Source organism: Streptomyces sp. NPDC014801, assembly GCF_043082085.1.
Lineage (GTDB): Bacteria > Actinomycetota > Actinomycetes > Streptomycetales > Streptomycetaceae > Streptomyces.
On record NZ_JBIBXG010000013.1, the window covers coordinates 114,996 to 172,666 of the forward strand.

General features: G+C 72.3%; 45 protein-coding genes (2 of these 45 cut by a window edge). 35 read left to right on the top strand and 10 right to left on the bottom strand.

The window, feature by feature from the left end:
- From ACF1AL_RS30030 to ACF1AL_RS30040, 3 genes are all read left to right on the top strand, one after another.
- Nucleotides 1-57, top strand: partial view of a methionine synthase gene (locus ACF1AL_RS30030; RefSeq protein ID WP_391819641.1) — the 3' portion only. Its footprint begins 951 nt before the window's first position; 57 of the gene's 1,008 nt are visible here — the last part of the coding sequence; its start codon lies off the left edge, out of view; it ends in the stop codon at nucleotides 55-57.
- Between the two features lie 15 nt (nucleotides 58-72).
- Nucleotides 73-2,268: an NAD-dependent DNA ligase LigA gene (gene ligA / locus ACF1AL_RS30035; RefSeq protein WP_391828192.1), complete on the top strand. Its 2,196-nt coding sequence runs from the start codon at nucleotides 73-75 to the stop codon at nucleotides 2,266-2,268.
- 259 nt (nucleotides 2,269-2,527) lie between these two features.
- Nucleotides 2,528-4,864, top strand: a complete 2,337-nt coding sequence (locus tag ACF1AL_RS30040) for a putative bifunctional diguanylate cyclase/phosphodiesterase (RefSeq protein WP_391779449.1) — start codon at nucleotides 2,528-2,530, stop codon at nucleotides 4,862-4,864.
- Nucleotides 4,865-4,993: 129 nt separating this feature from the next.
- Here ACF1AL_RS30040 and ACF1AL_RS30045 read toward each other — a convergent pair whose 3' ends face one another.
- Entirely contained in the window at nucleotides 4,994-5,572 is a 579-nt protein-coding gene (locus tag ACF1AL_RS30045; protein WP_366839452.1) for a TetR/AcrR family transcriptional regulator, read from the bottom strand.
- A gap of 96 nt (nucleotides 5,573-5,668) precedes the next feature.
- Here ACF1AL_RS30045 and ACF1AL_RS30050 point away from each other — a divergent pair, with 96 nt between their 5' ends.
- From ACF1AL_RS30050 to ACF1AL_RS30105, 12 genes are all read left to right on the top strand, one after another.
- On the top strand, nucleotides 5,669-6,040 hold the full coding sequence (locus ACF1AL_RS30050) for a DUF4267 domain-containing protein (protein ID WP_366839453.1): 372 nt from the start codon (nucleotides 5,669-5,671) through the stop codon (nucleotides 6,038-6,040).
- Nucleotides 6,041-6,065: 25 nt separating this feature from the next.
- Nucleotides 6,066-6,560, top strand: a complete 495-nt coding sequence (locus tag ACF1AL_RS30055; protein WP_391698166.1) for a cupin domain-containing protein — start codon at nucleotides 6,066-6,068, stop codon at nucleotides 6,558-6,560.
- A 115-nt stretch (nucleotides 6,561-6,675) separates the two neighbouring features.
- Nucleotides 6,676-6,972: an Asp-tRNA(Asn)/Glu-tRNA(Gln) amidotransferase subunit GatC gene (gatC, locus tag ACF1AL_RS30060; protein ID WP_031117542.1), complete on the top strand. Its 297-nt coding sequence runs from the start codon at nucleotides 6,676-6,678 to the stop codon at nucleotides 6,970-6,972.
- Nucleotides 6,973-6,974: 2 nt separating this feature from the next.
- The gene (gene gatA / locus ACF1AL_RS30065) at nucleotides 6,975-8,471 is read left to right on the top strand and encodes an Asp-tRNA(Asn)/Glu-tRNA(Gln) amidotransferase subunit GatA (RefSeq protein WP_366839456.1); all 1,497 of its coding nucleotides are present in this window, start codon (nucleotides 6,975-6,977) and stop codon (nucleotides 8,469-8,471) included.
- The gene (locus ACF1AL_RS30070; protein WP_351892698.1) at nucleotides 8,468-8,707 is read left to right on the top strand and encodes a hypothetical protein; all 240 of its coding nucleotides are present in this window, start codon (nucleotides 8,468-8,470) and stop codon (nucleotides 8,705-8,707) included. The genes gatA and ACF1AL_RS30070 overlap by 4 nt, the downstream gene beginning before the upstream one ends.
- Nucleotides 8,708-8,722: 15 nt before the next feature.
- The gene (gene gatB / locus ACF1AL_RS30075) at nucleotides 8,723-10,237 is read left to right on the top strand and encodes an Asp-tRNA(Asn)/Glu-tRNA(Gln) amidotransferase subunit GatB (protein WP_366839457.1); all 1,515 of its coding nucleotides are present in this window, start codon (nucleotides 8,723-8,725) and stop codon (nucleotides 10,235-10,237) included.
- A gap of 271 nt (nucleotides 10,238-10,508) precedes the next feature.
- On the top strand, nucleotides 10,509-12,752 hold the full coding sequence (locus tag ACF1AL_RS30080) for an MMPL family transporter (RefSeq protein ID WP_391698173.1): 2,244 nt from the start codon (nucleotides 10,509-10,511) through the stop codon (nucleotides 12,750-12,752).
- Nucleotides 12,730-13,305, top strand: a complete 576-nt coding sequence (locus ACF1AL_RS30085; RefSeq protein ID WP_384212942.1) for a GNAT family N-acetyltransferase — start codon at nucleotides 12,730-12,732, stop codon at nucleotides 13,303-13,305. Before ACF1AL_RS30080 ends, ACF1AL_RS30085 begins: the two co-directional genes overlap by 23 nt.
- A gap of 45 nt (nucleotides 13,306-13,350) precedes the next feature.
- Entirely contained in the window at nucleotides 13,351-13,953 is a 603-nt protein-coding gene (locus ACF1AL_RS30090) for a hypothetical protein (RefSeq protein WP_391819652.1), read from the top strand.
- 184 nt (nucleotides 13,954-14,137) lie between these two features.
- Entirely contained in the window at nucleotides 14,138-14,323 is a 186-nt protein-coding gene (locus ACF1AL_RS30095) for a hypothetical protein (RefSeq protein WP_391698182.1), read from the top strand.
- 245 nt (nucleotides 14,324-14,568) lie between these two features.
- The gene (locus ACF1AL_RS30100; protein WP_391819654.1) at nucleotides 14,569-17,610 is read left to right on the top strand and encodes an AAA family ATPase; all 3,042 of its coding nucleotides are present in this window, start codon (nucleotides 14,569-14,571) and stop codon (nucleotides 17,608-17,610) included.
- Nucleotides 17,611-17,647: 37 nt separating this feature from the next.
- Complete coding sequence (locus ACF1AL_RS30105) at nucleotides 17,648-17,914, top strand: DUF6191 domain-containing protein (RefSeq protein WP_391819656.1); 267 nt, start codon at nucleotides 17,648-17,650, stop codon at nucleotides 17,912-17,914.
- Between the two features lie 15 nt (nucleotides 17,915-17,929).
- On the opposite strand, the gene ACF1AL_RS30110 is transcribed toward ACF1AL_RS30105, so the two are convergent.
- Together ACF1AL_RS30110 and ACF1AL_RS30115 are read right to left on the bottom strand one after the other, a co-directional pair.
- Nucleotides 17,930-19,078, bottom strand: coding sequence for a PQQ-dependent sugar dehydrogenase (locus ACF1AL_RS30110; protein ID WP_391819658.1), 1,149 nt, complete (start codon nucleotides 19,076-19,078; stop codon nucleotides 17,930-17,932).
- A gap of 168 nt (nucleotides 19,079-19,246) precedes the next feature.
- Nucleotides 19,247-20,245 carry an aldo/keto reductase gene (locus tag ACF1AL_RS30115; RefSeq protein ID WP_391819660.1) on the bottom strand — a complete coding sequence of 333 codons (999 nt, stop codon included), beginning with the start codon at nucleotides 20,243-20,245 and terminating at the stop codon, nucleotides 19,247-19,249.
- 76 nt (nucleotides 20,246-20,321) lie between these two features.
- Here ACF1AL_RS30115 and ACF1AL_RS30120 point away from each other — a divergent pair, with 76 nt between their 5' ends.
- The 6 genes from ACF1AL_RS30120 (at nucleotide 20,322) to serA (ending at nucleotide 30,457) form a co-directional block, all read left to right on the top strand.
- Nucleotides 20,322-21,275 carry a 2-hydroxyacid dehydrogenase gene (locus tag ACF1AL_RS30120; protein ID WP_391828194.1) on the top strand — a complete coding sequence of 318 codons (954 nt, stop codon included), beginning with the start codon at nucleotides 20,322-20,324 and terminating at the stop codon, nucleotides 21,273-21,275.
- A gap of 506 nt (nucleotides 21,276-21,781) precedes the next feature.
- On the top strand, nucleotides 21,782-24,868 hold the full coding sequence (locus tag ACF1AL_RS30125; protein ID WP_391698197.1) for a putative bifunctional diguanylate cyclase/phosphodiesterase: 3,087 nt from the start codon (nucleotides 21,782-21,784) through the stop codon (nucleotides 24,866-24,868).
- Nucleotides 24,869-25,081: 213 nt separating this feature from the next.
- The gene (locus ACF1AL_RS30130) at nucleotides 25,082-26,938 is read left to right on the top strand and encodes an acetolactate synthase large subunit (protein ID WP_366839468.1); all 1,857 of its coding nucleotides are present in this window, start codon (nucleotides 25,082-25,084) and stop codon (nucleotides 26,936-26,938) included.
- A 24-nt stretch (nucleotides 26,939-26,962) separates the two neighbouring features.
- Nucleotides 26,963-27,487, top strand: a complete 525-nt coding sequence (gene ilvN, locus ACF1AL_RS30135) for an acetolactate synthase small subunit (protein WP_366839469.1) — start codon at nucleotides 26,963-26,965, stop codon at nucleotides 27,485-27,487.
- 118 nt (nucleotides 27,488-27,605) lie between these two features.
- The gene (gene ilvC / locus ACF1AL_RS30140) at nucleotides 27,606-28,604 is read left to right on the top strand and encodes a ketol-acid reductoisomerase (protein ID WP_363220291.1); all 999 of its coding nucleotides are present in this window, start codon (nucleotides 27,606-27,608) and stop codon (nucleotides 28,602-28,604) included.
- Nucleotides 28,605-28,867: 263 nt separating this feature from the next.
- The gene (gene serA / locus ACF1AL_RS30145; protein WP_366839471.1) at nucleotides 28,868-30,457 is read left to right on the top strand and encodes a phosphoglycerate dehydrogenase; all 1,590 of its coding nucleotides are present in this window, start codon (nucleotides 28,868-28,870) and stop codon (nucleotides 30,455-30,457) included.
- A 69-nt stretch (nucleotides 30,458-30,526) separates the two neighbouring features.
- Here the strand turns inward: serA and ACF1AL_RS30150 are convergent, their stop codons facing one another.
- Complete coding sequence (locus tag ACF1AL_RS30150; RefSeq protein WP_391828196.1) at nucleotides 30,527-32,056, bottom strand: MFS transporter; 1,530 nt, start codon at nucleotides 32,054-32,056, stop codon at nucleotides 30,527-30,529.
- A gap of 84 nt (nucleotides 32,057-32,140) precedes the next feature.
- On the opposite strand from ACF1AL_RS30150, the gene ACF1AL_RS30155 reads away from it, so the two are divergent.
- The gene (locus tag ACF1AL_RS30155; RefSeq protein WP_391698203.1) at nucleotides 32,141-32,731 is read left to right on the top strand and encodes a TetR/AcrR family transcriptional regulator; all 591 of its coding nucleotides are present in this window, start codon (nucleotides 32,141-32,143) and stop codon (nucleotides 32,729-32,731) included.
- Nucleotides 32,732-32,746: 15 nt separating this feature from the next.
- Here ACF1AL_RS30155 and ACF1AL_RS30160 read toward each other — a convergent pair whose 3' ends face one another.
- Nucleotides 32,747-33,964 carry a helix-turn-helix domain-containing protein gene (locus ACF1AL_RS30160; protein WP_366839474.1) on the bottom strand — a complete coding sequence of 406 codons (1,218 nt, stop codon included), beginning with the start codon at nucleotides 33,962-33,964 and terminating at the stop codon, nucleotides 32,747-32,749.
- 162 nt (nucleotides 33,965-34,126) lie between these two features.
- On the opposite strand from ACF1AL_RS30160, the gene ACF1AL_RS30165 reads away from it, so the two are divergent.
- Complete coding sequence (locus ACF1AL_RS30165; protein ID WP_391657079.1) at nucleotides 34,127-35,053, top strand: proline dehydrogenase family protein; 927 nt, start codon at nucleotides 34,127-34,129, stop codon at nucleotides 35,051-35,053.
- Between the two features lie 40 nt (nucleotides 35,054-35,093).
- On the top strand, nucleotides 35,094-36,725 hold the full coding sequence (gene pruA / locus ACF1AL_RS30170; protein ID WP_366839476.1) for an L-glutamate gamma-semialdehyde dehydrogenase: 1,632 nt from the start codon (nucleotides 35,094-35,096) through the stop codon (nucleotides 36,723-36,725).
- Nucleotides 36,726-36,797: 72 nt separating this feature from the next.
- On the opposite strand, the gene ACF1AL_RS30175 is transcribed toward pruA, so the two are convergent.
- Nucleotides 36,798-37,004: a DUF5988 family protein gene (locus ACF1AL_RS30175; RefSeq protein ID WP_366839477.1), complete on the bottom strand. Its 207-nt coding sequence runs from the start codon at nucleotides 37,002-37,004 to the stop codon at nucleotides 36,798-36,800.
- A 393-nt stretch (nucleotides 37,005-37,397) separates the two neighbouring features.
- Here ACF1AL_RS30175 and ACF1AL_RS30180 point away from each other — a divergent pair, with 393 nt between their 5' ends.
- The 3 genes from ACF1AL_RS30180 to ACF1AL_RS30190 all read left to right on the top strand — a co-directional run bounded on the left by ACF1AL_RS30180 (nucleotide 37,398) and on the right by ACF1AL_RS30190 (nucleotide 40,009).
- Nucleotides 37,398-37,529: a hypothetical protein gene (locus tag ACF1AL_RS30180; protein WP_361627802.1), complete on the top strand. Its 132-nt coding sequence runs from the start codon at nucleotides 37,398-37,400 to the stop codon at nucleotides 37,527-37,529.
- A gap of 82 nt (nucleotides 37,530-37,611) precedes the next feature.
- The gene (locus ACF1AL_RS30185; protein ID WP_391657078.1) at nucleotides 37,612-38,655 is read left to right on the top strand and encodes a 3-isopropylmalate dehydrogenase; all 1,044 of its coding nucleotides are present in this window, start codon (nucleotides 37,612-37,614) and stop codon (nucleotides 38,653-38,655) included.
- Between the two features lie 265 nt (nucleotides 38,656-38,920).
- Nucleotides 38,921-40,009, top strand: a complete 1,089-nt coding sequence (locus ACF1AL_RS30190; protein ID WP_391657077.1) for a branched-chain amino acid aminotransferase — start codon at nucleotides 38,921-38,923, stop codon at nucleotides 40,007-40,009.
- Between the two features lie 133 nt (nucleotides 40,010-40,142).
- Here the strand turns inward: ACF1AL_RS30190 and ACF1AL_RS30195 are convergent, their stop codons facing one another.
- The gene (locus ACF1AL_RS30195; protein WP_391828198.1) at nucleotides 40,143-41,585 is read right to left on the bottom strand and encodes a cytosine permease; all 1,443 of its coding nucleotides are present in this window, start codon (nucleotides 41,583-41,585) and stop codon (nucleotides 40,143-40,145) included.
- A gap of 145 nt (nucleotides 41,586-41,730) precedes the next feature.
- Here ACF1AL_RS30195 and ureA point away from each other — a divergent pair, with 145 nt between their 5' ends.
- From ureA to cimA, 5 genes are all read left to right on the top strand, one after another.
- Nucleotides 41,731-42,450 (top strand): urease subunit gamma, encoded by a 720-nt coding sequence (ureA, locus tag ACF1AL_RS30200; RefSeq protein ID WP_391828200.1) that lies wholly within the window; start codon nucleotides 41,731-41,733, stop codon nucleotides 42,448-42,450.
- A complete protein-coding gene (locus ACF1AL_RS30205) occupies nucleotides 42,447-44,159 on the top strand; it encodes an urease subunit alpha (protein WP_391828202.1) in 1,713 nt (570 codons plus the stop codon). Before ureA ends, ACF1AL_RS30205 begins: the two co-directional genes overlap by 4 nt.
- 10 nt (nucleotides 44,160-44,169) lie before the next feature.
- Entirely contained in the window at nucleotides 44,170-45,210 is a 1,041-nt protein-coding gene (locus ACF1AL_RS30210; RefSeq protein ID WP_386420961.1) for an agmatine/peptidylarginine deiminase, read from the top strand.
- A 34-nt stretch (nucleotides 45,211-45,244) separates the two neighbouring features.
- Nucleotides 45,245-45,853: a TetR/AcrR family transcriptional regulator gene (locus ACF1AL_RS30215; protein WP_384213341.1), complete on the top strand. Its 609-nt coding sequence runs from the start codon at nucleotides 45,245-45,247 to the stop codon at nucleotides 45,851-45,853.
- 420 nt (nucleotides 45,854-46,273) lie between these two features.
- The gene (gene cimA / locus ACF1AL_RS30220; RefSeq protein WP_366839485.1) at nucleotides 46,274-47,884 is read left to right on the top strand and encodes a citramalate synthase; all 1,611 of its coding nucleotides are present in this window, start codon (nucleotides 46,274-46,276) and stop codon (nucleotides 47,882-47,884) included.
- Nucleotides 47,885-47,928: 44 nt separating this feature from the next.
- Here cimA and ACF1AL_RS30225 read toward each other — a convergent pair whose 3' ends face one another.
- Both ACF1AL_RS30225 and ACF1AL_RS30230 read right to left on the bottom strand, forming a co-directional pair.
- Complete coding sequence (locus tag ACF1AL_RS30225; RefSeq protein ID WP_391828205.1) at nucleotides 47,929-48,561, bottom strand: GPP34 family phosphoprotein; 633 nt, start codon at nucleotides 48,559-48,561, stop codon at nucleotides 47,929-47,931.
- 415 nt (nucleotides 48,562-48,976) lie between these two features.
- On the bottom strand, nucleotides 48,977-50,842 hold the full coding sequence (locus ACF1AL_RS30230; RefSeq protein WP_391828207.1) for a ricin-type beta-trefoil lectin domain protein: 1,866 nt from the start codon (nucleotides 50,840-50,842) through the stop codon (nucleotides 48,977-48,979).
- 160 nt (nucleotides 50,843-51,002) lie between these two features.
- Between ACF1AL_RS30230 and ACF1AL_RS30235 the strand changes: the two genes are divergently transcribed.
- Both ACF1AL_RS30235 and ACF1AL_RS30240 read left to right on the top strand, forming a co-directional pair.
- Nucleotides 51,003-54,014 carry a CIA30 family protein gene (locus ACF1AL_RS30235; protein WP_391828209.1) on the top strand — a complete coding sequence of 1,004 codons (3,012 nt, stop codon included), beginning with the start codon at nucleotides 51,003-51,005 and terminating at the stop codon, nucleotides 54,012-54,014.
- A 51-nt stretch (nucleotides 54,015-54,065) separates the two neighbouring features.
- Nucleotides 54,066-55,433 (top strand): hypothetical protein, encoded by a 1,368-nt coding sequence (locus ACF1AL_RS30240; protein ID WP_391828211.1) that lies wholly within the window; start codon nucleotides 54,066-54,068, stop codon nucleotides 55,431-55,433.
- A 126-nt stretch (nucleotides 55,434-55,559) separates the two neighbouring features.
- Here the strand turns inward: ACF1AL_RS30240 and ACF1AL_RS30245 are convergent, their stop codons facing one another.
- Nucleotides 55,560-56,171, bottom strand: coding sequence for a YceI family protein (locus ACF1AL_RS30245; protein ID WP_391828213.1), 612 nt, complete (start codon nucleotides 56,169-56,171; stop codon nucleotides 55,560-55,562).
- Nucleotides 56,172-56,519: 348 nt separating this feature from the next.
- On the opposite strand from ACF1AL_RS30245, the gene ACF1AL_RS30250 reads away from it, so the two are divergent.
- On the top strand, nucleotides 56,520-57,671 hold the 5' portion of the coding sequence (locus ACF1AL_RS30250) for an acyl-CoA carboxylase subunit beta (RefSeq protein ID WP_366837178.1). 444 nt of this gene lie beyond the right edge of the window; the window shows 1,152 of its 1,596 coding nt (coding positions 1-1,152); its start codon is at nucleotides 56,520-56,522; the stop codon falls past the right edge of the window.

The following is a 57,671-nucleotide window of genomic DNA, read 5'->3' on the forward strand; positions in this document are numbered from 1 at the left end:
CAGGCGCTCGCCCACTGCGTCCGGGCGGCGAGATCCCTCGCGGACAACCCAGAGTAACGGGAGGACAACACGGTGGCCGGCGACAAGCAGCAGGCGGAGACGGCAGTGCCCGCCGAGGCTCGCGAGAAGCACGCGCAGCTCGCTGAGCAGATCGAGGAGCACCGCTTCCGGTACTACGTGAAGGACGCTCCCGTCATCAGCGACGCGGAGTTCGACCAGCTGTTGAAGACTCTGGAAGCGCTGGAGGAGCAGTATCCGGAGCTGCGCACCCCGGACTCGCCCACCCAGAAGGTCGCGGGGGCGTACGAGACGGAGTTCACCTCCGTCGAGCACCGCTCCCGCATGCTCTCCCTCGACAACACCTTCAACGACGACGAGCTCGCCACCTGGGCCGACCGCATCGCCAAGGAACTGGGCACGCAGAAGTACCACTTCCTGTGCGAGCTCAAGGTCGACGGCCTCGCCGTGAACCTCACCTACGAGCGCGGCCGCCTCGTCCGCGCCGCCACCCGCGGCGACGGCCGCACGGGCGAGGACATCACCCCGAACGTGCGCACCATCGCGGAGATCCCCGACCGCCTCGCGGGCGACCGGGTCCCCGACCTGGTGGAGATCCGCGGCGAGGTCTACTTCCCCGGGGAGAAGTTCGAGGAGCTCAACGCCCGCCTGGTCGCGGCCGGCGACAAGCCCTTCGCCAACCCGCGCAACGCCGCCGCGGGCTCGCTGCGCCAGAAGGACCCGCGCGTCACCGCCACCCGCCCGCTGCACATGGTCGTCCACGGCATCGGCGCCCTGGAGGGCTTCGAGGGCCTCACCCGCCTCTCCGAGGCCTACGACCTGCTGGGGACCTGGGGCCTGCCCACCTCCCGGCACAACAAGGTGGTCGACGACCTCGACGGCGTGCGCGCGTTCATCGCCTACTACGGCGAGAACCGGCACTCGGTGGAGCACGAGATCGACGGCGTCGTCGTCAAGCTCGACGAGATCCCGCTCCAGGGCCGCCTCGGCACCACCTCCCGCGCCCCGCGCTGGGCCATCGCGTACAAGTACGCGCCGGAGGAGGTCAACACCAAGCTGGTCAACATCCGCGTGGGCGTCGGCCGCACCGGCCGCGTCACCCCGTACGCCCAGGTCGAGCCGGTGACGGTGGCCGGCTCGGAGGTCGAGTTCGCCACCCTGCACAACCAGGACGTGGTCAAGGCCAAGGGCGTGCTCATCGGCGACACGGTGGTGCTGCGCAAGGCCGGCGACGTCATCCCGGAGATCCTCGGCCCGGTCGTCGACCTGCGCGACGGCAGCGAGCGCGAGTTCGTGATGCCCGGCGAGTGCCCCGAGTGCGGCACCCCCCTGCGGCCGATGAAGGAGGGCGACGTCGACCTGCGCTGCCCCAACGCGCGGACCTGCCCGGCCCAGCTGCGGGAGCGCCTGTTCTACCTGGCGGGGCGCAAGGCCTTCGACATCGAGCACTTCGGGTACGTCGCCGCGGCCGCCCTCACCAAGCCGCTGGAGCCCGCGGACCCGCCGCTGAAGGACGAGGGCGACCTGTTCGACCTGACCGTCGAGCAGCTGCTGCCCATCAAGGCGTACGTGCTCGACCAGGACAGCGGCCTGCCCAAGCGCGACCCGAAGACCGGCGAGGAGAAGATCGTCACCGTCTTCGCCAACCAGCAGGGCGAGCCGAAGAAGAACGCCCTGGCCATGCTGGAGAACATCGCCGCGGCCAAGCAGCGCCCCCTCGCCCGCGTCCTGACCGGCCTGTCGATCCGGCACGTCGGCCCGGTGGCCGCCGAGGCCCTCGCCCGCGAGTTCCGCTCGATCGACCGCATCGAGGCGGCCAGTGAGGAGGAGCTGGCGAACACGGAGGGCGTCGGCGCCATCATCGCGGCCTCCCTCAAGGAGTGGTTCGCCGAGGAGTGGCACCAGGAGATCCTGCGCAAGTGGAAGGCCGCCGGCGTCCGCATGGAGGAGGAGTCCGCCGGCGAGGGCGAGGGCCCCCGCCCGCTGGAAGGGCTTACCGTCGTCGTCACCGGCACCCTGGAGCAGTTCACCCGCGACGGCGCGAAGGAGGCGCTGCAGAGCCGGGGCGCGAAGGTGACCGGATCGGTGTCGAAGAAGACCTCGTTCGTCGTGGTGGGTGACAACCCCGGATCGAAATACGACAAGGCGATGCAGCTGAAGGTGCCGGTGCTGAACGAGGACGGCTTCACCGTCCTGCTCGACCAGGGACCCGAGGCCGCGGCCGGGGTCGCGCTTTCGGCCGAGGAGTAGCGGTTGAAGGCCACCCGATCGGCGCATATCAGATGCATACGGGTGGCCGGGGCGCATTCGGGCAACCGTCGGCGACCGCTGCCCGTGGAAGCGTTCTGCGGCCTACTGTTGAGATGTGCGCCTGCCGTGCCCAGCTGCGGTCGGGGCATCGCCCTGCTCGTGACGGGCAGGGGGAAGGGTTTTCCAACGCGGAGCCGTTGATGGATGTCGGGCATCGGGCCGCGTGGCGTGGGCACCGCCGGCTGTGAGAGGGACGGGAATGGAACCGACCGAGAGCACCGCCCCCGGCTCACGGCTGCGCCGTGCGGCGGGCGTGTGGCGGGGGAGCCGGTGGGTGACCCGGGTCGTGGAGCGCGCCGGCGCGCCGGAGCGCGCCAAGCCCGCGTTCCCGGGCGCCGACGGCGACGGTGCCCTGCGCGGCGCCGGCCTCAGGAGCGCGGACGGCCGGGACGGCGCCCGGCGCGGCACCGGCCTGCCCGGCGGCGAGACCCTCGACGCCGGACCGCGGCCCGCCGGCGCCCTGCCCTGCGCGGACCACGAACGCCCCCTGTCCTGGCCGCCGCTGCCCGCGGCGGTCGTCGCGGCCGCCGGGTGCGTGCTCGGCGCCGGCTTCTACCGCGCCTTCACCGGCGGCCACGCCCTCTTCCCGTCCGGCGCGGTCGGCTGGTCGCTGGCCGTGCTGACCGGCATCATCGTCGGCCACCTCGTCATGCTGGGCCGCGCCCGCTGGTGGGGCGGCACCGGCTCCGGCGCCGCCCTCACCCTGGCCGTCCTGCTGCTGTACGGCTGGGTCCCGGCCGGCATGGTCAGCCTCACCGTCGTCGTCCTGGTCGGCATAGCCCGCCGCCACCGCTGGCGGCAAGGAGTGCTGTACGGCGCGGTGGACCTGCTCGGCATCGGCGCCGGCGCCCTGGTGCTCGCCTGCTTCGGCGCCGTACCGAGCGTCGAGGCGCCCTGGGACCCCGGCACCTGGACCTTCTACACCGCCCCCGAGGTGGTGCTCGTCGCCGTCGCCTACCTCGCCGTGACCCGTGTGCTGCTGTGGTATCTGCACGCGCCGCGCTCCGGCGGGCTGCCGACGGTCGCCCGCACCGCGCTGGTCCGGCAGGGGCTGGTCGCCGTCGCCCTGCTCGGCATAGCCCCGCTGGTGTGCGTGGTGGCCACCGCCAAGCCGGTGCTGCTGCCGCTGTTCTCGATCCCGCTGATCGCCCTCGACTCCACCCTGTGGATGGCCCGGGCCCGCGCGGAGGAGCAGCTGCGCGACCCGCTCACCGGGCTGCCCAACCGCCAGTGGCTGCTGGAGCGTATCTGGACCGCGCTCGACGACGCCGAGCGCATCGACGCCCGCGCCGCCCTGATGCTGATAGACCTCGACCGCTTCCGGTCGGTCAACGACACCCTCGGCCATCTCGCCGGCGACCGGCTGCTGCTCCAGATAGCCGACCGGCTGAGGCTGGCCCTGCCGCGCGGCGCCGAGGTGGCGCGGCTCGGCGGGGACGAGTTCGCCGTGTTACTGCCGGTCGCCGACTCCACGACCTCGGCGATGCGCGTCGCCCGCGGCCTGGTCGCCGACCTCAGCTCCCCTCTCGACCTCGACGGCCTCACCCTCGTGCTGGAGGCCAGCGCCGGGGTCGCCGTGTTCCCGGACCACGCGCTGGAGGCGGAGGGCCTGCTGCGCCGCGCCGACGTGGCGATGTACCAGGCGAAGCGGGACCGCACCGGCGTGGAGGTCTACGAGTCCAAGCGCGACTCCAACACCCCCGACCGCCTCGGCCTCCTCGGTGATCTGCGCCGGGCGCTGGACGCCCACGAGGTCCAGCTGCACTACCAGCCCAAGGTCCGCTTCGACGGCCAGGTCGCGGGCCTGGAGGCGCTGGTGCGCTGGGTGCACCCGGAGCGCGGCAAGGTGCCGCCGGACGAGTTCATAGCGATCGCCGAGTCCTCCGGCCTGATGCCGCACCTCACCGAGTACGTGCTGGACACCGCGCTCGCCCAGGTCGCCGCCTGGCGCGCGCAGGGGCTGTTCGTCCCGGTCGCCGTCAACGTCTCCCCGCGCGACGTGCACACGCCCGGCTTCGCCGGCTCCGTCGCCGCCCGGCTCGCCCGGCACGGGGTCCCCGCCGGGTCGCTGCAGCTGGAGATCACCGAACACGTCCTGCTGGAGGACCCGCAGCGCGCCGCCGACACCCTCGCCGGGCTCACCGGCCACGGCGTGAAGATGTCCCTGGACGACTTCGGCACCGGCTACTCCTCGCTGGTGCACCTGCGCCGGCTGCCGGTGAGCGAGCTGAAGATCGACCGCTCCTTCGTGGCCCGGCTCGCCGTGGACGCCGAGGACGCCGAGATCGTGCGCTGCACCATCGACCTCGCCCACTCCCTGGGGCTGCTCGTCGTCGCCGAGGGCGTCGAGGACGACGAGACCTGGGAGCACCTGCGCGACCTCGGCTGCGACGCCGTCCAGGGCTGGCTGGTCGCCGCGGCGATGCCCCCGGACGAGACCACCGCCTGGCTGCGCGCCCGCGGCTCCCGCGGCTGGCAGCGCCCGGCGGCGGCCCTCCCGGCAGCCACGGTGGACGACCCCGGCCGAGTCGGCTGACCGACCGGACCACCGCCTCGGGCGCCGCATCGCGGTACGGCCGGCCCCACGGCGGCCGCGAGACGTCCTCTCGGCAGCACACAGGAACGCCACGGCGTCATCCGCCGTGGCACCGCGGAGCCGCTTCCCTCAGCCCGCCGTGAAGTGGCCGATCAGCAGGGACAGGCGTTGTGCGTGGCCGTCCTCGGGCAGGCGGCCGCTGCGCATCAGGGTGACCAGGCCGTGCAGCCCCGCCCAGAACGTCTCGGTGAGCAGCCCGATGTCGTCGCCGGGTGCCGCGATCGGCTCCACGGCCTGCCGCAGCTCGCCGAAGGCCTCCTGCAGCGGCGCCGGTGCCTGGGGCGTGGCGAACGGCAGGTCCACGGCGTGCGTGAACATCGCGTCGTACAGCGCGGGCCGCCGCCGGCCGAACGCCGCGTACGCCTCGCCCACGGCCGCCAGCCGCTCCCGCGCGCCCGTCACCGCCGTACGCGCCGCGCGCAGTTCCACCGCCAGGTCCGCGCAGCCCTGCACCGCGACCGCCGCCATGATCGCGTCCTTGCCCTTGAAGTGGCTGTAGAGGACGGGCTGGCTGTACTCGATCTCGGCCGCGAGACGCCGGGTGGTCACCGCGTCCCAGCCCTCCGCCTCCGCCAGTTCCCGGGCGGCCGTCACGATCAGCCGCTCGCGTTCCGCTCGTTCGCGCTCCCGGCGCGTCTGGATCGTCATGCCCGAAATTCTAGCAGCGCTAGCGTTCCTGTCGATGCTCTGCTAGCTTCGCTCTTGTTCCTAGCAGCGCTAGACATCCTTCACAGGGGGACTTCCATGACCGTCACCGCGTACACCCTGGCCGTCCTGCTCGACCTGTTCTGCCTGTTCCTCGGCTACCGCTTCTGGTTCCAGCCCGGCCCCGCGGCGGCCGGCTACGGCGTACCGGCCGACCCGAACGGCGACGCCCGCGCCTACCTGTCGGTCAAGGGACTCAGGGACGGCACCCTCGGGCTGGTGGGCCTCGCCCTGCTCGCCTTCGCCGGAGCCCGCGCCGAGGCCTGGTTCATGGTCTGCGTGGCACTCATCCCGTTCGCCGACACGGTGATCGTGCTGCGCAACGGCGGCGCGAAGGCGGTCGCCTTCGGGGTCCACTTCGCCACCGCGATCGTGGTACTGATCAGTGCCGGACTGCTCTTCGCGGTCTGACGTCACTCACAGGGGGAGAAACGACATGTCGCTGTTCGTGCCCAGGTTCGACGACACCGTCCTGGTCCGGGACGCCGAGGCGGAGGTCCTCGGCGGTGCCCCGGTCGGAGTGAAGCTGCTGGCCGACAGCAGCGCCAGCGGCGGCGCGCTGTCCACCGTCCGTGTGACCCTCGGCGAGGGTGCCGACGGCGCCCGCCCGCACGTCCACCACAACTCGGCCGAGATGTTCTTCCTGCTCGACGGCGAGGCCGAGGTCCTCTCCGGCGACGACGTCGTCACCGCCGGGCGCGGCGACCTGATCATCGTCCCGCCGGATCGGCCCCACGCCTTCGCCGCCGCCCCGGGCAGCACCGCCGACCTGCTCATCGTCATCGCCCCGGGCGTCGAGCGCTTCGAGTACTTCCGCCATCTGCAGCGCATCCGCCTCGGCGAGGCCACCCCGGAGAGCCTGCTGGAGGTCCAGGAGCTGTACGACAACCACTTCCTGAAGAGCGACGCCTGGGACGGCCGCCACCACTGAGCACCGGGCGGCCGAGGGGGCCGGGGGCCTGGAGGGGGAAACCGTTTAACGGGCACACCCCCCGGCCCCATAGGATTGGGCCAAACCACACACACTCACCCCAGAGGATCGCTGCATGCCTGGCATCACGCGCGAGGAGGTCGCCCACCTCGCCCGGCTGGCGCGTCTGGAGCTGAAGCCCGAAGAGCTCGACCACTTCGCAGGCCAGCTGGACGACATCATCGGCGCGGTGGCCCGCGTCAGCGAGGTCGCCGACCAAGACGTACCGCCGACCTCGCACCCGCTCCCGCTGACGAACGTCATGCGGCCGGACGAGGTCCGTCCCTCGCTCACCCCCGAGCAGGCGCTCTCCGGCGCCCCGGCCCAGGAGCAGCAGCGTTTCAAGGTGCCGCAGATCCTGGGGGAGGACTGACCATGACGGACAGCATCATCAAGCTCACCGCGGCCGAGACCGCCGCGAAGATCGCCTCCGGCGAGCTCACGGCCGTCCAGGTCACCGAGGCGCACCTGGCCCGGATCGAGGCCGTCGACGAGAAGGTGCACGCCTTCCTGCACGTCGACCGCGAGGGCGCGCTCGCGCAGGCCCGCGCCGTGGACGCCAAGCGGGAGCGCGGCGAGAAGCTCGGCCCGCTGGCCGGCGTCCCGCTGGCGCTGAAGGACATCTTCACCACCGAGGGCGTGCCCACGACCGTCGGCTCGAAGATCCTCGAAGGCTGGATCCCGCCGTACGACGCGACCGTCACGCGCAAGCTGAAGGCCGCCGACATCGTGATCCTCGGCAAGACCAACATGGACGAGTTCGCCATGGGGTCCTCCACCGAGAACAGCGCCTTCGGCCCGACCGGCAACCCGTGGGACCTCACCAAGATCCCCGGCGGCTCCGGCGGCGGTTCCTCTGCCGCGCTCGCCGCCTTCGAGGCCCCGCTCGCCATCGGCACCGACACCGGCGGCTCCATCCGCCAGCCGGCCGCCGTCACCGGCACGGTCGGCGTGAAGCCGACCTACGGCGCGGTCTCCCGCTACGGCATGGTCGCCTTCTCCTCCTCCCTCGACCAGGGCGGCCCCTGTGCCCGCACGGTCCTGGACGCGGCCCTGCTGCACGAGGTGATCGCCGGCCACGACCCGATGGACTCCACCTCCATCGACGCCCCGGTCCCGCCGGTCGTCGAGGCCGCCCGCAACGGCAGCGTCGAGGGCATGCGCGTCGGCGTGGTCAAGCAGTTCCGCGGCGAGGGCTACCAGGCCGGCGTCATCCAGCGCTTCGACGAGTCCGTGGCGCTGCTGAAGGAGCTGGGCGCCGAGATCGTCGAGCTGGACTGCCCGTCCTTCGACCTCGCCCTGTCGGCGTACTACCTGATCGCCCCGTCCGAGTGCTCCTCGAACCTCGCCCGGTTCGACGGCCTGCGCTACGGCCTGCGCACCGGCGACGACGGCAGCCACTCGGCGGAGGAGGTCACCTCCCTGACCCGTGAGGCCGGCTTCGGCCCCGAGGTCAAGCGCCGCATCATGCTCGGCACCTACGCGCTCAGCTCCGGCTACTACGACGCGTACTACGGCTCCGCGCAGAAGGTCCGCACGCTGATCAAGCAGGACTTCGACAAGGCCTTCGAGCAGGTCGACGTGATCGTCTCCCCGACGACGCCGACCACCGCCTTCGCGATCGGCGAGCGCGCCGACGACCCGATGGCGATGTACCTCGCGGACCTGTGCACCATCCCGACCAACCTGGCGGGCAACGCGGCCATGTCCCTGCCCTGCGGTCTCGCCCCGGAGGACAACCTCCCGGTCGGCCTGCAGATCATCGCCCCGGTGATGAAGGACGAGCGCCTGTACAAGGTGGGCGCCGCCGTCGAGGCCGCCTTCGTGGAAAAGTGGGGGCACCCGCTCCTGGAGGAGGCTCCGTCGCTGTGAGCAAGCTGTCCAAGGCCAAGGACTTCAAGAAGTCCAAGTCCGGTACGTACCTGTCGATGGCCACCACCGCGTTCGGCGCGTTCGGTGTCGCCAAGCAGATCAAGAAGGCCCGCGCCGAGCAGGACACGCTGCGGCTGATCGACGCCACCGTCTCCGCGGTCGCGATCGTCACCGGCCTCGCCATCCTGTACCGCGAGCTGAAGCGGCTGGGCGACGACGACGTCCTGCTGGGCTGAGAGGGAAGTAGCACCGTGACCACCACGACCGACCTGGTGTCGTACGAGGACGCGCTCGCGTCGTACGACCCCGTCATGGGCCTCGAGGTCCATGTCGAACTCGGCACCAAGACCAAGATGTTCTGCGGCTGCTCGACCTCGCTCGGCGCCGACCCGAACAGCCAGACCTGCCCGGTCTGCCTCGGCCTGCCCGGCGCGCTCCCGGTCGTCAACGCGACCGGCGTCGAGTCCGCGATCAAGATCGGTCTCGCGCTGAACTGCGAGATCGCCGAGTGGTGCCGCTTCGCCCGGAAGAACTACTTCTATCCGGACATGCCGAAGAACTTCCAGACCTCCCAGTACGACGAGCCGATCGCCTTCAACGGCTATCTCGACGTGCAGCTGGAGGACGGCGAGGTCTTCCGCGTGGAGATCGAGCGCGCCCACATGGAGGAGGACACCGGCAAGTCGACGCACGTCGGCGGCGCCACCGGCCGTATCCACGGCGCGTCCCACTCCCTGCTGGACTACAACCGCGCCGGCATCCCGCTCATCGAGATCGTCACCAAGCCGATCGTGGGCGCCGGCGAGCGCGCCCCCGAGGTGGCCAAGGCGTACGTCCGCGAGCTGCGCGAGGTCATCCGCGCCCTCGGTGTGTCCGAGGCGCGCATGGAGATGGGCCAGATGCGCTGCGACGTGAACCTGTCGCTGATGCCGAAGGGCGCCGAGAAGTTCGGCACCCGCAGCGAGACGAAGAACGTCAACTCGCTGCGCTCGGTGGAGCGTGCGGCCCGCTACGAGATCCAGCGGCACGCGGCCGTCCTCTCCTCCGGCGGCACCATCGTCCAGGAGACCCGCCACTTCCACGAGGACACCGGGTCCACGACCTCGGGCCGCGTGAAGGAGGAGGCCGAGGACTACCGGTACTTCCCGGAGCCCGACCTGGTCCCGGTCGCCCCGTCCCGCGAGTGGGTCGAGGAGATCCGCGCGGCGCTGCCCGAGCTGCCGCTGGTGCGCCGCAACCGGCTGCGCGAGGAATGGGGGATCTCCGGCACCGACATGCAGGCGATCCTCAACGCCGGTGCGCTGGACCTGATCGTCGCCACCATCGACGCCGGTGCCGACGCGGCCTCCGCCCGCAAGTGGTGGATGGGTGAGCTGGCGCGCAGCGCCAACGAGTCCGGCACCGCCCTGGACGAACTGGCCATCACGCCGGAGCAGGTGGCCCGGGTGACCGAGCTGGTCGCCAAGGGCGACCTGAACGACAAGCTGGCCCGCCAGGTCATCGAGGGCGTCCTCGCCGGCGAGGGCACCCCCGACGAGGTCGTCGACAAGCGCGGCCTGAAGGTCGTCTCCGACGAGGGCGCGCTGACCGCCGCCGTGGAGGAGGCCATCGCCGGCAACCCGGGCATCGCGGACAAGATCCGCGGGGGCAAGGTGGCCGCGGCCGGCGCCCTGGTCGGCGCGGTCATGAAGGCCACACGCGGCCAGGCCGACGCGGCCCGCGTCAAGGAGCTGATCCTTCAGAAGCTGGGCGTCGAGGAGGGCTGAGCCCGCACCGCCGTACGGCACAGGCCCCGGGGACACCGCGTCCCCGGGGCCTGTCGCATGTGAGTGACGCCACTTCGGGTGACAGAGTGCCGTCCGCTGTCCTGTGACCTGGCTCCCAACCGCTGTGAACAAGGCCACGAAAGCCGCAAAGGATCATTTCCACCTGTAAGAGTGGCTTCGCATTCGTCATGCGTTCTTTGCGGGCTGTTCGGTTAATGAGCGATTGTTCCCGGTCAAAGATCCACAATTCAGTCACTCTGGGAGCAGGTTCGTGGCAGCCCTTGCACGCTGGTGTGTCCGACGGCGCCTGGTCGCCGTTCTGCTGTGGCTCCTCGCGTTCGGCGGGGTCACCGCGGCCGCCGCCGTGGCCGGCTCCGCCTACTCCAACGACTACGACGTCCCCGGCACCGCCTCCGGACACGCCGCCGAACTGCTCCAGGACGGCTTCCCCGGGATGGGCGGCGACAGCGACACCATCGTCTGGCACACCACCTCGGGCACCGTCCGCGCCGCCGACGTCGAGCAGACCATGACCCGCACGCTCGACAGGATCGACGACCTGCCCGGCGTGGCCTCCGTCAGCGGCCCCTACAACGGGCCGGGCGCGGGCAGGATCAGCGCCGACGGCCACACCGCCTACGCCACCCTCACCTTCGACCGGCCCGTCGAGCGCATCACCGCCGCCGAGGCGCAGGCCGTGGTGCACACCGCCAAGGCCGCCGAGGGCGACGGGCTCCAGGTCGAACTCGGCGGCAGCGCCATGGGGCTGACCAAGACCTCCGGCGGGCACCTCGCCGAGGTCGTCGGCGTGGTCGTCGCCGCCGTGGTGCTCTTCCTCGCCTTCGGCTCGCTCGCCGCCTCACTGCTGCCCATCGCCACCGCCCTGGTCGGCGTCGGCACCGCGTACGCCGGCATCGAACTGCTCGGGCACGCCATGACCGTCGCCGACTTCGCGCCCATGCTGGGGATGCTGATCGGCCTCGGCGTCGGCATCGACTACGCGCTGTTCATCGTCACCCGCCACCGGCGCGGCCTGAAACGCGGGCTGAGCGTGACGGAGGCGGCCACCGGCGCCGTCGCCACCACCGGACGGGCCGTGGTGTTCGCGGGTGCGACGGTGTGCATCGCCCTGCTCGGGATGCTGATACTGCGCCTGAGCTTCCTCAACGGCGTCGCCGTGGCCGCCTCGCTGACCGTGGTGCTCACCGTCGCCGCCTCCGTGACCCTGCTGCCCGCCCTGCTGTCGTTCATCGGCATGCGCGCCCTCAGCCGCCGCGAGCGGCGCCGGCTCGCCGAGCACGGACCGCAGCCCGAGCTGCCGACCGGGTTCGCGGCCCGCTGGTCGGCGTTCGTCGAGCGCCACCCCAAGGCCCTCGGCGGCATCGCCGTCGCCGTGATCGCCCTGCTCGCGCTGCCCACGCTCTCCCTGCACCTGGGCACCTCCGACCAGGGCAACGACCCGCGCACCTCCACCACCCGCAAGGCCTACGACCTCATCGCCGACGGCTTCGGGCCCGGCGTCAACGGCCCCCTCACGCTGGTGACGCGCGTAGACGGCGCCCAGGACCGGCTCGCCCTGGACAACCTCGACGCCACTCTGCGCGGCACCCGGGGCGTCGCCTCCGTGACCCCGGTGACCTACGGGCCCGGCGGCTCCACCGCCTACCTCACCGTCGTCCCCGACTCCGCGCCGCAGTCGAAGGCGACCAGCGACCTGGTCGAGCGGCTGCGCACCGACGTGCTGCCCCGCGCCGAGTCCGGCACCTCCCTCGACGTGTACGTCGGCGGGGTCACCGCCTCCTACGACGACTTCGCCGGCGTCATCGTCGGCAAGCTGCCGCTGTTCGTCGGCGTCGTCATCGGACTGGGCTGCCTGCTGTTGCTGCTCGCCTTCCGCTCCGTCGGCATCCCGCTGAAGGCCGCGGTGATGAACATCGCCGCCGTCGCCGCCGCGTTCGGCGTCGTCGTCGCGGTCTTCCAGTGGGGCTGGGGCAGCGACCTGCTGGGACTCGGCCGCGCGGGCCCCATCGAACCCTTCCTGCCCGTGATCATGGTGTCGGTCCTCTTCGGGCTCTCCATGGACTACCAGGTCTTCCTGGTCAGCCGGATGTACGAGGAGTGGCTGGAGACCGGCGACAACCGGCGCGCCGTGCGCATAGGGCTCGCCGAGACCAGCCGCGTGATCAACTCCGCGGCGGTCATCATGATCTCCGTCTTCCTCGCCTTCGTGCTCAGCGGCGACCGGGTCATCGCGATGTTCGGCATAGCGCTGGCCTCCGCCGTCGCCCTGGACGCCTTCGTCCTGCGCACCCTCCTCGTCCCGGCCCTGATGCACCTGCTCGGCGCCGCCAACTGGTGGCTGCCGCGCCGGCTGGACCGGGTGCTGCCCCGCATCAGCATCGAGCCGCCCGAGTGCCGCGCCGCCCATGAGAGGCTGGCCGCAGCGACGGACGCCGAGGTGGCGGACGTGCTGGCGAAGGAGCAGCAGCAGGATGTACGCGATATCCCTGGGTGACGACGGCGTCCTGATGCGCCCGCTGGAGCCCTGGCACGCCGAGGAGTTCCTCGCGCACCTGGAGCGCGGCCGGGAGTTCATCAACCAGTACGTCCCCTTCGGGTCGAAGGCCGTCGACGCCGCCACGGCCCGGGAGACCCTCCAGCGGTACGCGGACATGCGCGCCGCCGGCACCGCCTCGCTGCACGGGCTGTGGCTGGACGGCAAGCTCGTCGGAGGCGTGCTCACGCTGAACTTCGACGCCGACAACGGCACCTGCGAGGTCGGCTGCTGGCTGGAGCCGGCGGCGACCGGGCGCGGGCTGATCACCCGGGCCATGCGCGTGCTCATCGACTGGGCCGTCGAGGAGCGCGGCATCCACCGCGTCGAATGGGTCGCCTCCGCGGGCAACGTGCCCAGCATCAACGTCGCCCGGCGCCTCGGCATGACCCGCGACGGGGTACGGCGCTCGGCCTACCTCCACCACGGTGTCCGGCACGACCTGGAGATCTGGTCGGTGCTCGCCCCCGAGTGGCGTGCGGCACGCGCGCGTGACGGGCACGGCGCCGGCTGATCGTCGTTAAGGGACCTCTCAGACTCCGTCCGTACGGTGCGGAGCATGGCTACCAAGAGTGTGGACGCGGCCGCCGTCACGACGGCCGACGAGACGACGCGAACGGAGGAGGACACCGAGCAGGTCGCGGAGGCGGCCGCCGGGCGTGACCAGGAGCGGGCCGCCGAGGAGGCCCCCGCGCAGACGACGGAAGAAACCCCCGAAGAGGCCCCCGAAGCGGCTCCCGAAGAGGCCCCCGCGCAGGACAGCGGGCCGTCCGGGGTCGGCCAGGGCGCCGGAGCCGTGGTCGCCGCGGCGCTCGGCGTCGTCTCGCTGACCGGCAGCTGGATGGGCACCGTGGCCTCCGCGCGCGAGTCGCTCATCGGGCAGCTGCAGACCTCGTCGTCCTCCGGCGTGGCCAAGATGATCAAGGAGGGCTACGGCGACGCCTGGCACGCCAACGCGCTGTGGGCCGGCCTGTTCGCGCTGTCCGCCCTCGTCGTGGGCGTGGTCGTGCTCGTCCGGCCCGCGTTCGGGGAGCCCGGCCGCGCCCAGGCACCGTGGATCAGGTCCGTCGCCTGGGCGGGCGTCTCCCTGGGCGTGATCGGCCTGCTGCTGGCGGTCCTGAAGTACACGGACGTCCTGCTGGGCCTGCCCGCGACCGGCTGACCGGCGCAGGTCTTAGGTCCCGCGCCCTGCCTTACGGCGGACCTGAGGACCCCCCACCCGCGTCTAAGGCCCCCCGCGGCGCTCAAGATGCGGAAGTCTCCCGATGTGGCGGACCCCCCTGGGAGACGAAAGTTGAGGCATCGCAGCAAGCGAAGCCACCACTTTCGTCTCGCAGGGGGACACCATGTACGAGTACGACATCCAGCGGGCCCGCGCAGCCGAACTGATCCGCCGGGCCGACCAGGAGCGCCTGGCCCGCGAGGCCGCCCTCGCCCGCCGCGCCGCCCGCCGGGAAGCCGCCGCACGCACCGCCGAGGCGGAAGGCCATACCGGCCGCCTCCGCCGCCGCTGGTCCACCCGGGCCGCGTGACCACCGCCACGCCGGGTGCGGGCGGCCGCACGGGGGTCGACCGCCCGCACCCGACGGCACACCCGCACCCGGACTTCACCGCCACCGGCCTCCCCAGGGGGCCGGTGTCCGTCGTTCCGGGGGACCCCGAGACACCGTCGCGGTCGGCCGGGCACGACTCGACGGCCCTGACGTCCGTCTCCCCGGCGGCCGCCCCCGGCTCTGCCCGCAGGAAAACCGCTGCCGGGCCGTCCGAGGGGCATGCGATGCTCTCAGCCGTGGAGACCAGGTCCGTCAGTCCGGTGTTCGTCGGTCGCGCCGACGAGTTGGAGGCGTTGCGCGACGCGCTCGCCCGTGCCGCCGCGGGGGAGCCGCAGGCGCTGCTGATCGCCGGGGAGGCCGGCGTCGGCAAGACCCGCCTGGTGGAGGAGTTCGCCATGGCGGCCTGCCACACGGGCGCCGTCATCGCGGTCGGCGGCTGCGTGGAGATCGGCGCCGACGGGCTGCCGTTCGCCCCGTTCTCCGCCGCGCTGCGCGCCCTGCGCCGGGAGTTGCCCGACGCGTTCGCCGCCGCGGCCGCCGGCCAGGAGGAGGAACTGGCCCGGCTGCTGCCGGAACTGGGCGAGGCCGGCCCCGGCCGGCACGACGAGGAGGGCATGGCCCGCCTCTTCGAACTCACCGCCCGCGTCCTGCAGGAGGTCGCCGCCGACCGCACCGTCGTCGTCGCCCTGGAGGACCTGCACTGGGCCGACGCCTCCACCCGCCACCTCCTCGCCTACCTGCTGCGCACCCTGCGCTCCGGCCGGCTCGTCGTCCTCGGCACCTACCGCTCCGACGACATCCACCGCCGCCACCCGCTGCGCCCCCTGCTCGCCGAACTGGACCGGCTGCGCACCGTGCGCCGCCTCGACCTCGCCCGCTTCACCCGCGACGAGGTCTGCCGCCAGATCGCCGGCATCATCGCCACCGAACCCGACCCCGCCCAGGTCGACGACATCTTCGAACGCTCCGACGGCAACGCCTTCTTCGTCGAGGAACTCGCCGTCGCCGCCGACGCCGGCTGCTGCACCGGCCTCACCGACACCCTGCGCGACCTGCTCCTGGTACGGGTCGAGGCCCTGCCCGAGAGCGCCCAGCGCGTGGTGCGGGTGGTCGCCGAGGGCGGCTCCACCGTCGAGTACCGGCTGATCGCCGCCGTCGCCTCGCTCACCGAGGACGACCTCATCGAAGCGCTGCGGGCCGCCGTCAACGCCAGCATCCTCATCCCCACACCCGCCGGCGACGGCTACCGCTTCCGCCACTCCCTGGTCCGCGAGGCCGTCAGCGACGACCTGCTCCCCGGCGAGCGCTCCCGCCTCAACCGCCGCTACGCCGAGGCGCTGGAAACCGACCCCACCCTCGTCCCCGCCGACCAGCGCGCCATGCGCCTGGCCAGCTACTGGTACCACGCCCACGACCCCGCCAAGGCCCTGCCCGCCGTCCTGGACGCCTCCGTCACCGCGCGCCGCCGCCACGCCTACAGCGAGCAACTGGGGCTGCTGGAACGCGCGATGGAGCTGTGGGACGCCGTACCGGAGGACGTCCGCGCACGGCTGCGGCCCCTCGACCACGCCGAGGCCTACCCCGCGTGCGGCTGCGACCCCGAGGCCACGCCCCTGCGCTACCTCGACCTGATGGCCGAGGCGGCCGTCGCCGGGCGCCTCGCCATGGAACGCGAACGCGCCCTGAAGATCACCAAGCGGGCGCTGCGCCTGCTGGAGGACGACCCCGACCCGCTGCGCGCCGCCTGGTTCTGGAGCCAGCGCTCCCGGCTGGTGCAGGCCCTCGCCCGCGGTGACGGCTGGGACGAACTCGCCACCGCCCAGGAGCTGGTGCGCGGTCTGCCGCCGTCCACCGTGCACGCCGAGGTGCTCACCGTCGCCGCGGGCTGGTCGATGCTGCACAAGCCCGGCGCGGAAGCCCTCGCCGCCGCCGAGCGCGCGGTGCAGTACGCGCGCATGGTCGGCGCCCGGTCCGTGGAACTCAACGCCCGGCTGACCCTCGGCGGACTCATGGTCGACTCCGGCGCCGTCGACGACGGCCTCGCCGAGATGCGCCGGGTCCTGGAGCAGGCGGTCCGGGAGGGCGTGCCCAGCGTGGCCGGCCGCGCCTACGTCAACCTGCCCTCCGAGCTGGAGTCGGTCGGCCGCTCCCGTGAGGCCGCCGCCCTGCTGCGTGACGGCGCCGCCTACGCCCGCACCTACGGTCTGCTGGACTCCGAGTCGTGGGTGTGGGGCAACCTCTCCGACTCGCTGTACTCGCTGGGGGAGTGGGACGGCGCCGCCCAGGCCGCCGAGAACGCCCTGCGCCGCGGGCAGAGCGCCAAGCCGCAGGGCGCGGCCGCGCTCTGCCTGGCCCATCTCGCCCTCGCCCGCGGCGAGGTGACCGAGGCCGAACGCCGGCTGCAGGCCGCGCACGGCCACTTCGGCTCCCACGACCCGATGCCCCAGCAGTGGCTGCCGGTGGCCCGTATCGCCGTCGGGGTCGCCGCCGCGCAGGGCCGCCTGGCCGACGCCCGCGCCGCCCTCGCCCGGGCCCTGGACGCCGGCACCCCGCCCGGCACCCACCGCTACGCCTGGCCGCTGCTGCTGGCCGCCGCGACCGCCGAGGCCGACGCGCTCGCCCTGCCCGCCGCGCGGGACGGCCGCGAGCAGGCCCTCGACCGCGTCCTGGCGACCGTCAAGAAGCTCACCACCGCCGCCCCGATCTGGCACGCCCACGAACAGTGGGTCCGCGCCGAACTCCTGCGCGCCGAAGGCCGGGCCACCCCCGCCACCTGGTCGCCGGTCGTCACCGCCTTCGAGGCCCTGGAACGCCCCTACGACCTCGCCCGCGTCCGCCACCGCCTCGCCGAGGCCCTGGTCACCGAGGGCGGCGACGACGAGCGCGCCGGCGCCACCGAACTGCTCCGCCTCTCCCACGCCGTCGCCGAGCACCTGGGCGCGCGCCCGCTGGCCGACTCCGTCGCGCAGCTCGCCCGCCGCGCCCGGCTGCCCCTGACCGGGCCCGCGCAGGCCGCGCCCGCCCCCGCGGACCCGGCCGAGGCACTCGGCCTGACCACCCGGGAACGTGACGTGCTGCGCCTGGTCTCGGCCGGCCGCACCAACCGCCAGATAGCCGAGGAGCTGTTCATCTCGCCCAAGACGGCCAGCGTCCACGTGTCGAACATTCTGGCAAAGCTGGGCGTCTCCGGCCGGGGCGAGGCGGCGGCCGTCGCACACCGCCTGGGCCTGTTCCCGGAGGCCCTCCCTGTCCGTACGGCCCGGTGAGACGTAGGCTGGACGGACCCGGCAGGGGGGAGGGGCGGTGTTCAACGTCTTCGAGGAAGTGTTCGCGCCCGGTCGCAAACACACCCGCGACGAACAGAAGCGGCTGGAACTGACCCGTGAGGACGTCGGCGACGGCGACCCGGGGCGCGGCCCGATAGACCTGGCGTCCGGCAAGGTCGTCGTACGCCCACCCCGTGCGGAAACGGACGAGGACGCGGCGGACGAGGACAGGGTGGACCAGGACGCGGCGGACGAGGACGGGCCGGACGGCGAGGCCCCGGACGGAAAGGCCCCGGACGGCTGACGCGCCCCGCGGGCGTCAGCCGACCTGCAGCTCCAGGATCCGGTCGTCCCCCTTCTTCGGCTCGCCGCGCCCGTCGGTGTTGCTGGTGGTGACCCAGAGACGGTCGCCGCCCGCGGAGACCACCGTGCGCAGCCGGCCGTACGCCCCCACCAGGAACGCCTGCGGGGCGGCCGAGGCCTGCGTGCCCCGCAGCGGGATCCGCCACAGCCGCTCGCCCTTCAGCGCGGCCATCCACACCGAGCCGCCCGCGTAGGCGATGCCGCTCGGGGAGGCGTCGTCCGTGTGCCACTGGGCGACGGGGTTCTGGAACGCCGGGTCGTCGGAGCGGCCCTCGGCGTCCGGCCAGCCGTAGTTGCCGCCCGGTTCGATCGCGTTGAGCTCGTCCCAGGTGTCCTGGCCGAACTCGGAGGCGAACAGCCGCTGCCTGCCGTCCCAGGCGAGCCCCTGCACATTGCGGTGCCCGTAGGAGTACACGGGGGAGTCCGGGAAGGGGTTGCCCGGCGCGGGTTCGCCCTCCGGCGTGATCCGCAGGATCTTGCCGCCGAGGGACTTCTTGTCCTGGGCGAGCCCCCGCTCCCCGCTCTCGCCGGTCCCGGCGTACAGCATCCGGTCCGGGCCGAACGCGATCCGCCCGCCGTTGTGGATCACACCCTTGGGTATGCCCTTGAAGACGGTGTCGGGCGCGCCGAGCTGCTCGCCCTGCGGCTTCCTCGGGTCGTAGAGCAGGCGGGCGATGCGGTTGTCGGAGGCCGAGGTGAAGTAGGCGTAGATCATGTGGTCGGCGGCGTAGTCCGGGGACAGGGCGATCCCGAGCAGGCCGCCCTCGCCCTCCGCGGACACCCCGGACACCTCGCCCAGCAGGGTCTTGGCGCCGGTCTTCTCGTCCACGCGCGTGATCGTGCCCTCGTCCCGCGAGGCGACCAGCAGCGCGCCGTCCGGCAGCGGGGCGAGCCCCCACGGGGAGTTCAGGCCGGTCGCCACGGTGCGCAGCACCTTCACGCTGCCCTGGGCCGGCGGCGCGGACTCACCCGGCGCGGTGGCGGGCGTCCGCGGGGCCGTGCCGCCCGGCGAGGCGGTCGCGCCACCCGAACCGGCCCCTCCGGAGGAACAGCCGGCCAGCAGCACGGCGGCGACCACCACGGCCGGTACGGCTCGACGCGACACGATCCCGCTCCCCTCGACGAGTACCCTCCCCTTGATACACCGCCCGACGGCACGGCACGTACGCGATGCCCCATCCCGGGCCCCCGGCCGCGCCCGTCAGTCCCAGGAGCCCCGGGCCGCCGGCCGCGCCCGTCAGTCCCAGGAACCCCGGGCCCCCGGCCCCGCCCGTCAGTCCCAGGAGCCCCGGGCCGCCGGCAGCGCCGCCAGCTCCGCCATGTCCTGCGGCGTCAGCCGCAGCGCCGCGGCCGCCGCGTTCTCGGTGACCCAGCACTCCCGCTTGGCCCCCGGTACGGGCACCACGTGCCGTCCCTGGGCGAGCACCCACGCGAGCGCCACCTGCGCCGGTGTCACGGACTCCCCGTGGCGCCGCGCCACCCGCCGCAGGCCCGCGACGATCGGCTGGTTCGCCGCCATCATCTCCGCCGTGAACCGCGGGTGCCGGGCGCGCATGTCGTCCGGTTCGAACCCCTCGCCCGGCGTCAGCGTGCCGGTGAGGAAACCGTTCCCCAGGGGCATCGCCGCCAGGAAGCCGATGCCCCGCTCCGCGCACCACGGCAGCAGCGACCGCACCGCCTCCGGCGACCACACCGACAGCTCGGCCTGCACCGCGGTCACCGGGAACACCTGCTGCACCCGCCGCAACTGCCGCAACGTTCCTTCGTACAGGCCGCCCCCGGAGCGCCGGCCCCCGCGCACGCCCACCGCGCACAGCCCCAGCGCCCGCACCTTCCCGGCCCGCACGAGCTCCGCCATCGCGCCCCAGGTCTCCTCGACGGGCACCTCCGGGTCGGCGCGGTGCAGCTGGTAGAGGTCGATCACGTCCGTCTGCAGCCGGCGCAACGACGCGTCGCAGGCCCGCTTCACATACCCCGGCCGCCCGTTGGCCACGATGTGCTGGTCGCCCACCAGCAGCCCGACCTTCGTGGACACGAACGCGTCCGCCCGCCGCTCCTTCAGCACCCGCCCCAGCAGCAGCTCGTTGGTGAACGGCCCGTACATGTCGGCCGTGTCCAGCAGCGTCGAGCCCAGGTCGAGCGCCCGGTTGACCGCCCTGAGCGACTCCTCGCCCCGTTGCCGGGAGGCGCTGTAGGCCCAGCTCATCGGCATGCACCCGAGTCCGACGGCCCCCACCGAGAGCGCCCCCGCGCCGATCGTCCTGCGCTCCACGTGCTCGTGACCCTCCCTCTCCTGGCGCCCCCAACCTAACCTCTGCGCCCCGAAGGACCTGACATAGCCTCCACCCATGACTGCTGACGTGTGGCTGCCCCTTCCGGCCGACGAGATCGAAGGCCTCCCCGAGGGCCCGTCGTACCGCTTCTGGAACGGCGAGCCGGACTTCCCCGCCGACCCGGCCGACTGCGTCTTCTACGTCGTGCCGTACATGAAGCCCAGCGGGGTCGGCGTGCGCCCGCTGCCCGAGATGCGTGGCGTCCAGGTCGTGCAGACCCTCTCCGCCGGCATCGACCACGTGCAGCCGGGCCTGCGGTACCTGCGCCCCGGCGTGCGGCTGTGCAACGCCCGCGGCGTCCACGAGGCCAGCACCGCCGAACTGACCCTCGCCCTCATCCTGGCCTCCCTGCGCGGCATCCCCGACTTCGTGCGGGCGCAGGAGCGCGGCGAGTGGCTCGGCGGCTTCCGTCCCGCCCTCGCCGACAAGACCGTCCTCATCGTCGGCTACGGCTCCATCGGCGCCGCGATCGAGGACCGGCTCACGCCGTTCGAGCTCGCGCGGGTGGTGCGCGTCGCGCGCTCCGCCCGCACCACGGAGCGCGGCCCCGTGCACCCGCTCACCGACCTGCCCGCGCTGCTGCCCGAGGCGGACGTCGTCGTGCTGTCCACCCCGCTCACCGACGCCACCCGCCATCTCGCCGACGGCGACTTCCTGGCCCGTATGAAGGACGGCGCCCTGCTCGTCAACGTCGCGCGCGGCCCCGTCGTGGACACCAAGGCGCTGCTCGCCGAACTGGAGAGCGGCCGCCTCACCGCCGCCCTGGACGTCACCGACCCCGAGCCACTGCCCCGCGAACACCCGCTCTGGCAGGCGCCCGGGGTCCTCATCAGCCCGCACGTCGGCGGTCCCACGTCCGCGTTCCTGCCGCGTGCCAAGCGGCTGCTGGTGGACCAGTTGACCCGGTTCGTGAACCAGGAGCCGCTGCGCAACGTGATCCTTACGACGGGGGCGGACGGCGGCGCGTGACCCGGCCCGGTAACCGCACGGTCCGCTTCGGGCACCCTCCGCAGTCCCCCGAACGCGGCCCGTACCCGCGTTCCCGCTGGTCGTCACGGAGCGTAGAGGAACTATGTCCCTGAGTGACGGTCCTGGTGTATCGTCCCGACTGGGGCTGCGCCGCGCGCCGTTCGGCGCCGGGGATGGACATCTCAGTACTTGTGAGACATGTGAGGGGGGCGACGGGCGATGCACGGACTGGGGACCGATGATCCGCTGTCGGGCCGCCGACGGCGACCCTGGCGCACGGCCGCGCGCACACGCGGCCACCACGGCTGTCACCACGCGAGTCCGGCCGGCCGCACGGGCCGGACCGGCCGCGCGGGCCAGGGCCCGGCGGGTCACGGCGGCCACCCGGCCGCGCGCGGCCGCCACCACACTCCGCACGCCCGCCGGCCGGGCGCCCGCCGGAAGAACCCCCATCCGGCGCATCGGGACCCCCGGGACCCGGGAGCCGCACGAACCGGGAGGCCGCGGTGAGCTCGCCCCCGCCCCCCGTCACCACCCTGGACGGCGCGCTGCGGACCCCGCACCCGGCGCCCGCGCCGCCGCGCCCCGCACCGGCCGGTGACGGCGGCCGCAACCTCGTCCACCAGCTGCTCGTCGCCCTGGTCTGCGCGGCCTACGCCGTCGGTTCCGCGCTCGACTGGGGATCCCAGGAAGTCGCGCTGGTCATGGGCGACTTCGGGCTGGCCGCCGCCGCGGGCACGGCGTCGGTGTCCTGCTTCGTGTACGCGCGCGTGCGCCGGGTCCGCTTCCGCCCGGCCTGGCTGCTGTTCGCCTTCTCCTCGGCGATGGCCGCCCTCGGCAACGGCGTCTGGGGGTGGTACGAGGTCGTCCTCGACCAGCCCGTGCCGAGCCCCTCCATCGCCGACCTGTTCTTCCTGTGCTTCGCCCCGCCCGCCATCGTCGGCCTGCTCGTCCTCGCCAAACGGCCGGTGACGAAGGCGGGTTGGGTGTGCCTGGCGCTGGACGCCTGGCTGATCGCCGGCTCCCTGCTCACCCTCGCCTGGAGCCTCGCGCTCGCCCAGGCGGCCAAGTTCGACGGACCCAGCGTGACCCACGCCGCCCTGTCGCTGGCGTACCCGCTGCTGGACATCGCCCTGGTCAGCATCGTGCTGGTGCTGCACTTCCGGCGCTCGGCCGTCAACCGCACCGCCGTCAACACCGCGATCGGCGCGCTCGCCCTGACGGTGATGTGCGACGCGCTGTTCACCTCGCCGCTGCTGCACAACAACTACCACTCGGGGCAACTGCTCGACGCGGGCTGGTTCGCCGGCTCGCTGCTGCTCGCCTACGCCCCCTGGGCCGCGTCCCGCAGCCCCCGCGCGAAGGCCGCGCACGGGCACACGCGCGTGGTGCACGAACACCTGCCCGGCAGCCGGCGCGGCGGCCACCACCCCGCGCCCGAGGAGACCGCGCCCGGACCGGCGGGCCACGCGCCCGCCCTGCCCGGCGCCGTCCCCTCCCTGCCCGCCCCGCCCGTGTCCGTGCCGCCCGTGCCCCCGCCGGGACCGGCCGGCGAGCACGCCCGGTACCCGGCCACCCGGCCCATCACCGGCTCCCTCGCCGCCCTCACGCCCTACCTGGCCGCGGCGGTCTGCACCCTCGGGATCCTCTACAACGTCCTCAACGGCCACAGCGTCTCCCGGGTGGTGCTGCTGACCGGCGGCACCGTCGTCCTCGCGCTGGTGGCCCGCCAGGGCATCATGCTGCGCGACAACATCACCCTCACCCAGGAACTGGCGCAGAAGGAGAACCACTTCCGCTCCCTGGTGCAGGGCTCCAGCGACGTCATCATGATCGCCGCGCCCAACGGCATCCTCCGGTACGTCTCCCCGGCCGCCGCCGGGGTCTACGGGCGCCCCGCCGAGGAGCTGGTGGGGACCGAGCTGGCGAGCCTGATCCACCCCGAGGACCTGGGCTGCGTGATGCACGAGATCCGCCGCTTCCTCGCCACCAGTCCGCACGTCGAACCCACCACCCGCATCGAGTGCCGGTTCAGCTCCGGCGACGGCGGCTGGCTCAACGTCGAGTCGACCGTCAACCGCCACCACGGCGGGCTGATCTTCAACAGCCGGGACGTGACCGAAAGAGTGCGCCTGCAGGCGCAGCTCCAGCACAACGCCGAGCACGACCCGCTCACCGACCTGCCCAACCGGGCGCTGTTCACCCGGCGGGTGCAGCAGGCGCTGTCCGGCCGCCGCTCCGGCGACCGCGGCCCCGCCCTGCGCAACACCGCCGTGCTCTTCATCGACCTGGACGGCTTCAAGGCGGTCAACGACACCATCGGCCACCAGGCCGGGGACGAACTGCTCGTGCAGGCCGCCCGAAGACTCCAGGACGCGGTCCGGCGCGGGGACACCGCGGCCCGGCTCGGCGGTGACGAGTTCGCCGCCCTGATCGCCGGGGACGGCACCCGCGACCGCACGGCACGGGAGCGGCACATCCTGGAGCTCGCCGACCGCCTCAGGGTGACGCTGTCCCTGCCGTACGAGATCGACGGCAACGACGTGCGGGTCGCCGCGTCCATCGGCGTCGCCTTCGCCGAACCGGGCCTCGGCGCCGGTGAACTGCTGCGCAACGCCGACCTGGCGATGTACCGGGCCAAGGCGGCGGGCAAGGGCCGCGTCGAGCTGTACCGGCCGCAGATGCAGCAGGACGTGGTGCGCAGGACCGAGCTGGCCGGCCGGCTGCGCGCCGCGCTCCACGACGGCGAGTTCTGCCTGCTGCACCAGCCCGTGGTGCGGCTGGAGGACGGCCGGATCACGGCGGTGTCCGCGCAGGCGCGCTGGCGCTCCTCGCAGGGCGTGCTGTTCACGCCGGCCGAGTTCCTGCGGGTCGCCGAGGACAGCGACAAGACGGCCGAGCTGGGCCGCTGGATGCTCCAGGAGGCCGTCGAGCAGGCCGCCGAGCGCACCGGGACCGGCAGAGCCGTCCCCGTCGCCGTACGCGTCTCGGCGCGGCGGCTGCTGGACCGGTCGCTGCCGCTCGGCTCGATCGAGGCGCTGCTGACCCGCCACGGGCTGCCGTCCGGAGCGCTGGTGGTGGAGCTGGCCGACCTCGACCCGCGCATCCCGCTGGAGGAGCTGGAGCGGCGGCTGACGGCCCTGAAGCGGCTCGGCGTGCGCATCGCGCTGGACGGCTTCGGCAGCGGCTACGCCTCGCTCACGGCGCTGCGCAGACTGCCCGTCGACGTGCTCAAGCTGGACCGCGGCCTGGTCGAGGGCGTCGTGGAGTCCGCGCGCCTGCACAAGATCACCGGCGGGCTGCTGCGGATCGCCGCCGACCTCGGGCTGCAGTCCGTGGCCGAGGGGGTGGACCTGCCCGAACAGGTCGTCGCGCTGCGCGCGATGGGCTGCACCCACGGCCAGGGCATGGCGTTCGCCGGCCCGCTGGACGAGTACCGGCTGCGCAGAGCGCTCGGTTCCGGCCACTGCCCGGTGCCGCACGGGCCGGCCGAACCGGCGTTCGCGGGCGGTGGCCGTACGGGTGTTCCGGCCGTTCTGGGAGGCGGGACGGCACTGCGCTCACATAATGAGACTCCCGTCCCACCCACTTGACACCGGGTGCGTGCCGGGGGGAGGGTCAGTGCCATGCGCACCCGAATTCTCGTACTTGGACAGCGCGTCGGCTGACGCTGAGCCCCGATCGCTCAGCGACCCCCACCCGGCGCGCTCCCCTCGCTTGCCTTACGGCACGAGGGGTTTTTTGTTGCACAGGCAGCAAACGCACATCGCCCAAACTTCGCAAAAACCCTCAGCATCGAGAAGAGAATGCCGATGACCGAGCAGGCCACCGGGGCCCATCATCCGCAGCCGCGGCCCCGTTCCGGAGGACAGCAGGCCCCCGTCGAGCACGTCACGGGTGCGCAGTCCCTCATCCGCTCCCTCGAGGAGGTCGGGGCGGACACGGTATTCGGCATTCCGGGCGGAGCGATCCTCCCCGCCTACGACCCGCTGATGGACTCCACCCGGGTGCGCCACGTCCTGGTCCGCCACGAGCAGGGCGCGGGCCACGCGGCCACCGGCTACGCGCAGGCCACCGGCAAGGTCGGCGTCTGCATGGCCACCTCGGGTCCCGGCGCCACCAACCTGGTCACCCCGATCGCCGACGCGCACATGGACTCGGTGCCGATGGTCGCGATCACCGGCCAGGTCGCCTCCACCTCGATCGGCACGGACGCCTTCCAGGAGGCGGACATCGTCGGCATCACCATGCCGATCACCAAGCACAACTTCCTCGTCACCAAGGCCGAGGACATCCCGCGGGTCATCGCGCAGGCGTTCCACATCGCCTCCACCGGCCGCCCGGGCCCCGTCCTGGTCGACATCTCCAAGGACGCCCTCCAGGCGAAGACCACCTTCTCCTGGCCGCCGGTGATGGACCTGCCCGGCTACCGCCCGGTGACCAAGCCGCACGCCAAGCAGATCCGCGAGGCCGCGAAGCTGATCACCTCCGCCAAGCGTCCCGTCCTCTACGTCGGCGGCGGCGTGCTGAAGGCCCAGGCCACCGCCGAACTGAAGGTCCTCGCCGAACTGACCGGAGCGCCCGTCACCACCACCCTGATGGCGCTCGGCGCGTTCCCCGACAGCCACCCGCTGCACGTGGGAATGCCGGGCATGCACGGTGCGGTCACCGCCGTCACCGCGCTGCAGAAGGCCGACCTGATCGTCGCCCTCGGTGCCCGCTTCGACGACCGCGTCACCGGCAAGCTGGACAGCTTCGCGCCCTACGCGAAGATCGTCCACGCCGACATCGACCCGGCCGAGATCGGCAAGAACCGCGCCGCCGACGTGCCGATCGTCGGTGACGCCCGCGAGGTCATCGCCGACCTGATCCAGGCCGTGCAGAAGGAGCACAGCGAGGGCCACAAGGGTGACTACAGCGCCTGGTGGAAGGACCTCAGCCGCTGGCGCGACACCTACCCGCTCGGCTACGACCAGCCGGAGGACGGCTCGCTGTCCCCGCAGCAGGTCATCGAGCGCATCGGCAAGCTCGCCCCGGAGGGCACGATCTTCGCCGCGGGCGTCGGCCAGCACCAGATGTGGGCCGCGCACTTCATCGACTACGAGAAGCCCGCGACCTGGCTGAACTCCGGCGGCGCCGGGACCATGGGCTACGCCGTCCCGGCCGCCATGGGCGCCAAGGCCGGCGCCCCGGACAAGACGGTGTGGGCGATCGACGGCGACGGCTGCTTCCAGATGACCAACCAGGAGCTGACCACCTGCGCCCTGAACGGCATCCCGATCAAGGTCGCCGTCATCAACAACGGCGCCCTCGGCATGGTCCGCCAGTGGCAGACGCTGTTCTACAACCAGCGCTACTCCAACACCGTCCTGCACTCCGGCCCGGAGCACGACGGCAAGGCGCCCGCCCAGGGCACCCGGGTCCCCGACTTCGTCAAGCTGTCGGAGGCCATGGGCTGCTACGCGATCCGCTGCGAGGACCCCGCCGACCTCGACAAGGTCATCGAGGAGGCGAACTCCGTCAACGACCGCCCCGTCGTCATCGACTTCATCGTCCACCAGGACGCCATGGTCTGGCCGATGGTCGCCGCCGGCACCTCCAACGACGAGATCATGGCCGCCCGGGACGTCCGCCCGGACTTCGGCGACAACGAAGACGACTGACCGAGGAAGAGAGCTTCACGAATCATGTCCAAGCACACGCTCTCCGTCCTGGTGGAGAACACGCCGGGCATCCTCGCCCGGATCGCCGCCCTGTTCTCCCGGCGCGGCTTCAACATCGACTCCCTCGCGGTCGGCGTCACCGAGCACCCCGACATCTCCCGCATCACCATCGTGGTCGGCGTCGAGGACCTGCCCCTGGAGCAGGTGACCAAGCAGCTCAACAAGCTGGTCAACGTACTCAAGATCGTCGAGCTGGAGCCCTCGCAGGCCGTGCAGCGCGAACTCGTCCTGGTGAAGGTGCGCGCCGACAACGAGACCCGCTCCCAGATCGTCGAGATCGTCCAGCTGTTCCGCGCCAAGACCGTCGACGTCTCCCCGGAGGCCGTCACCATCGAGGCCACCGGCTCCAGCGACAAGCTGTCCGCGATGCTCAAGATGCTGGAGCCGTACGGCATCAAGGAGCTGGTGCAGTCCGGCACCATCGCGATCGGCCGCGGCGCCCGTTCGATCACGGACCGGTCGCTGCGCGCTCTGGACCGGTCGGCATAACGGCGGATTCGGGCGGCCGGGTGACACCGGCCGCCCGTATACCGAGACCCCCGAACTTCCCTTCCCCCCGCCGTCATACGGTGGGACGCAACACCCGTACACAAGGAGAGAACCCAAAGTGGCCGAGCTGTTCTACGACGCCGACGCCGACCTGTCCATCATCCAGGGCCGCAAGGTCGCGGTCATCGGTTACGGCAGCCAGGGCCACGCCCACGCGCTGTCGCTGCGCGACTCGGGTGTCGACGTGCGTGTCGGTCTGCACGAGGGCTCCAAGTCCAAGGCCAAGGCCGAGGAGCAGGGCCTGCGCGTGGTGACCCCGGCCGAGGCCGCCGCCGAGGCCGACGTCATCATGATCCTGGTCCCGGACCCGATCCAGGCCCAGGTCTACGAGGAGTCCATCGCCCCGAACCTGAAGGACGGCGACGCGCTGTTCTTCGGCCACGGCTTCAACATCCGCTTCGGCTTCATCAAGCCCCCGGCCGGCGTGGACGTCTGCATGGTCGCCCCGAAGGGCCCGGGCCACCTGGTCCGCCGCCAGTACGAGGAGGGCCGCGGCGTTCCGTGCATCGCCGCCGTCGAGCAGGACGCCTCCGGCAACGCCTTCGCGCTCGCCCTGTCGTACGCCAAGGGCATCGGCGGCACCCGCGCCGGCGTCATCAAGACCACCTTCACCGAGGAGACCGAGACCGACCTGTTCGGTGAGCAGGCCGTCCTCTGCGGTGGTACGGCGGCGCTGGTCAAGGCGGGCTTCGAGACCCTGACCGAGGCCGGCTACCAGCCCGAGATCGCCTACTTCGAGTGCCTGCACGAGCTGAAGCTGATCGTGGACCTCATGTACGAGGGCGGCCTGGAGAAGATGCGCTGGTCGATCTCCGAGACCGCCGAGTGGGGCGACTACGTCACCGGCCCGCGGATCATCACCGACGCCACCAAGGCCGAGATGAAGAAGGTCCTCGCCGAGATCCAGGACGGCACCTTCGCCACCAACTGGATGGACGAGTACCACGGCGGCCTGAAGAAGTACAACGAGTACAAGCAGCAGGACTCCGAGCACCTGCTGGAGACCACCGGCAAGCAGCTGCGCAAGCTGATGAGCTGGGTGAACGAGGAGGCGTAAGCCTCGTCCCGAGGGGCCGGAGCGAGACTGCTTCGGCCCCTTCGGCGAACCTCGGGTAACGTCGGAGCTGCGGCGTTGTCCACCCCGTCCAGCCACGGACGGGTGATCCTTCCGCAGAGGCGCAATGCGGCCTCCGCCACGCCACTAGACTGCTGCACAACACGCGTCAGGCCCACAGCGTCGTGCGTCTTCCGCGGTAGCCCCTCCCTCCACCGCCTGCGGCCGTCGGGACGGCCGTCCGCATCGCACATGTGAGGACTCACGTGAGCTCGAAACCTGTCGTACTCATCGCTGAAGAGCTGTCGCCCGCCACCGTCGACGCGCTCGGCCCCGACTTCGAGATCCGGCACTGCAACGGCGCGGACCGCGCCGAGCTGCTGCCGGCCATCGCCGACGTGGACGCGATCCTGATCCGCTCGGCCACCAAGGTCGACGCCGAGGCCATCGCCGCCGCGAACAAGCTCAAGGTCGTCGCCCGCGCCGGCGTCGGCCTGGACAACGTCGACGTCTCCGCCGCCACCAAGGCCGGCGTGATGGTCGTCAACGCCCCCACCTCCAACATCGTGACCGCCGCCGAGCTGGCCTGCGGCCTGATCGTCGCCACCGCCCGCAACATCCCGCAGGCCAACGCCGCGCTGAAGAACGGCGAGTGGAAGCGCAGCAAGTACACGGGTGTGGAGCTGGCAGAAAAGACCCTCGGCGTCGTCGGCCTCGGCCGCATCGGCGCCCTGGTCGCCCAGCGCATGTCCGCCTTCGGCATGAAGGTCGTCGCCTACGACCCCTACGTCCAGCCGGCCCGCGCCGCGCAGATGGGCGTGAAGGTCCTCTCCCTGGACGAGCTGCTGGAGGTCTCCGACTTCATCACCGTCCACCTGCCGAAGACCCCCGAGACGCTCGGCCTGATCGGCGAGGAGGCCCTGCGCAAGGTCAAGCCGAACGTGCGGATCATCAACGCCGCGCGCGGTGGCATCGTCGACGAGCAGGCCCTGTACTCCGCCCTCAAGGAGGGCCGGGTCGCCGGTGCCGGTCTCGACGTGTACGCCAAGGAGCCCTGCACGGACTCCCCGCTGTTCGAGTTCGACCAGGTCGTGTGCACCCCGCACCTCGGCGCGTCCACGGACGAGGCGCAGGAGAAGGCCGGTATCGCCGTCGCCAAGTCGGTGCGCCTCGCGCTCGCCGGCGAGCTGGTGCCGGACGCGGTGAACGTCCAGGGCGGTGTCATCGCCGAGGACGTCAAGCCGGGTCTGCCGCTCGCCGAGCGCCTCGGCCGCATCTTCACCGCGCTCGCGGGCGAGGTCGCGGTCCGTCTCGACGTCGAGGTGTACGGCGAGATCACCCAGCACGACGTGAAGGTGCTGGAGCTGTCCGCCCTCAAGGGTGTCTTCGAGGACGTCGTCGACGAGACGGTCTCCTACGTCAACGCCCCGCTGTTCGCGCAGGAGCGCGGCGTCGAGGTCCGCCTGACCACCAGCTCGGAGTCGGCCGACCACCGCAACGTCGTCACCGTGCGCGGCACGCTCGGCACCGGCGAGGAGGTGTCGGTCTCCGGCACGCTGGCCGGCCCCAAGCACGTCCAGAAGATCGTCGCGGTCGGCGACTACGACGTCGACCTGGCGCTCGCGGAGCACATGCTGGTGCTGAAGTACGAGGACCGTCCCGGTGTCGTCGGCACCGTCGGCCGCATCCTCGGCGAGGCCGGCATCAACATCGCCGGCATGCAGGTCGCCCGTGCGGCGGTCGGCGGCGAGGCACTGGCCGTCCTCACCGTCGACGACACGGTGCCCGCCGGGGTGCTGGCCGAGGTCACCGCGGAGATCGGCGCCACGTCGGCCCGTTCGGTCAACCTGGTCTGATACCTCGCAGAACGCCGGGTGGGGCTGAGGTTTCCCTCAGCCCCACCCGGCGTTCGCGCGTTCGCGTCCTCAGGCGGCGATCCCTACCTCCGCCTGCTCCGCCTCCCGCACCCGTACGCCCCGCAGCGTGACGGCCGCCGCCACCGCGGCCCCCGCCAGCAGCGCCGCGCCCGCGATCGCCGCGCCCTGCATCCCGCTGGTGAACGCCTCCCGGGCCACCGTCGCCAGTCCCGGCACCTTCCCGGCGACCGCGAGCGCGCCGCCCAGGGTCTCGCGGGCCGCGTCCGGCGCCGAGGCCGGCATGTCGTGCCGGTAGATCGCCGTGCCGATCGAGCCGAGCACCGCCATCCCCAGCGCGCCGCCGAACTCCGCGCCGGTCTCCAGCAGGGAGGACGCGGATCCCGCCCGCTCGACGGGGGCCGTCCCGAGAGCGAGATCGGTCATCTGGGAGATCACCATGACGATCCCGGACGCCAGCACCCCGCACGCGGCCAGGACGAGCCACAGCGAGTCGGTCCCGGCGAGGGCGAGCATCGCGTATCCGGCGGCGCCGATCAGGAAGCCCGCCGTGACGACGTACGCCCGCTCGACACCCTTGTGCACCAGCGCCGCCGCCAGGGGGGCCACCATGCCGATCGGCACCGAGGGCAGCAGTGCCCACAGGGCCGCCTCCATCGCGCTCTTGCCGAGCACGGACTGCAGGTACTGGGTGGTGAAGAAGGCCGACCCCATCATCCCGAGCGACGAGACCAGGTTGAGCACGACGGCCGGCGCGAAGCCCCGGCCGCGGAACAGCGCCGGCGGGATCATGGGTGAGGCGGCCGTGCGCTGACGGTGGACGAAGAGGGCGGCGAAGAGCAGGCCGACGGTGATCGAGACGACGTAACCGGCGTGCCAGCCCTCGGACGGGATCTCCTTCAGGCCGTAGATCACCGGCAGCACCGCGGCCATGGACAGCGGGACACTCACCCAGTCGAAGCGGCCGGGCTCGGGGTTCCTCGACTCGGGCAGCAGGACCGGGCCGAGCACCAGCAGCAGGGCCATCGCGGGCAGGTTGACCAGGAAGACCGAGCCCCACCAGAAGAACTGCACCAGCACACCGCTGAGCACCGAGCCGAGCGCGATGCCGGCCGTCATCACGCCGGACCACATCCCGATCGCCTTCGTCCGCTGGCCGGGGTCGGTGAACATCGTGCGGACGATCGCCATGGTGGACGGCATCAGGGTGGCACCGCCGACGCCGAGGACCGCGCGGGCCGCGATCAGGGTCCCGGCGCTGTCCGCGTAGGCGGCGACCAGGGAGGCGGCGCCGAAGGCGGCCGCGCCGAACAGCAGCAGCCGGCGGCGGCCGATGCGGTCGCCCAGCGAGCCCATCGTCATCAGCAGGCCGGCCAGCACGAACGCGTAGATGTCGAAGATCCACAGCTGCTGGGTGCCGCTCGGCTCCAGGTCGGCGCTGATCGCGGGGATCGCGAAGTACAGCACCGAGACGTCCATCGAGACCAGCAGCAGCGGAAGCATCAGCACACCGAGGGCGGTCCATTCACGGCGTCCGGCCCGTGCGGCCGGGAGCGGGGTGGTGCTCGTCGGGTTCGTCATGGCGGCGACTATACGCATGTCCTATACGGCTGTCTAGAACGGTCGTATAGGACGCCTGTATGGATCGGCGGTAGGCTGACGGGCATGGGACACCGTGAGGATCTGCTCGAAGGCGCCAAGCGCTGCCTGCTCGCCAAGGGCTTCCTGCGCACGACCGCGCGCGACATCGTCAAGGAGTCGGGGACGAACCTGGCCTCGATCGGCTATCACTACGGCTCGAAGGACGCCCTGCTCGTCCAGGCGTACGTCGAACTGATCGAGAGCGTCGGCGACACCTTCGAGCCGGGCTGGGGCGCCGAGACGGAGGCGGCCGCCCCGGCCGGCTCACTGCAGCGGTTCCGGCAGGTGTGGGACGGCATCATCCGGTCCGTGCCGCAGTCCCGGGCGATCTGGCTGCTCAGCTTCGAACTGCTCTTCCAGGGCGACCGGCTCCCCGAGGTGCGCAAGCTCCTGGCCGAGGCGCAGGTGGAGGGCCGCAAGGGCATCCTGACGATGTTCAACGGCGTCCCCGAGGGGGAGCTGGACGAGGAGAGCGTCGACACCGAGGGCCGTCTCTACCAGACGCTGCTCAACGGCCTGATGGTCCAGTGGCTCTTCGACCCGGACTCGGCCACGACGGCCGACCAGCTCACCGAGGGGCTGCGCCGGGTGCTCGACGCGGCCAGTGGAAACTAAGGCGACCGGGCGTCCCTAGAGGCGGGCCGCCTTCAGCGCCATGTGCAGCAGCAGGCGGTCCTCCCCGTCGTCCAGGTCGAGCCCCGTGAGCTGCTCGACGCGGGACAGCCGGTAGTACAGGGTCTGCCGGTGGATGCCCAGCTGGGCCGCCGTGCGCCCCGCCTGGCCCGCGCAGTCCAGGAACACCTCCGCCGTGCGGGCCAGCTCCCGGTGCGCGGCGGTGAGCAGCGGCGCCACCACCGGGTCGGCGGCCGCCACCGCGGGCAGCGCGGTCAGCAGGCGGTACGGCCCGATGCCGGACCAGTCGGCGACGGGGCCGAAGCGGGCGTCGGCCAGGGCCGCGCGGGCCGCCGCCGACGCCTCCTGCCAGGCCGTGCCCAGCTCGGCGATTCCCGTCCGGGCCGCGGCGATCCCCGCCACGGCCCCCGCGGCGGCGGCTCCCGCAGCCCCCACGCCGGCCCCCGCCCGCTCCCGCAGCCGTGTCGCCACCGACATCGCCGGGGTCACCGTCTGTGTCGAGCGCAGCCGCACCAGCACCGCCAGGCAGTGGTCCGTCGCCCCCCACGGCACCGTGCACAGCGCCGTCGCCCCCGGCAGGGTCCGCACCGATGGGGCCTGGGCCGGATCGGCGGACGGCCACGGCGCCACGCACACCACCGTGTGCGGCCCGTCCGCGCGCGCCCCCAGTGCCGTGCGCAGCTCGGCCACCGCCGCGTCGCGCTGCCAGCCGGGCTCGGCCGCCAGCACCGCCCGCAGCTCCCGGGTCAGGTCGGCGCCGTGCTGCGCCTCGTCGGCGAGGAGGGCGCCGATGCGGGCCGTCACCTCCATGGCGGCGGCCAGCTGGGCGTCGGTGGGCCCGGGGTCGCCGTCCAGCAGCCAGACGTAGCCGAGGACCACCCCGCGGTGGCGCACGGGCAGGCAGATACGGCCCCGGTACACCCCGGCCTCCGGGGTCGGCGGGATGCGCACCGGTCCGGTCGCCCGGGTGATGCCGAAGCCCTCGAACCAGCTGCGGACGGCGGCGGTCGAGCGCCGGGTGAGGATCGAGCGGGTGCGGACCGGGTCCAGGACCGTCGGATCGAGGTCGCCCTCGTCGTCGTAGGCGCCGAAGACGATCAGCTCGAAGTCCCGGTTCTCCAGGGTCGCGGGCGCGCCGAGCAGCTCGGAGATCTCGTCGATGAGCTCCTGGTAGTCACCCCTGTGTTCCGCCGTCACCCGGGCATTCTCCCGCATCCCGCCCCGGCCTTCATACATCTGTCTGAGATCCCGGGCACGGATGCGTGACAGCTGTCGATGGCAGACGATCGGAGCAATCCTTAGGTTTCACGGTGGTTCTCCGTGCCGTACCCGAATCGTAGGGTTTCGGCCTGGTTTTGTTCGTTGTGGAGGTGCCCCGTGCTGGGTCCCGTGATTCTCGCCGCGTCGCGCAGCGACCGGATGCGACGCCTGATCTCGGCGGCCCCGGTGACCAAGCAGGTCGTCGACCGCTTCATCCCGGGCGAGACGGTCGACGACATCGTCCCGATCATCGAGGACCTGACGTCCAAGGGTCTGGAGCTGACGATGGACGTCGTCGGCGAGGACATCACCACCCCGGAGCAGGCCACCGCCGCCCGGGACGCCTACCTGCAGCTGATCGAGCGGATCAAGCCGCTCGGCCTCGGCACCCAGGTCGAGATGTCCGTCAAGCTGTCCATGTTCGGCCAGGCGCTTCAGGGCGGCCACGAGCTGGCCCTCGCCAACGTCCGCCCCGTCGTCGAGGCCGCCGCCGCGATCGGCACGACCGTGACGCTCGACGCCGAGGACCACACCACCCTCGACTCGATGTTCGCCATCCACGAGGAGCTGCGGAAGGACTTCCCGCAGACCGGCTGCGTCATCCAGGCCTACCTCTTCCGCACCGAGGCCGACGCCCGCCGGCTGGCCGCCGCCGGCAGCCGGGTCCGCCTGGTCAAGGGCGCCTACAAGGAGCCCGCCTCCGTCGCGTACCAGGACAAGCACGAGATCGACAAGGCGTACGTGCGCATCCTGCGCATCCTGATGGAGGGCGAGGGCTACCCGATGATCGGGTCCCACGACCCGCGCCTGATCGCCATCGCCCAGGAACTCGCCCACCGCGCCGGGCGCAAGCTCGACGAGTACGAGTTCCAGATGCTGTACGGCATCCGCGGCGAGGAGCACCTGCGGCTGGCCGCCGAGGGCCACCGCATGCGCGTCTACACCGCCTACGGCACCGACTGGTACGGCTACTTCATGCGCCGGCTGGCGGAGAAGCCGGCCAACCTGAAGTTCTTCGTCCGCTCGATGGTCAGCACGGGCTGAGCCCGCACCACCCGCTCACGTACAAGGAGTTACGGATCTCATGGACGCTGTGACCCAGGTCCCCACCCCCGTCAACGAGCCGGTGCACGGCTACGCCCCCGGCTCGCCCGAGCGCGCCCGCCTGGAGGCCAAGCTCAAGGAGCTGGCCGAGAACCCGATCGACCTGCCGTGCACCATCGACGGTGAGCGGCGGATGGGCGGCGGCGAGCCGTTCCAGGTCGTGCAGCCGCACAACCACAAGGCCGTCCTGGGCACCTACCGCAACGCCACGAAGCAGGACGCGCAGGACGCGATCGACGCCGCCCTCGCCGCGGCCCCCGCCTGGCGCGCCCTGTCCTTCGACGACCGCGCGGCGATCTTCCTGCGCGCCGCGGAGCTGCTGTCCGGCCCGTGGCGCGAGACGCTGGCCGCCTCCACCATGCTGGGGCAGTCCAAGACCGCCCAGCAGGCCGAGATCGACACCCCCTGCGAGCTGGTCGACTTCTGGCGCTTCAACGTCCACTACGCCCGCCAGATCCTGGCCGAGCAGCCCCCGGCCAACTCCCCGGGCGTGTGGAACCGCCTCGACCACCGCCCGCTGGAGGGCTTCGTCTACGCGATCACGCCGTTCAACTTCACGGCCATCGCGGGCAACCTGCCCACCGCGCCCGCCCTCATGGGCAACGTCGTGGTGTGGAAGCCGTCCCCGACGCAGACCCACGCCGCCGTGCTGCTCATGCGGCTGCTGGAGGAGGCGGGCCTGCCCAAGGGCGTCATCAACCTGCTCACCGGTGACGGCCTGGAGGTCTCCGAGGTCGCGCTGAACCACCGCGACCTGGCCGGCATCCACTTCACCGGTTCGACCAAGACCTTCCAGTACCTGTGGAAGACGGTCGGCGCCAACATCGAGAAGTACCGCTCCTACCCGCGTCTGGTCGGCGAGACCGGTGGCAAGGACTTCGTCGTCGCCCACCCGTCGGCCGACCGCGCGGTGCTGAAGACCGCGCTGACCCGCGGCGCCTTCGAGTACCAGGGCCAGAAGTGCTCGGCGACCTCCCGGGCGTACATCCCGGCCTCGATCTGGAACGACGGCTTCAAGGAGGAGTTCGCGGCCGAGGTCGACGGCATCGCCATGGGCGACGTCACCGACCTGTCGAACTTCATCGGCGCCGTCATCGACGAGCGGTCCTTCGCGAAGAACAAGGCCGCGATCGACCGTGCGGCGGCGGACCCGGCGTGCACGATCGTCGCGGGCGGCTCCTACGACGACTCGGTCGGCTACTTCGTCCGGCCCACCGTCATCGAGTGCACCGACCCGGAGAACGAGGTCTTCACGACCGAGTACTTCGGCCCGATCCTCGCGGTGTACGTCTACGAGGACGAGAAGTACGACGAGATGCTGACCCAGATGGAGTCGGTGTCGGACTACGCGCTGACCGGTTCGGTCATCGCCAACGACCGCGCGGCCGCCGCCTACACGGCCGACCGGCTCCGCTACGCGGCCGGCAACTTCTACATCAACGACAAGTCGACCGGTGCCGTGGTCGGCCAGCAGCCGTTCGGCGGCGGGCGCGCCTCGGGCACCAACGACAAGGCGGGCGCCCCGCAGAACCTGCAGCGCTGGACGCTGACCCGCGCCATCAAGGAGACGCTGGTGCCGCCGACCGAGTACGGCTACCCGCACATGGGCTGACGTCCTCGCCCTCCGGGCACGCGACGGGCCGGGTCCTCAGCACGGGGGCCCGGCCCGTCGGCGTGTCCGGGGCTACTCGGCGACCTCGGTGCGCTCCCACCACTCGTACACGGGGAGCCGGCCCTGGTCCGTCTCCTCGTGCCGGGTCGTCGAGCGGAAGTGCTCGTAGCCGCCCCGGTGGGGGATCTTCAGTTCGATCCCGGGCGGAGTGATCGGGACGATGCGCTCCGGCAGGTCGTCGGGGCCGCCTTCCAGCACTGCTTTGGCCGCGTTGGTCATGCGGTCACCGTTCCCGGCGGCGCGCGGCGTTGTCCCGCCCGGCGAACAGGATCAGCCGTCCGGAGGAGTCGCCCGCTGCGCCGGCCGGTGCCCTTCCGCGGGGCGTGGGTGGCTGGTCGCGCAGTTCCCTGCGCCCCCGGAGCCCCAGGTCAGCGCGGTGTGACGCAGTCCGCTGTCTCAGATAGTAGGAAGTCCGAGTAATTGTGGAGACAGACGCCCGCTCCTGTCCTAGCTTTGTAGAAGCCGAACGTCTCGCCAGACCAGGCGAACGGCGGTCGTGAGCCGGGCCCACATGCAGGCAACCCCTGCCGCCCCGCAGCTCCCCGCCCCCGGCGTCTCGTCACCCCTCTTTCTTTTCCGCGCTCCGCGTTTGCCCGAAGGAGTCGATCCCTCATGGCCGAGACGACCGTCCGCCGCCGCGTCCGCCACTCCTCCCGTACGAGCGAGGCCGACCGCAAGAACGCCGCCGCCGCGCTCCAGCGCGCCCTCGACCGCCGGGACAACGGCGGCGCCACCGGCCACTGATCAGACCCGCAGGCACGCCCGCTCCTTGTCCGGATGGCGGACGGTCCGTGTCATCCCATGGGACGAGGAGTAGGGTGCCCGCATGTCTCGCAGCATCGATCTCGCAGTGATCCCCGGTGACGGCATCGGCCAGGAAGTCGTGGCCGAAGGCCTCAAGGTCCTCTCCGCCGTCCTCCCGCAGGATGTGAAGCTGGAGACCAAGGAGTACGACTTCGGGGCCCGCCGCTACCACGCCACCGGTGAGACCCTCACCGACGAGGACCTGGCGCAGCTCAAGGACCACGACGCCATCCTGCTCGGCGCCATCGGCGACCCGAGCGTGCCGTCCGGCGTGCTGGAGCGCGGCTTCCTGCTGAAGCTGCGGTTCGCCTTCGACCACCACGTCAACCTCCGCCCGAGCAAGCTGCTCCCGGGCGTCGCCACCCCGCTCGCCGGCGAGCCGCAGATCGACTTCGTCGTCGTGCGCGAGGGCACCGAGGGGCCGTACACCGGCAACGGCGGAACCATCCGCAAGGGCACCGAGCACGAGGTCGCCACCGAGGTCTCCGTGAACACGGCCTTCGGTGTCGAGCGGGTCGTGCGGGACGCCTTCGCGCGGGCCCAGGCCCGGCCGCGCAAGAAGCTCACCCTCGTCCACAAGAACAACGTGCTGACCTTCGCCGGTCACCTGTGGACGAACATCTTCAACAAGGTCGCCGCCGAGTACCCCGAGGTGACGACCGAGTACATCCACGTCGACGCCGCCACGATCTATCTGGTGACGCAGCCCGAGCGGTTCGACGTCATCGTCACCGACAACCTGTTCGGCGACATCATCACCGACCTCGCCGCGGCCGTCTCCGGCGGCATCGGCGTCGCGGCCTCCGGCAACATCAACCCGAGCCGCGAGTTCCCGTCCATGTTCGAGCCCGTCCACGGCTCGGCCCCGGACATCGCCGGCCAGGGCAAGGCCGACCCCACCGCCACGGTCCTGTCCGTCGCCCTGCTGCTGCGCCACCTCGGCTACGACGACGAGGCCGCCCGGATCGAGGACGCGGTCGCCGCCGACCTCGCCGAGCGCGTGGGCAAGCCCGCCCGCTCCACGTCGGAGATCGGCGACGCGCTCGCCGTACGCGTAGCCGGCTGATCCGGTGCGCTCCTGAAGAACCACTTCGAAAAGCCGCCGGGTCGCCATGACGCACCCGGCGGCTTTCCCTGTGCGGCGCCGGGTGGAAGCATCGACCCCTGGGCCGCCCCACCCGGATTCCTTCCGTCGCCGCCGCCGCGCGATAATCGAACGCGGAGCCGCGATATGAGGGAATGCTCGGACGTCCTTGCACTGGCCGGAGACGGCCCTTGCCGGGCCGTAAGGAGCGCGGCCCGTCACGACAACCGGTGAAGGACAACCACTCATGACGACGCCCACGATCGAGCTCAAGCCCTCCGCCCACCCGCTTCCCGCAGCGGAGCGCGAGGCGATCCTCGCCAGCCCCGGGTTCGGCCGCCACTTCACCGACCACATGGTGACGATCAAGTGGACGGAGGGGCGCGGCTGGCACGACGCGCAGCTCGTTCCGTACGGCCCGATCTCCCTCGACCCCTCCACCCACGTCCTCCACTACGGGCAGGAGATCTTCGAGGGCCTCAAGGCGTACCGCCAGCCCGACGGCTCCGTCGCGGTCTTCCGTCCCGAGGCCAACGCCCGCCGCTTCCGCAACTCCGCCCGCCGCATGGCGATGGCCGAGCTGCCCGAGGAGTTGTTCATCGCCGCCCTGGACGCGCTGCTCTCGCAGGACGCCGACTGGGTCCCGCCGCACGGCGGCGAGGAGTCCCTCTACCTGCGGCCGTTCATGTTCGCCTCCGAGACCGGACTCGGTGTGCACCCGGCCAACGAGTACCTGTTCATGCTGATCGCCTCCCCGTCCGGCGCCTACTTCGCGGGCGGCGTCAAGCCGGTCACCATCTGGGTCTCCGAGGACCACGTCCGTGCCGTCCCCGGCGGCACCGGCGACGCCAAGACCGGCGGCAACTACGCCGCCTCGCTGCTGCCGCAGGCCGAGGCCGCCGCCAACGGCTGCGACCAGGTCGTCTACCTCGACGCGGTGACCCGCACCAAGGTCGAGGAGTCCGGCAGCATGAACGTCGCGTTCGTCTACGGCGACCGGATCGTCACCCCGGCGCTCACCGGCTCCATCCTCGAGGGCATCACCCGGGACTCCCTGCTCCAGGTCGCCCGCGACCTCGGCTACACCGCCGAGGAGGGTGTGATCACGCTCCAGCAGTGGCGTGAGGACGCCGCCTCCGGCGCGCTCACCGAGGTCTTCGCCTGCGGCACGGCCGCCGTCGTCACCCCGATCGGCCACGTCAAGACCAAGTCGGACGCCTGGACGCACGGCGACGGCACCCCCGGCCCGGTCACCCTGCGCCTGCGCGAGGCCCTGCTCGGCCTGCAGCGCGGCCTCACGGAGGACAAGCACGGCTGGATGCACAAGCTCGGCTGATCCCGCCCCGGCGGATGACACAGGGCCGTCCCGGACACGCGTCCGGGACGGCCCTGTCGTGTCCCGGGTCCGGGAGGAAGCCCGGGCCGGCCGTCCGTCCTCGGCCGGCCCGGGGGTCGAAGGGGCGCTGCCGTCAGTGCTCGGCGGGCACCGCCTCGGCGGGCCGCGCCGGGTCGGACGGCAGCGCCGGGACGCCCCTGCCGCCGGCGGTCAGGGCCAGGTAGACGACCCCGCCGGCCAGGCCCGACAGCAGGAAGCTGCAGTCCACGCCGCCGGTGAGGCGCAGCAGCGGGCCCTGGTACTCGGGCAGGGAGACCGCGAGCAGGCCGACGAGGGCGCCGACCGCCCAGGACACGGCGGCCTGGACGTTCCAGCCGGCCCGGTACCAGTAGATGCCGCCGTGCGAGCGGCGGTTGAAGACCTGGAGCGCGTCCGCGTCGTAGTGGCCGCGGCAGCGGGCGAAGCCGATGAGGGTGATCACCGCCCACGGGGTGCCGATCGCGGTGAGCAGCAGCACGAACGAGGTCATCGCCGCCTGCGCGTCCCACAGGAAGTGGCCGGCGAAGACGCTGGCCGTGGCGACGATCGCGACCGTGCAGGTGGCGCGGGCGCGGGAGGCGCGGGGCAGGATCGCGTCCAGGTCGAGGCCCATCGAGTACAGCATCAGACCGGCGTTGCCGACGGAGCCCGCGGAGGCGGCCAGCAGCAGCGGGATCAGGTACCAGGTGGGGGAGGCGTCCACCAGCGGGCCGGCGTAGTCGAGCGCGGCGCGGGCGCCGTAGGCGGTGAAGGTGCCGAAGAGCTGCGGGACCAGCAGGCCGAGGAGCAGGCCGAGCCAGGTGGCGTGCAGGATGCGGCGCGGGGTGTGGCGGGCGGGGGAGATGTAGCGGGTGTAGTCGCCGAGCAGGGTGATGAAGGCGATCGGCCCGGACAGGCCCGCGGCCACCGCCGACAGCAGCCAGGTCGGCCAGTACCCGCCCAGCAGATAACCGCCCGCCTCCGGCAGTGCGGCGGTGGTGAAGTGCGGGGCGTAGGCGAGCAGGCCGAGGGCCAGCAGGGCCGTCATGCCGATGGCCAGGACCCGGGACATGGTGAGCAGCACCTTGTAGCCGTACACCGCGCCCGCGACGGTCGCCGCGGCCAGCAGCGCGTAGACCACGCCGTACGACAGGCCGTCCGCCGGCAGGCCGAAGAGGCGGCCGAGGACGCTCACCGAGACGTCGCCGCCGACCCACACCGTCAGGGCGGTGTAGCCGAGGGCGAGCAGCAGGCCGACGATCGAGCCGATCAGCCGGCCGCGCACGCCGAACTGGGCGCCCGAGGAGGTGGACAGGTTGGTGGCGGTGCGCAGGGAGATCAGCGCCAGCGGTGCGGTGAGCGCCGTCCCGACGACGGTGCCCGCGAGGATCGAGGTGATCGACGAGACGAAGTCGAGGCCGAAGGAGGCGGGCAGCCAGCCGAAGACGATGACGCCCAGGCAGAGGTTGGAGCCGAGCAGGATCGAGACGAGGTCGCGGGGACCGCTGGTGCGTTCCTCGTCGGGGATCGTGTCGACTCCGCGCTGTTCTATCGGCATGGCTGGGTCTCCCTTGACGGCCATCTGAGGTTTAGAGCGACGTTCAATGTGACGTGTGCTGTGGTGGCCCGTCAATATTTCCGTTGCGTGAATCCGGTGTTTAGAGTGGTGCTCTAAAGCGAGGAAGGCAAGGAGGTGCCGCGAGGTGAGACTGACCCCCACGGAACGTGACCGGCTGCTGCTCTTCGGAGCGGCCGAGCTGGCCCGCGCCCGCCGGGCCCGCGGGCTCAGGCTGAACGTCCCGGAGGCGACCGCGCTGATCGCGGACACCGTCTGCGAGGCCGCCCGGGACGGCAAACGGCTCGCCGAGGCCATCGAGGCGGCCCGCTCGGTGCTCGGCCCGGACGACGTCCTGCCGGGCGTCGCCGACGTGGTCACCGAGGTCATGGTCGAGGCCGTCTTCGACGACGGCTCCCGGCTCGCGGTCGTCTCCGACCCGATCGGCGCAGGACTGGGGGAGGAGGGGCCGGGCGCGCTGCTCCCCGGCCCGATGCACTCCGACCCCGAACCGGTTCTCGCGCTGACGGTCACCAACACCGCGACCGTGCCGGTGTCGGTCACCTCCCACTTCCACTTCTTCGAGGCCAACCCCCGCCTCGACTTCGAGCGCGAGCGGGCCTACGGCATGCGGCTCGCCGTCCCGGCCGGCTCGTCCGTGCGCTTCGGGCCGGGCGAGTCCCACGAGGTCGGGCTCGTGCCGATCGGCGGCGAGCGCATCGCGATCGGTTTCGCCGGCCTGGTCGACGGGCCGCTGGACGCGCCGGGCGCCAAGGAGGAGGCCCTGCGCCGGGCCGCCGCCTGCGGCTACCGCGGCGTACCGGACACCGGCGTTTCGGACAGCACTGAGAAGGAGGCCGAGCGATGAGCCGCCCCGGAGGCCACCCCGCCGAAGCCCGCCGCCTGACGCCGCACGAGTACGCGGCCACCCACGGCCCCCGCGCCGGCGACCGCGTCCGCCTCGGCGACAGCGGGCTGACGATCAGGATCGAGTCCGACGCACAGCAGTACGGCGACGAGTTCCTCGCCGGCTTCGGCAAGACCGCCCGCGACGGACTGCACCTGAAGGCCGCCGCCGTCCGCGAGACCTGCGACGTCGTGATCAGCAACGTCGTCGTCATCGACGCCGTGCAGGGCGTGCGCAAGGTGTCCATCGGCATCCGCGAGGGCCGCATCTGCGGGATCGGCCGGGCCGGCAACCCCGACACCCTCGACGGCGTCGACGTGGTCGTCGGCACGGGCACGTCCATCGTGTCCGGCGAGGGTTTGATCGCCACCGCGGGCGCCGTCGACACCCATGTCCACCTGCTGTCGCCGCGGATCATGGAGGCCTCCCTCGCCTCCGGCGTGACCACGGTCATCGGGCAGGAGTTCGGGCCCGTGTGGGGCGTCGGCGTCAACTCGCCCTGGGCGCTGCGCCACGCCTTCAACGCCTTCGACGCCTGGCCCGTCAACATCGGCTTCCTCGGCCGGGGTTCGTCCTCGCACGACGCCCCCCTGATCGAGGCGCTGGCCGAGGGCGGCGCCTCCGGCTTCAAGGTGCACGAGGACATGGGCGCCCACACCCGCGCCCTGGACACCGCGCTGCGCGTCGCCGAGGAGCACGACGTCCAGGTCGCCCTGCACAGCGACGGCCTCAACGAGTGCCTGTCGGTGGAGGACACCCTGCGGGTCCTGGAGGGCCGGACCATCCACGCCTTCCACATCGAGGGCTGCGGCGGCGGACACGTCCCCAACGTGCTGAAGATGGCGGGCGTGCCCAACGTCATCGGCTCGTCGACGAACCCGACGCTGCCCTTCGGCCGGGACGCCGTCGCCGAGCACTACGGCATGATCGTCTCCGTCCACGACCTCAAGCCCGACCTGCCCGGCGACGCGGCCATGGCCCGCGACCGCATCCGCGCCGGGACGATGGGCGCCGAGGACGTGCTGCACGACCTGGGCGCGATCGGCATCACTTCCTCCGACGCCCAGGGCATGGGCCGGGCCGGCGAGACCGTGCGCCGCACCTTCGCCATGGCCGGCAAGATGAAGGCCGAACTGGGCGGCCCGGACACCGACCACGACAACGAGCGCGTCCTGCGCTACATGGCCAAGCTGACCATCAACCCGGCCATCGCGCACGGCCTCGCCCACGAGGTCGGCTCGCTGGAGGTCGGCAAGCTCGCCGACATCGTGCTGTGGCGGCCCGAGTACTTCGGCGCCAAGCCGCAGCTGGTGCTGAAGTCCGGCTTCCCTGCCTACGGCGTGACCGGCGACCCCAACGCGGCCACCGACACCTGCGAACCCCTCGTGCTGGGGCCTCAGTTCGGTGCCTTCGGTGCGACCGCCGCCGACATCTCCGTCGCGTTCGTCGCCCAGGCCGCCGTCGACCAGGGCCACGACACCATGCCCACCCGCCGGCGCAGGGTCGCCGTGCGCGGCACCCGCGGCATCGGCCCGGCCGACCTGCGCCTGAACTCCCGCACCGGACAGGTCGACGTGGACCAGCGCACCGGCCTGGTCACCCTCGACGGCGAGCCGCTGCGCTCCGAGCCCGCCGACTCGGTCTCCCTCAACCGCCTCTACTTCCTCTAAGGACCCCCGTATGAGCACCCCTGCCGCCGACGGCTTCTCCATGCCGGCCGAGTGGGCCCCGCACGAGCGGACCTGGATGGCCTGGCCGAGCCCGAACCCCACCTTCGACGACCCCGAGGACCTCGCCGCCTCCCGGATCGCCTGGGCCTCCGTCGCCCGCGCGATCCGCCGCTTCGAGCCGGTCACCGTGGTCTGCGGACCCGGCCAGTCCGCCGAGGCCGCCGGCCTGCTCGGCGAGGGCATCCAGGTCGTCGAGCGCGACCTCGACGACGCCTGGATGCGCGACATCGGCCCCACCTTCCTCACCAACGGCCGGGGCGAACTGGCCGCCGTCGACTGGACGTTCAACGGCTGGGGCGCCCAGGACTGGGCCCGCTGGGAGCACGACTCCAAGATCGGCGCCTACGTCTCCGACCTCGCCGGCGCCACGACGTACGCCTCGCAGCTGGTCAACGAGGGCGGCGCGATCCACGTCGACGGCGAGGGCACCGTGCTGCTCACCGAGACCGTGCAGCTCGGCCCCGAGCGCAACCCGCACTGGACCAAGGAGCAGGTCGAGGCGGAGATCCACGCCCACCTCGGCACGTCCAAGGCGATCTGGCTGCCGCGCGGCCTGACCGGCGACTACCCGCCCTACGGTTTCGGCACCCTCGGCCACGTCGACATCGTCGCCGCTTTCGCCCGCCCGGGTGTCGTCGTCGCCCACCACCAGCCGGACCCGGCGCACCCGGACTTCGAGGTCACCAAGGAGGTCATCGGCCTGCTGAAGTCCTCGACCGACGCGCGCGGCCGGGCGCTGGAGGTGGTCGAGGTGCCCGCCCCGACCGTGCTGGAGGCCGACGGTCACTGGGCCGACTACTCCTACATCAACCACTACCTGTGCAACGGCGGCGTCGTGCTGTGCGGCTTCGACGACCCGCGCGACGAGATCGCGGCCGGCATCTTCCGCAAGCTGTTCCCGGAGCGGACGGTGACCCTGGTGGACGCGCGTACGATCTTCGCGGGTGGGGGCGGCATCCACTGCATCACCCAGCAGCAGCCGAAGGTCTGATCCACAGCGCCTTTTCGAGACACAGGAGCAGCAGATGGCCGGTGCGGCCCGTGCGCGCAGGAACGCGCCGCCGCGCGAGGAGGTCCTCGCCTCCGCCATGGACATGATCGCCGAGCGCGGTCTGGAGAAGCTCACCATGGCGGGGCTCGGCCGCGAGGTCGGCATGAGCAGCGGCCATCTGCTGTACTACTTCCGCTCCAAGGACGAACTGCTGCTGCAGACCCTGGAGTGGAGCGAGGGCCGGCTCGGCGCCGAGCGCGCCCGGCTGCTGTCGAGCGACGGCACCGCCCGTGAACGGCTGGACGCCTACGTCGACCTGTACGTCCCCGACGGCCACCGCGACCCGCACTGGACGCTGTGGCTGGAGGTGTGGAACCGCTCGCAGAACGCCGACGACGACGCCCGCGCCCGGCAGGCCGCCATCGAGGGCGCCTGGCACCGCGACCTGGTCGCCCTCATCGCCGAGGGCATCTCGCACGGCGAGTTCCGCGCCGTCGACCCCGACCGCTTCGCGGCCCGGCTGCGGGCCCTGCTGGACGGCTTCTCCATCCATGTGGCGATCGGGCTGCGCGGCACCGACCGGGCGCAGACCCTGGCCCACGTCCGGGAGTTCCTCGACGACGCGCTGTGCGCGCAGGCCTGAGGGCCCGCGGGGCGGTCCGGGTCCGGCTGCCGTGAGGGGCCACCGGGTCGTGCCGGGTGCGGTTGCAGGCGCGCGGTGAGCCGGTGGTTGCGGTGCGTGGCGCCCGCGGTGACCAGGGCGGCGCTCGCATCCTGAGACGGGCGGTGAGCGCGGGGGCGGATTGTGCCAGACTGCCCCCGTGCTCTCGTTCGCCACGATTATTGGCAGCAGGCGCGCCGGTCCGCAGTGACCGCCACGTACGACCAGGTACGGGCGGCCACCGTCGTCCTCGACCCGCGCGCAGACCTCTCGCACCCGCGAGGGGTTTTTCTGTTTCCTGGCCCACCTGCAGCCGGGAGTCAGGCGTGAGGGACCATTGGGGGGACGGTGGAGCCGGTCATTCCGGTAAGACCGAAGATCCACAACAGGAGCCTTGAGACCATGACCGAGACGGCAACCAGCGAGCTCGACGACTCGTTCCACGTCTTCGACACCACCCTGCGGGACGGCGCCCAGCGCGAGGGCATCAACCTCACCGTCGCCGACAAGCTCGCGATCGCACGGCACCTGGACGACTTCGGCGTGGGCTTCATCGAGGGCGGCTGGCCCGGCGCCAACCCGCGCGACACCGAGTTCTTCGCCCGCGCGCAGGCCGAGATCACCTTCCGCCACGCCCAGCTGGTCGCCTTCGGCTCCACCCGCCGCGCCGGCACGACCGCCGCCGAGGACCCGCAGGTCAGGGCGCTCGTGGAGTCCGGCGCCCCGGTGGTCACCCTCGTCGCCAAGTCCCACGACCGGCACGTCGAGCTGGCGCTGCGCACCACGCTCGAGGAGAACCTGGAGATGGTCCGCGACACCGTGGCCTACCTGCGCTCGCAGGGCCGCCGGGTGTTCGTCGACTGCGAGCACTTCTTCGACGGCTACCGGGCCAACCCGGAGTACGCCAAGGCCGTCGTGCGGGCCGCCTCCGAGGCGGGCGCCGACGTGGTGGTCCTGTGCGACACCAACGGCGGCATGCTGCCCGCCCAGATCCACGCCGTCGTCGCCACCGTCCTCGCCGACACCGGCGCCCGGCTCGGCATCCACGCCCAGGACGACACCGGGTGCGCGGTCGCCAACACCCTCGCCGCCGTCGACGCCGGCGCGACCCACGTGCAGTGCACGGCGAACGGATACGGGGAGCGGGTCGGCAACGCCAACCTGTTCCCGGTGGTCGCCGCGCTGGAACTGAAGTACGGCAAGAAGGTGCTGCCCGAGGGCCGGCTGCGCGAGATGACCCGCATCTCCCACGCCATCGCCGAGGTCGTCAACCTCACGCCGTCCACCCACCAGCCGTACGTCGGTGTCTCCGCGTTCGCGCACAAGGCCGGGCTGCACGCCTCCGCGATCAAGGTCGACCCCGACCTGTACCAGCACATCGACCCCGAGCTCGTCGGCAACACCATGCGCATGCTGGTCTCCGACATGGCGGGCCGCGCCTCGGTGGAGCTGAAGGGCAAGGAACTCGGCATCGACCTCGGCGGGGACCGCGAACTGGTCGGCCGGGTCGTCGAGCGGGTCAAGGAACGCGAGCTCAAGGGCTACACGTACGAGGCCGCGGACGCGAGCTTCGAACTGCTGCTGCGCGGCGAGGTGCAGGGCAGGCCGTTGCGGTACTTCGAGGTCGAGTCCTGGCGCGCGATCGTCGAGGACCGGCCCGACGGGACGCACGCCAACGAGGCCACGGTGAAGCTGTGGGCCAAGGGCGAGCGGATCGTCGCCACCGCGGAGGGCAACGGCCCGGTCAACGCGCTCGACCGGGCGCTGCGGGTCGCGCTGGAGAAGATCTACCCGCAGCTGGCCAAGCTTGAGCTGGTCGACTACAAGGTCCGCATCCTGGAGGGCGTGCACGGTACGCAGTCCACGACCCGGGTACTGATCTCCACCACCGACGGAGCCGGCGAGTGGTCCACGGTGGGGGTCGCCGACAACGTCATCGCCGCCTCGTGGCAGGCGCTGGAGGACGCGTACACGTACGGGCTGCTGCGGGCGGGGGTGGAGCCGGCCGCGTAGCAGCTCGCCGCCGGGGGCTGGGTGGCCGGGTGGCTGCGGGGGTGTCACACGCCGCGCCAGATGTTGGCGTAGGCGTCGTCCTCGATACGGCGGCGCTGGCGTACGGCCGCGAGTTCCGTGAGCGCGTTGTGGACGGCGGCGACGACGGTGAGGACGGCGTCGTCCAGGTCGGGGGCGGTGTCCCTCTGCGGGGCGCCGCCCTCGGGGATGCCGAGGGCTGCCGCCAGGGCCACGAGGACGGGTTCGCGGAAGGCCCAGCGGTCCGCGGCGTGACGTCGCTCGGGGGAGTCGGGCGGGGGAGCGTGGCGGGCTCGGCTGGGGAGCCAGCGGTGGCCGTGCGGCCCGCTTTCGGCGCGCGTCTCCCTGGCGTAGGCCGCGGCCAGTCCCCGGCCGCGGCGCCACAGCCAGTCGTCGACCGACTCGTACGGGTGCTCGCGCCGTAGGGCGGCGGCGGCCTCGTCCAGGAGGCGGTCGCCGGTGGCGGGCTGCAGGCCGGGGACGATGCGGTCGCGGTCGCTGTCGCCGTCCCGGTCGCCGGCGTCCAGGTGTACGGCCTCGGCGCCGAGCAGATCGACGAGCTCGGCGCCTGCCAGGGCGAGGGAGAGGTCGCCCTGGGTGAGGGGGTGGGTGGCCGGTACGTCCAGGGCGGTGAGGAAGAGGTCGTGTGCGGTGGTCATGCTCTCCAGCATGCGCGCGCCCGTGGCGCTTGGGCGGCTTTTCGTCCGCGGGCTGACGAAAGGCAATGCCGTCCGCTGCGGGCCGACACCCCACCACGCCCCCTCCCGCCGTCGGCGGCTATCCCGCCGTAGCTGCGGGCAGTCGTGCCTCCCCCAAGCTCTTCGAGCAGGGGGGACCCCCAGGGCGGCACGGGTGGGCGCGGGCGGCACCCGCACCGCCGGGCTGCGCACCCCACGGCGGTCACCCCGCCGCCGTCTCGCGTAGCTGCGGGCAGTCGTGCCGCTGGGGCGGCACGGGTGGGCGCAGCGGCACCCCGCAACGCCGGGCAGCGCACCCCCACGGCGGTCACCGCACCCCCGGGTGCAGCGCACCCAAGGGCACCGTGCCCCGCGGCGCGCACCGTGGCGTCGGCAGTTACTGCAAGTGCCACTTCTGGTTCGCGGACCCCGTGCACGTCCAGATCTGCGTACGCGTCCCGTTCGCCGACGTGTTGTCCGTGACGTCCAGGCACTTGTTCGCCGGCACGTTCACCACGTCACCGGTCGAGGCGTTGTACGACCACTGCTGCGCACCCGTCCCGTTGCAGTCGTACAACTGGACCTTCGCCCCGTCCGCCGTCGCACCGGACGTCACGTCCAGGCACTTGCCGAGCGCCCGGATCGAGCCGTCGGCCGCGACCGTCCAGCTCTGCGCCGCCGTGCCGTTGCAGTCGTAGAGCTGGACGGCGGTCCCGTTGGCGGTGGAACCGCCCGCCACGTCAAGGCACTTGCCCGCCAGCCCCACGAACGCGCCCGTACGGTCCCCGCCCCCGGACTGCGCCCCGGACCAGGTGAAGGTCGCCGACGTCTTGCCGGGAAGGGAGTAAGTGGCGTGCTGCCCGCCCCAGTTGATGGTCACCGTGCGGGGTGTGGTTGCGTCGTTGTACGCGATCAGGGCCTTGGAGCCGTCCGGGTTGCGCCAGGCCACGTTCGGGACGGCGGCCGACGCCGTGGAGGCGATCCGCTGCGCGCCGGGGCGGACGAACTTCGTCAGGTGGCCCATGTCGTAGTACTCGACCGTGTAGTCGACCTGACCGCTGCGCGCGTCGCCGTTGTGGACGGTGACCAGCCCCGTGCAGGTGCCGCACCCGCCGTTGTGCGGGCCCATGTTCTGGTCCACGGCCAGGGACCACTTGGTCACCGACTTCGCCCAGTTGCGGGTGTAGTCGATGATGTCGAGCAGGTCCTCGCGCTGCTGATCGGCGATCCACGTGCCGCCCGAGTGCTCGGTGGCGAACGCGTCCAGCTGCGGGTACTGATTGTGGACGGCCGTCTGCTTCGTCACGTCGCCGCCGTAGCCGTGCCAGGCGACGCCGCCGAAGTTCGGGTGGCTGCGGATCGCCGCGTCGTCGACGGTCTGCGCGGCGTAGGCGTCGTAGGTGTCCCAGTTCCAGTCGTGGGCGAGGACCTTCGTCGCCAGTCCGGCCGACTGCAGCTTCGGCAGCAGCTCGTTCTTGGTGAAGTACGCCAGGCCGCTCGCGTTCCAGCTCATCGACGGGTAGCCCGAGCAGCAGGTCGGCTCGTTCTGCGCGGTGACGTAGGAGACCGGTATGCCCTGGTCCCGGTAGGCCTGGAGGTACTTCACGAAGTAGCCGGCGTAGGCGCCGTAGTCCTCCGCTTTCAGCCAGCCGCCGTTGAGCTGCCCGCTGTCCTTCATCCAGGCCGGGGCCGTCCACGGCGAGGCCATGACGGTGAGGGAGGGGTTGAGCTGGAGGGCCTGTCTCGTCAGCGGGACGACGTCCGCGAGGTCGTGGGCGATCGAGAAGCGGGAGAGGGCGGGGTCCGTCTGGCCCGACGGGACGTCGTCGTAGGTGTAGCCGTAGCGGGCCAGGTCCGAGGCACCCATCGGGTTGCGCAGGAAGGACAGGCCGATCCCCTCGGTGGGGGAGAAGAGCTTGCGCATCGTGGCGTTGCGGGTGGACGCGGAGAGGGCGCCGCTGCTGTTCAGCAGCCAGGCCGCGGTGTCCGTGAAGGACGCACCGGCGCCGGTGAACGTCTGGTAGCGGGTGTTCTCGTCGACGGTGATGTTCTCGCCGCTGCCGCCGGTGCCGGACTGGAACGTGAACGGGGCCTGCGGCTCCAGGCCGCGGACGACGTGCCGGCCGCCGGAGTCGTCGGTGGTGGTCAGCCAGGCCGTGACCGGCTCGCCGGCGGCCTGCGCGGGCGCGGCCGCCGCCGTGACGCCGGCCGTGGTGAGCAGCCCGGCGAGCAGGAGGCGGAGGGCCGTGGTGGGTCTCCTCATGGGGCGCCGCCCTTCTGGGTGTGGGGGTCGAAGGCGTGCGAGCCGTGAGTAAAGAGCCGTGGTGACGAGGCGTCAAGTCTTGACGGACCGACCGTACATGAGTTAACTCACGCCGTGAACTAAGCCTTGTGAGGTTTTCCCGAGAGCCGAGGGAAGGTCCATGCGAAGAACCGCCCTGCTCGCCTCCGCCACCCTGCTCGCCGCCCTGCTCCCCTGGGCGTCGGCCCACGCCGCCGACGCCCCCGCCCCGGTCCCCGTGGACCGCTTCGAGGGCGAGGTGCCCTTCGCCGGGCAGCCCGCCGAGGGGATCTTCACCTGGGGCGGCGACGCCGACGACCCGCCCACGCTGAGCCTGACCGCCCGTGCCGACGCCCCCGAGGGCGCGAAGGTCCTGACCGGCACCTACGACATCAGCGGCTACGGCGGCTTCACCCACGACTACGCCGCGAACGAGCCGCCGCACGACTGGTCCGCCCACCGCGGCATCCGCCTGTGGTGGGAAGGCCACGGAACGGGCCGGAAGATCACCTTCGAGATCAAGGACGGCGGCGCGCACGGCGAGGCCTCCGAGCTGTGGACCACGTCGTTCACCGACGACTTCACCGGCTGGAAGCAGATCGAGCTGCCCTTCACCGACTTCGTCTACCGCACCGACTACCAGCCCGTCGGCGGCATCGACCATGTGCTCGGCCTGACGCGGATGTGGGGCTACGCCGTCACCCTCCCCACCGGCGCCCCCGGCACCTTCGCCATGGACGGCGTGGAGCTGTACGGCACGGCCGACCAGTCGCTGCGCGCCTCCGTCACCACCGACGCCGCGGTGTACCCGGTCCGGGAGGGCGGCACCGCGTCGGTGAAGGTCACCGTCGCCACCACGGGGGAGAGGCCGCTCACCGACCCGGTGACGGTCACGTACGCGTCCCGGGGCGGCACCGCCACCGCGGGCCAGGACTACACCCCGGTCTCCGGCACCCTCACCTTCCCGCCCGGCACCGCCTCGGGCACCTCGCGCACCGTCGAGGTGCCCACCCGCAAGGACCGGAGCGCCGAGCCCGCCGAGACCGTCCCGCTCACCCTCGCGGTCACCGGCGCCAAGGCCCCCGCCGAGACCCCGCAGGTCGTGATCGACGCGCACGGGCTGCCGTACCTCGACGCCGAGCGGCCGGTGCGGGAACGGGTCGCCGATCTGCTGTCCCGGATGTCCCTGACGGAGAAGGCCGGGCAGATGACCCAGGCCGAGCGCGGCGCCATGAGCACCCCCGGCGACATCGCCGGCTACGCCCTCGGCTCACTGCTCTCCGGCGGCGGCTCGACGCCCACGCCCAACACGCCGGAGGGCTGGGCGCGGATGATCGACGGCTTCCAGCTGCGGGCCCAGGCGACCCGCTTCCAGATCCCGCTGGTCTACGGCGTCGACGCGGTCCACGGCCACAACAACCTGGCCGGTGCCACGATCATGCCGCACAACATCGGCATCGGCGCGACCCGTGACCCCGCGCTCGCCGAACGCACCGGCGCGGTGACCGCCGCCGAGGTCCGCGCCACCGGCGTGCCCTGGGACTTCGCGCCCTGCCTGTGCGTGACCCGGGACGAGCGCTGGGGCCGTTCCTACGAGTCCTTCGGCGAGGACCCGGCGCTGGTGCAGTCCATGGAGACGATGATCCAGGGCCTGCAGGGCCGGGCCGACGGCCGGGACCTGAGCCGCGGCGACAAGGTCCTCGCCACCGCCAAGCACTTCGTCGGCGACGGCGGCACCGCCTACGGCTCGTCCACCACCGGCACGTACACGATCGACCAGGGCGTCACCACCGTCACCCGGCAACAGCTCCAGGACACCCACCTGGCGCCCTACGAGACCGCCGTCCGGCGCGGCATCGGCACGGTCATGCCGTCGTACTCCTCCCTCGACATCGTCGGGGACGGCCGGGGCGCGGTGAGGATGCACGCCCGCGGCGACATGATCAACGGCGTGCTCAAGGACCGGATGGGCTTCGACGGGTTCGTCATCAGCGACTGGAACGCGATCGACCAGCTCCCCGGCGACTACGCGGCCCGGGTGCGCGCCGCCGTGAACGCGGGCGTCGACATGATGATGGTGCCCTACGGCTACAAGGACTTCACCGCCGCGCTCGTCGGCGAGGTCACGGCGGGCCGGATCAGCGAGCGGCGGATCGACGACGCCGTCTCCCGCATCCTGACCGAGAAGTTCCGGCTCGGGCTGTTCGAGCACCCCTGGGCGGACACGTCCGGCGCCGCCGCGATCGGCTCCCCGGCCCACCGCGCGGTCGCCCGCCGGGCCGCCGCCGAATCCCAGGTGCTGCTGAAGAACGACGGCGGACTGCTGCCGCTGAAGCCCTCGCAGAAGGTGTACGTCGCCGGGTCCAACGCCGACGACCTCGGCAACCAGACCGGAGGCTGGACCCTCACCTGGCAGGGCTCCTCCGGACCCGTCACCACCGGCACCACCATCCTGGCCGGCATGCGCAAGTCGGGCGCGCAGGTCACCTACTCCCAGGACGCCTCCGCCCCGACGGCCGGCTACGACGTCGGCGTGGTCGTCGTCGGCGAGACGCCCTACGCCGAGGGCGTCGGCGACGTCGGCAACGGTCACGACCTGCGGCTGAGCGCCGCCGACCAGGCGGCCGTGGACCGGGTGTGCGCGGCGATGAAGTGCGCGGTGCTGATCGTCTCCGGGCGCCCGCAGCTGATCGGCGACCGGCTCGGCCGGATCGACGCCCTGGTCGCCTCCTGGCTGCCGGGCACCGAGGGCGACGGCGTGGCCGACGTGCTCTACGGCAGGCGCCCCTTCACCGGGCGGCTGCCCGTCACCTGGCCGCGCTCCGAGGCCCAGCTGCCGATCAACGTCGGCGACGCCGCCTACGACCCGCAGTTCCCCTACGGCTGGGGCCTGACCACGCTGACCGAGGTGCCCCGGGGCGGCGCGGCCACGCTGAAGGCCCTGGGCGTCGCCGCGCGGGCCGCCGAACGGGCGGGCGCCGACGCCGCCGGGCGCGCCCTGGTCGGCAAGGCCCGGCTGATCGTCCAGCAGCGCACCGGAGGGCGGCTCACCGCCGCGGTCGCGGCGCCCTTCGCGGAGGCCGAGCACCTGCTGCTGACCGGGCGGTACGGACAGGCGGTGGAGAAGCTGACGGCGGCCTACCGGGCGGTCTGATTCCGCCTGGCCCGGAGGAACGGTTCGGGAGGATTCGGGTACGTTCGACATATGAAGGCCGTCGTACGGACCCGAAACCTCCCCGCCCTGCTGGCGGCCGCGCTGCTCGCCGCGCTGGCGGTGCTGTGGGCGCCGGCCCCGCACGCCGTGGCCGACAGCAGCCTGTCCACCATCGGACGGGCGCTGCGCGAGAACCCCGTCTACGTCGATCCGGCCGCCTCCGCGCAGCTGTCGGCCGGTGACGCCGACGCGCTCGCCCAGCGGATCAGGAGGGCGGACAAACCGCTCTTCGTGGTCGTGCTCCCGGCCGGCTACCCGACGCAGAACCTCTTCACCGACCTGCGCACCGCCACCGGCATCACCGGCGCCTACGCCGTCCGGCTCGGCGACCGCTTCGACGCCCGCGCCGACTCCTCGGTGCTGTCCCGCAACGCGGTGCACAACCTCGTCACCAGCGTCCAGGGCGACCGTGACGCCCGCACCCAGCTGACCGACTTCACCGACCGGGCCGTGCCCACCATGCGCGGCTCGGCGCCGTCCGGCTGGGGCCACACGGGCAGCGGCGGCGGGGTGTCGTCCACCGCGCTCATCGCCACGGCCGCCGTGGTGGTCGTCGGCGGCGCGGGCGCCTACGCCGTCGTCCGGCGCGGCCGGCGGCGGCGCGCCGAGGAGCAGCGGGCGGCGCTGGAGCGGCTGCGGGTGGTGGTCGACGAGGACATCACCGCCTTCGGCGAGGAACTGGACCGCCTGGACTTCCATCCGGCCGAACCGGGTGCCGACGACGCGATGCGCGCGGACTACGAGCGGGCGCTGGACGCCTACGAGCAGGCGAAGTCGCTGATGGCCTCGGCGGCGCGGCCCGAGGACGTGCGGGGTGTCACCCAGGCCCTGAAGGACGGCCGCTTCTCGCTCGCCCAGCTCGCCGCGCGCCGCGAGGGCCGTCCGCTGCCGGAGCGCCGGCCGCCGTGCTTCTTCGACCCGCGCCACGGCCCCTCGGTCGCCGACGCGGTGTGGACCCCGCCGGGCGGCGCCCCGCGCGAGGTCCCGGTGTGCGCCGCCGACGGCGCCCGCCTCGCCGACGGCCACGACCCGATGGTCCGCGAGGTCGACACCGACTACGGCCGCCGCCCCTACTGGGACGCGGGCCCGGCCTACGGCCCCTGGGCGGGCGGCTACTTCGGCGGCGGCCTGCTGCCCGGCCTGCTCGTCGGCACGCTCCTCGGCAGCATGATGGCCACCCCGTCGTACGCCGCCGACTACGGCACCGGTTACGGCGACTTCGGCGCCGACGCCTACAGCGGCGGCGACGTCTCCGGCGCCGACTTCGACCCCGGCGACTTCGGCGGCTTCGACGGAGGCGGCGACTTTGGGGGCGGCGGCGACTTCGGCGGGGGCGGCGACTTCGGCGGCAACTTCTGAAAGAGCGGGGGGAGGGCCGTCGGCTCTAGGGGACGTGAACGCGGCACGGGCCACCCGGGTTTCCGCGTCGGAGGCGGAAAGGGGTGGCCCGTGCGGTGCCGGCGGTGCGGTGTGCCGCGGGGTGCGTCACGCGGCGCGGATCGCCGAGATGTCGAAGACGAGCTTGATCTTGTCGGAGACCAGGACGCCGCCCGTCTCCAGCGCCGCGTTCCAGGTCAGGCCCCACTCGGAGCGCAGGATCTCGGCCTTGCCCTCGAAGCCGACGCGCTCGTTGCCGAACGGGTCCTTCGCCGCGCCGTTGAACTCCAGGTCGATGGTCAGCGGCTTGGTGACGCCGAGGATCGTCAGGTCGCCGGTGATGCGGTAGTCGTCGCCGCCCAGGGCCTCGGCCTGGGTGGAGCGGAAGGTCATGACCGGGAACTCGTCGGTCTTGAAGAAGTCCGCGGACTTCAGGTGGCCGTCGCGGTCGGCGCTGCCGGTGTCGATGCTGTCCATCTTGACGTCGAGGGTGGCCGTCGAGCGGGACGGGTCCGTGCCGTCGAGGTGCAGGGCGCCGGAGAAGTCGAGGAAGCCGCCCTTGACGTTGGTGATCATCGCGTGCCGGGCGACGAAGCCGATGGTGGAGTGGCTGGCGTCGATCGTGTAGTCGCCGGTCAGCGCCGCGAGGTCCGGGTTGACGGGCGAGGCGGCGGTGGTGGTCTCGGTGGTCTCGGTGTTCTTGCGGCCGAAGATGCCCATGGTCTGCTCCTTGGGGACGGGAAGTTGAATGTTCAACTTTGCCAACGACTTCGACCGTAGACCTATTCCGTTCAAATTTCAACAGTCCGTGCCGGGGTAGTCTCGTACCCGTCACCCGTGCGGCCGTCCGCGCCCCGCCGGTTCACTCCAGCGATGGCATGCCCGGCCCTGGATGTGAGGCGTCTTACGCCCCGCGGATTTGTGAGACCCCCACAACGCCGACGCCCTCTGAGCAGTCGGAACGCCTGCATCCCCCTGAGGTTCTGTTCAGTGGTACCAGGAAAACGGTCCGGAGACTGTACGGAGTCGACGGCTCGCTTTCCTTGGCGCCCTTCGTAAGGTCGCTACATGACCGTTTTGGAAGAGACGACGGGTGAGCCCACCGGCGAGCCGACGGACGCGCGCGGGCGGGTCGCCGAACTGCACGAGATCCGTGCCCAGGCGTTGGCCGGTCCGAGTGAGAAGGCGACCGCGGCACAGCACGCCAAGGGCAAGCTGACGGCCCGGGAGCGGATCGAGCTGCTCCTGGACCCGGGGTCCTTCCGGGAGGTCGAGCAGCTGCGCCGCCACCGGGCCACCGGTTTCGGTCTCGAGGCCAAGAAGCCGTACACCGACGGTGTGATCACCGGCTGGGGCACGGTGGAGGGCCGCACGGTCTTCGTCTACGCCCACGACTTCCGCATCTTCGGCGGCGCGCTGGGCGAGGCCCACGCCACGAAGATCCACAAGATCATGGACATGGCCATCGCGGCCGGTGCCCCGCTGGTCTCGCTCAACGACGGCGCCGGCGCCCGCATCCAGGAGGGCGTCTCCGCCCTCGCCGGCTACGGCGGCATCTTCCAGCGCAACACCAAGGCCTCCGGGGTCATCCCGCAGATCTCGGTCATGCTCGGCCCGTGCGCGGGCGGCGCGGCCTACAGCCCCGCCCTGACGGACTTCGTGTTCATGGTCCGCGAGACCTCGCAGATGTTCATCACCGGCCCGGACGTCGTCAAGGCCGTCACCGGCGAGGAGATCACCCAGAACGGGCTCGGCGGCGCCGACGTGCACGCCGAGACCTCCGGCGTGTGCCACTTCGCCTACGACGACGAGGAGACGTGCATCGCCGAGGTGCGCTACCTCCTCTCCCTGCTCCCGCAGAACAACCGGGAGAACCCGCCGCGGGTGGAGTCCGCCGACCCGGCCGACCGCCGCTCCGAGGTCCTGCTGGACCTGGTCCCGGCGGACGGCAACCGGCCGTACGACATGGCGAAGGTCATCGAGGAGATCGTCGACGACGGCGAGTACCTCGAGGTCCACGAGCGCTGGGCCCGCAACATCATCTGTGCCCTCGCCCGGCTGGACGGCCAGGTCGTCGGCATCATCGCCAACCAGCCGCAGGTGCTGGCCGGCGTGCTGGACATCGAGGCCAGCGAGAAGGCCGCGCGCTTCGTGCAGATGTGCGACGCCTTCAACATCCCGATCATCACCTTCCTGGACGTCCCGGGCTTCCTCCCCGGC

Coding starts and splice junctions, on each gene's coding strand:
- ACF1AL_RS30150 (WP_391828196.1), bottom strand. CDS start 32,056: ATGACGAACCCGACGAGCACCACCCCGCTCCCGGCCGCACGGGCCGGA.
- ACF1AL_RS30120 (WP_391828194.1), top strand. CDS start 20,322: ATGACTGCTGACGTGTGGCTGCCCCTTCCGGCCGACGAGATCGAAGGC.
- ACF1AL_RS30215 (WP_384213341.1), top strand. CDS start 45,245: ATGGCCGGTGCGGCCCGTGCGCGCAGGAACGCGCCGCCGCGCGAGGAG.
- ACF1AL_RS30235 (WP_391828209.1), top strand. CDS start 51,003: ATGCGAAGAACCGCCCTGCTCGCCTCCGCCACCCTGCTCGCCGCCCTG.
- ACF1AL_RS30175 (WP_366839477.1), bottom strand. CDS start 37,004: ATGACCAACGCGGCCAAAGCAGTGCTGGAAGGCGGCCCCGACGACCTG.
- ACF1AL_RS30095 (WP_391698182.1), top strand. CDS start 14,138: ATGTACGAGTACGACATCCAGCGGGCCCGCGCAGCCGAACTGATCCGC.
- ACF1AL_RS30245 (WP_391828213.1), bottom strand. CDS start 56,171: ATGGGCATCTTCGGCCGCAAGAACACCGAGACCACCGAGACCACCACC.
- gatC (WP_031117542.1), top strand. CDS start 6,676: ATGCCTGGCATCACGCGCGAGGAGGTCGCCCACCTCGCCCGGCTGGCG.
- ACF1AL_RS30155 (WP_391698203.1), top strand. CDS start 32,141: ATGGGACACCGTGAGGATCTGCTCGAAGGCGCCAAGCGCTGCCTGCTC.
- pruA (WP_366839476.1), top strand. CDS start 35,094: ATGGACGCTGTGACCCAGGTCCCCACCCCCGTCAACGAGCCGGTGCAC.
- ACF1AL_RS30055 (WP_391698166.1), top strand. CDS start 6,066: ATGTCGCTGTTCGTGCCCAGGTTCGACGACACCGTCCTGGTCCGGGAC.
- cimA (WP_366839485.1), top strand. CDS start 46,274: ATGACCGAGACGGCAACCAGCGAGCTCGACGACTCGTTCCACGTCTTC.
- gatA (WP_366839456.1), top strand. CDS start 6,975: ATGACGGACAGCATCATCAAGCTCACCGCGGCCGAGACCGCCGCGAAG.
- ACF1AL_RS30195 (WP_391828198.1), bottom strand. CDS start 41,585: ATGCCGATAGAACAGCGCGGAGTCGACACGATCCCCGACGAGGAACGC.
- ACF1AL_RS30130 (WP_366839468.1), top strand. CDS start 25,082: ATGCCGATGACCGAGCAGGCCACCGGGGCCCATCATCCGCAGCCGCGG.
- ACF1AL_RS30185 (WP_391657078.1), top strand. CDS start 37,612: ATGTCTCGCAGCATCGATCTCGCAGTGATCCCCGGTGACGGCATCGGC.
- ACF1AL_RS30085 (WP_384212942.1), top strand. CDS start 12,730: ATGTACGCGATATCCCTGGGTGACGACGGCGTCCTGATGCGCCCGCTG.
- ACF1AL_RS30045 (WP_366839452.1), bottom strand. CDS start 5,572: ATGACGATCCAGACGCGCCGGGAGCGCGAACGAGCGGAACGCGAGCGG.
- ACF1AL_RS30100 (WP_391819654.1), top strand. CDS start 14,569: ATGCTCTCAGCCGTGGAGACCAGGTCCGTCAGTCCGGTGTTCGTCGGT.
- ACF1AL_RS30230 (WP_391828207.1), bottom strand. CDS start 50,842: ATGAGGAGACCCACCACGGCCCTCCGCCTCCTGCTCGCCGGGCTGCTC.
- ACF1AL_RS30205 (WP_391828202.1), top strand. CDS start 42,447: ATGAGCCGCCCCGGAGGCCACCCCGCCGAAGCCCGCCGCCTGACGCCG.
- ACF1AL_RS30090 (WP_391819652.1), top strand. CDS start 13,351: ATGGCTACCAAGAGTGTGGACGCGGCCGCCGTCACGACGGCCGACGAG.
- ilvN (WP_366839469.1), top strand. CDS start 26,963: ATGTCCAAGCACACGCTCTCCGTCCTGGTGGAGAACACGCCGGGCATC.
- ACF1AL_RS30210 (WP_386420961.1), top strand. CDS start 44,170: ATGAGCACCCCTGCCGCCGACGGCTTCTCCATGCCGGCCGAGTGGGCC.
- ACF1AL_RS30180 (WP_361627802.1), top strand. CDS start 37,398: ATGGCCGAGACGACCGTCCGCCGCCGCGTCCGCCACTCCTCCCGTACG.
- ACF1AL_RS30190 (WP_391657077.1), top strand. CDS start 38,921: ATGACGACGCCCACGATCGAGCTCAAGCCCTCCGCCCACCCGCTTCCC.
- ACF1AL_RS30160 (WP_366839474.1), bottom strand. CDS start 33,964: ATGCGGGAGAATGCCCGGGTGACGGCGGAACACAGGGGTGACTACCAG.
- ACF1AL_RS30040 (WP_391779449.1), top strand. CDS start 2,528: ATGGAACCGACCGAGAGCACCGCCCCCGGCTCACGGCTGCGCCGTGCG.
- ACF1AL_RS30050 (WP_366839453.1), top strand. CDS start 5,669: ATGACCGTCACCGCGTACACCCTGGCCGTCCTGCTCGACCTGTTCTGC.
- ACF1AL_RS30240 (WP_391828211.1), top strand. CDS start 54,066: ATGAAGGCCGTCGTACGGACCCGAAACCTCCCCGCCCTGCTGGCGGCC.
- ACF1AL_RS30225 (WP_391828205.1), bottom strand. CDS start 48,561: ATGACCACCGCACACGACCTCTTCCTCACCGCCCTGGACGTACCGGCC.